General features: G+C 64.6%; 45 protein-coding genes (1 of these 45 running past the window's edge). 30 read left to right on the top strand and 15 right to left on the bottom strand.

Annotated elements, in window-relative coordinates; all coding sequences use genetic code 11:
• Positions 1 to 324: the end of a coniferyl aldehyde dehydrogenase gene (locus ABB26_RS12960; protein WP_057634952.1), read on the top strand. The gene continues 1086 nt to the left of window position 1, outside the view; 324 of the gene's 1410 nt are visible here — the last part of the coding sequence; its start codon lies off the left edge, out of view; the stop codon is at positions 322 to 324.
• A gap of 234 nt (positions 325 to 558) precedes the next feature.
• Here ABB26_RS12960 and ABB26_RS12955 read toward each other — a convergent pair whose 3' ends face one another.
• The 11 genes from ABB26_RS12955 to ABB26_RS12905 all read right to left on the bottom strand — a co-directional run bounded on the left by ABB26_RS12955 (position 559) and on the right by ABB26_RS12905 (position 18741).
• Positions 559 to 1521 carry a transaldolase gene (locus ABB26_RS12955; protein ID WP_057634802.1) on the bottom strand — a complete coding sequence of 321 codons (963 nt, stop codon included), beginning with the start codon at positions 1519 to 1521 and terminating at the stop codon, positions 559 to 561.
• Positions 1522 to 1534: 13 nt separating this feature from the next.
• The gene (locus ABB26_RS12950) at positions 1535 to 2740 is read right to left on the bottom strand and encodes a CaiB/BaiF CoA transferase family protein (RefSeq protein ID WP_057634800.1); all 1206 of its coding nucleotides are present in this window, start codon (positions 2738 to 2740) and stop codon (positions 1535 to 1537) included.
• Between the two features lie 213 nt (positions 2741 to 2953).
• Positions 2954 to 4813 (bottom strand): glycoside hydrolase family 127 protein, encoded by a 1860-nt coding sequence (locus ABB26_RS12945; RefSeq protein WP_083490825.1) that lies wholly within the window; start codon positions 4811 to 4813, stop codon positions 2954 to 2956.
• The gene (locus tag ABB26_RS12940; protein ID WP_083490833.1) at positions 4810 to 6999 is read right to left on the bottom strand and encodes a formylglycine-generating enzyme family protein; all 2190 of its coding nucleotides are present in this window, start codon (positions 6997 to 6999) and stop codon (positions 4810 to 4812) included. The genes ABB26_RS12945 and ABB26_RS12940 overlap by 4 nt, the downstream gene beginning before the upstream one ends.
• A gap of 39 nt (positions 7000 to 7038) precedes the next feature.
• Positions 7039 to 7980, bottom strand: a complete 942-nt coding sequence (locus ABB26_RS12935; protein ID WP_057634798.1) for a ribokinase — start codon at positions 7978 to 7980, stop codon at positions 7039 to 7041.
• Positions 7977 to 9233 (bottom strand): serine hydrolase domain-containing protein, encoded by a 1257-nt coding sequence (locus ABB26_RS12930; RefSeq protein ID WP_161809051.1) that lies wholly within the window; start codon positions 9231 to 9233, stop codon positions 7977 to 7979. Before ABB26_RS12930 ends, ABB26_RS12935 begins: the two co-directional genes overlap by 4 nt.
• A gap of 20 nt (positions 9234 to 9253) precedes the next feature.
• Entirely contained in the window at positions 9254 to 11512 is a 2259-nt protein-coding gene (locus ABB26_RS12925; protein WP_057634794.1) for a TonB-dependent receptor, read from the bottom strand.
• Between the two features lie 315 nt (positions 11513 to 11827).
• The gene (locus tag ABB26_RS12920; protein ID WP_057634793.1) at positions 11828 to 14008 is read right to left on the bottom strand and encodes a TonB-dependent receptor; all 2181 of its coding nucleotides are present in this window, start codon (positions 14006 to 14008) and stop codon (positions 11828 to 11830) included.
• A gap of 404 nt (positions 14009 to 14412) precedes the next feature.
• A complete protein-coding gene (locus ABB26_RS12915) occupies positions 14413 to 15294 on the bottom strand; it encodes a LysR family transcriptional regulator (protein ID WP_057634791.1) in 882 nt (293 codons plus the stop codon).
• A 117-nt stretch (positions 15295 to 15411) separates the two neighbouring features.
• A complete protein-coding gene (locus tag ABB26_RS12910; RefSeq protein WP_057634789.1) occupies positions 15412 to 17826 on the bottom strand; it encodes a sodium:solute symporter in 2415 nt (804 codons plus the stop codon).
• A 57-nt stretch (positions 17827 to 17883) separates the two neighbouring features.
• Positions 17884 to 18741 carry an HpcH/HpaI aldolase/citrate lyase family protein gene (locus ABB26_RS12905; RefSeq protein ID WP_057634787.1) on the bottom strand — a complete coding sequence of 286 codons (858 nt, stop codon included), beginning with the start codon at positions 18739 to 18741 and terminating at the stop codon, positions 17884 to 17886.
• A gap of 305 nt (positions 18742 to 19046) precedes the next feature.
• Here ABB26_RS12905 and xth point away from each other — a divergent pair, with 305 nt between their 5' ends.
• On the top strand, positions 19047 to 19820 hold the full coding sequence (gene xth / locus ABB26_RS12900; RefSeq protein ID WP_057634785.1) for an exodeoxyribonuclease III: 774 nt from the start codon (positions 19047 to 19049) through the stop codon (positions 19818 to 19820).
• 54 nt (positions 19821 to 19874) lie between these two features.
• Here xth and ABB26_RS12895 read toward each other — a convergent pair whose 3' ends face one another.
• The gene (locus ABB26_RS12895; RefSeq protein WP_057634783.1) at positions 19875 to 20129 is read right to left on the bottom strand and encodes a GlsB/YeaQ/YmgE family stress response membrane protein; all 255 of its coding nucleotides are present in this window, start codon (positions 20127 to 20129) and stop codon (positions 19875 to 19877) included.
• Between the two features lie 101 nt (positions 20130 to 20230).
• Here ABB26_RS12895 and ABB26_RS12890 point away from each other — a divergent pair, with 101 nt between their 5' ends.
• The 7 genes from ABB26_RS12890 (at position 20231) to ABB26_RS12860 (ending at position 25839) form a co-directional block, all read left to right on the top strand.
• On the top strand, positions 20231 to 20824 hold the full coding sequence (locus tag ABB26_RS12890; protein ID WP_057634779.1) for a 4'-phosphopantetheinyl transferase family protein: 594 nt from the start codon (positions 20231 to 20233) through the stop codon (positions 20822 to 20824).
• Positions 20825 to 20920: 96 nt separating this feature from the next.
• Complete coding sequence (gene rsmG / locus ABB26_RS12885) at positions 20921 to 21565, top strand: 16S rRNA (guanine(527)-N(7))-methyltransferase RsmG (RefSeq protein WP_057634777.1); 645 nt, start codon at positions 20921 to 20923, stop codon at positions 21563 to 21565.
• 489 nt (positions 21566 to 22054) lie between these two features.
• Positions 22055 to 22852 (top strand): ParA family protein, encoded by a 798-nt coding sequence (locus ABB26_RS12880; RefSeq protein WP_057634775.1) that lies wholly within the window; start codon positions 22055 to 22057, stop codon positions 22850 to 22852.
• Positions 22852 to 23766 carry a ParB/RepB/Spo0J family partition protein gene (locus ABB26_RS12875; protein WP_057634773.1) on the top strand — a complete coding sequence of 305 codons (915 nt, stop codon included), beginning with the start codon at positions 22852 to 22854 and terminating at the stop codon, positions 23764 to 23766. The genes ABB26_RS12880 and ABB26_RS12875 overlap by 1 nt, the downstream gene beginning before the upstream one ends.
• A gap of 32 nt (positions 23767 to 23798) precedes the next feature.
• Complete coding sequence (locus ABB26_RS12870; protein ID WP_057634771.1) at positions 23799 to 24107, top strand: helix-hairpin-helix domain-containing protein; 309 nt, start codon at positions 23799 to 23801, stop codon at positions 24105 to 24107.
• Positions 24108 to 24146: 39 nt separating this feature from the next.
• Complete coding sequence (locus ABB26_RS12865) at positions 24147 to 24863, top strand: suppressor of fused domain protein (protein ID WP_057634768.1); 717 nt, start codon at positions 24147 to 24149, stop codon at positions 24861 to 24863.
• A 10-nt stretch (positions 24864 to 24873) separates the two neighbouring features.
• Positions 24874 to 25839, top strand: coding sequence for an SDR family NAD(P)-dependent oxidoreductase (locus tag ABB26_RS12860; protein ID WP_057634766.1), 966 nt, complete (start codon positions 24874 to 24876; stop codon positions 25837 to 25839).
• Between the two features lie 120 nt (positions 25840 to 25959).
• Here the strand turns inward: ABB26_RS12860 and ABB26_RS12855 are convergent, their stop codons facing one another.
• Complete coding sequence (locus ABB26_RS12855) at positions 25960 to 27906, bottom strand: LTA synthase family protein (protein WP_057634764.1); 1947 nt, start codon at positions 27904 to 27906, stop codon at positions 25960 to 25962.
• Between the two features lie 916 nt (positions 27907 to 28822).
• Between ABB26_RS12855 and ABB26_RS12850 the strand changes: the two genes are divergently transcribed.
• The 16 genes from ABB26_RS12850 (at position 28823) to cml (ending at position 46817) form a co-directional block, all read left to right on the top strand.
• Positions 28823 to 29545, top strand: a complete 723-nt coding sequence (locus ABB26_RS12850; protein ID WP_057634763.1) for a glycosyltransferase family 2 protein — start codon at positions 28823 to 28825, stop codon at positions 29543 to 29545.
• 2 nt (positions 29546 to 29547) lie between these two features.
• A complete protein-coding gene (locus ABB26_RS12845; protein WP_057634761.1) occupies positions 29548 to 29883 on the top strand; it encodes a lipid-A-disaccharide synthase N-terminal domain-containing protein in 336 nt (111 codons plus the stop codon).
• Positions 29884 to 29989: 106 nt separating this feature from the next.
• Positions 29990 to 31774 (top strand): DUF885 domain-containing protein, encoded by a 1785-nt coding sequence (locus ABB26_RS12840; RefSeq protein WP_057634946.1) that lies wholly within the window; start codon positions 29990 to 29992, stop codon positions 31772 to 31774.
• A 215-nt stretch (positions 31775 to 31989) separates the two neighbouring features.
• The gene (locus ABB26_RS12835; protein ID WP_057634759.1) at positions 31990 to 32373 is read left to right on the top strand and encodes a hypothetical protein; all 384 of its coding nucleotides are present in this window, start codon (positions 31990 to 31992) and stop codon (positions 32371 to 32373) included.
• A 55-nt stretch (positions 32374 to 32428) separates the two neighbouring features.
• Positions 32429 to 33709 carry a TolC family protein gene (locus tag ABB26_RS12830; RefSeq protein WP_057634757.1) on the top strand — a complete coding sequence of 427 codons (1281 nt, stop codon included), beginning with the start codon at positions 32429 to 32431 and terminating at the stop codon, positions 33707 to 33709.
• The gene (locus ABB26_RS12825; RefSeq protein WP_083490824.1) at positions 33706 to 34680 is read left to right on the top strand and encodes an efflux RND transporter periplasmic adaptor subunit; all 975 of its coding nucleotides are present in this window, start codon (positions 33706 to 33708) and stop codon (positions 34678 to 34680) included. The genes ABB26_RS12830 and ABB26_RS12825 overlap by 4 nt, the downstream gene beginning before the upstream one ends.
• A 32-nt stretch (positions 34681 to 34712) precedes the next feature.
• Positions 34713 to 37877 carry an efflux RND transporter permease subunit gene (locus tag ABB26_RS12820; protein ID WP_057634755.1) on the top strand — a complete coding sequence of 1055 codons (3165 nt, stop codon included), beginning with the start codon at positions 34713 to 34715 and terminating at the stop codon, positions 37875 to 37877.
• Between the two features lie 208 nt (positions 37878 to 38085).
• Entirely contained in the window at positions 38086 to 38721 is a 636-nt protein-coding gene (locus tag ABB26_RS12815; RefSeq protein ID WP_057634752.1) for a cation efflux transmembrane domain-containing protein, read from the top strand.
• A gap of 69 nt (positions 38722 to 38790) precedes the next feature.
• Positions 38791 to 39483, top strand: a complete 693-nt coding sequence (locus tag ABB26_RS19445; RefSeq protein WP_057634750.1) for a hypothetical protein — start codon at positions 38791 to 38793, stop codon at positions 39481 to 39483.
• A gap of 212 nt (positions 39484 to 39695) precedes the next feature.
• Positions 39696 to 39932: a 50S ribosomal protein L28 gene (gene rpmB, locus ABB26_RS12805; RefSeq protein WP_057505668.1), complete on the top strand. Its 237-nt coding sequence runs from the start codon at positions 39696 to 39698 to the stop codon at positions 39930 to 39932.
• 10 nt (positions 39933 to 39942) lie between these two features.
• On the top strand, positions 39943 to 40110 hold the full coding sequence (gene rpmG / locus ABB26_RS12800; RefSeq protein ID WP_211261969.1) for a 50S ribosomal protein L33: 168 nt from the start codon (positions 39943 to 39945) through the stop codon (positions 40108 to 40110).
• A 155-nt stretch (positions 40111 to 40265) separates the two neighbouring features.
• The gene (locus ABB26_RS12795) at positions 40266 to 41645 is read left to right on the top strand and encodes an FAD/NAD(P)-binding protein (RefSeq protein ID WP_057634746.1); all 1380 of its coding nucleotides are present in this window, start codon (positions 40266 to 40268) and stop codon (positions 41643 to 41645) included.
• A gap of 70 nt (positions 41646 to 41715) precedes the next feature.
• Positions 41716 to 42609: a rhombotarget lipoprotein gene (rhlP, locus tag ABB26_RS12790; RefSeq protein WP_057634744.1), complete on the top strand. Its 894-nt coding sequence runs from the start codon at positions 41716 to 41718 to the stop codon at positions 42607 to 42609.
• Positions 42555 to 43151 (top strand): rhombosortase, encoded by a 597-nt coding sequence (gene rrtA, locus ABB26_RS12785; RefSeq protein ID WP_161809050.1) that lies wholly within the window; start codon positions 42555 to 42557, stop codon positions 43149 to 43151. The genes rhlP and rrtA overlap by 55 nt, the downstream gene beginning before the upstream one ends.
• A gap of 52 nt (positions 43152 to 43203) precedes the next feature.
• Positions 43204 to 45396 carry a DNA helicase II gene (gene uvrD, locus ABB26_RS12780; protein ID WP_057634741.1) on the top strand — a complete coding sequence of 731 codons (2193 nt, stop codon included), beginning with the start codon at positions 43204 to 43206 and terminating at the stop codon, positions 45394 to 45396.
• Between the two features lie 224 nt (positions 45397 to 45620).
• The gene (gene cml, locus ABB26_RS12775) at positions 45621 to 46817 is read left to right on the top strand and encodes a CmlA/FloR family chloramphenicol efflux MFS transporter (RefSeq protein ID WP_057634740.1); all 1197 of its coding nucleotides are present in this window, start codon (positions 45621 to 45623) and stop codon (positions 46815 to 46817) included.
• Positions 46818 to 46877: 60 nt separating this feature from the next.
• Here cml and rtcR read toward each other — a convergent pair whose 3' ends face one another.
• Entirely contained in the window at positions 46878 to 48476 is a 1599-nt protein-coding gene (gene rtcR / locus ABB26_RS12770; protein ID WP_057634944.1) for an RNA repair transcriptional activator RtcR, read from the bottom strand.
• Positions 48477 to 48663: 187 nt separating this feature from the next.
• On the opposite strand from rtcR, the gene ABB26_RS12765 reads away from it, so the two are divergent.
• The 4 genes from ABB26_RS12765 (at position 48664) to ABB26_RS12750 (ending at position 53749) form a co-directional block, all read left to right on the top strand.
• Positions 48664 to 50211 carry a vWA domain-containing protein gene (locus ABB26_RS12765; RefSeq protein ID WP_057634738.1) on the top strand — a complete coding sequence of 516 codons (1548 nt, stop codon included), beginning with the start codon at positions 48664 to 48666 and terminating at the stop codon, positions 50209 to 50211.
• A 694-nt stretch (positions 50212 to 50905) separates the two neighbouring features.
• Positions 50906 to 52132, top strand: a complete 1227-nt coding sequence (locus ABB26_RS12760; RefSeq protein ID WP_057634737.1) for an RtcB family protein — start codon at positions 50906 to 50908, stop codon at positions 52130 to 52132.
• Between the two features lie 59 nt (positions 52133 to 52191).
• A complete protein-coding gene (gene rtcA / locus ABB26_RS12755; protein ID WP_057634943.1) occupies positions 52192 to 53208 on the top strand; it encodes an RNA 3'-terminal phosphate cyclase in 1017 nt (338 codons plus the stop codon).
• Between the two features lie 91 nt (positions 53209 to 53299).
• Positions 53300 to 53749, top strand: coding sequence for a universal stress protein (locus ABB26_RS12750; protein ID WP_057634735.1), 450 nt, complete (start codon positions 53300 to 53302; stop codon positions 53747 to 53749).
• A gap of 449 nt (positions 53750 to 54198) precedes the next feature.
• On the opposite strand, the gene ABB26_RS12745 is transcribed toward ABB26_RS12750, so the two are convergent.
• On the bottom strand, positions 54199 to 54480 hold the full coding sequence (locus ABB26_RS12745; protein ID WP_057634733.1) for a DUF2782 domain-containing protein: 282 nt from the start codon (positions 54478 to 54480) through the stop codon (positions 54199 to 54201).
• A gap of 78 nt (positions 54481 to 54558) precedes the next feature.
• Between ABB26_RS12745 and polA the strand changes: the two genes are divergently transcribed.
• Positions 54559 to 57327 (top strand): DNA polymerase I, encoded by a 2769-nt coding sequence (gene polA, locus ABB26_RS12740; protein WP_057634731.1) that lies wholly within the window; start codon positions 54559 to 54561, stop codon positions 57325 to 57327.
• Positions 57328 to 57671 lie beyond the last annotated feature (344 nt).

The raw sequence follows: 57671 nt of genomic DNA, 5'->3' as shown, positions 1-57671 counted from the left end.
GACGCCATTGCCACGATCAACGGCCGTGATCGGCCGCTGGCGTTGTATCCCTTCAGCCATGACAAAGCGACGGTGGAGAAGATTGTCGGCCGGACTGTTTCCGGCGGTGTCACCGTCAACGACACGCTGCTGCATTTTGCGATCAACGGTCTGCCGTTTGGCGGCATTGGTGCCAGTGGCATGGGTGCTTATCACGGACGTGCCGGCTTCGATGCGATGAGCAAGCGACTGCCGGTGTTGTGGCAGACCAAGCGCGCAGGCAGTGATCTGCTGCGACCGCCTTATTCGAAGGTGGCGAAGTTCATTGACCTGATTTCGCGGTGAGGTAGAAAAGCCGCAACCAGGCACAAGACGCAGGTTGCGGTGACCCCGGCACGAGGGAGAGGGAGCCGGGTGTCAAAAAACTCTAAAAACCCCGTCCCGCGTGCGGGAGAGGGGTGAGAGTAAGTGCGAAGCCTCCAGCAAGCAGATGCCACCAGGCTTCGCACGAACCCTCATCCGGCCTTCGGTCACCTTCTCCCGGTGGGAGAAGGCAGACGTCAGGCATTGCTTTGGCTGTCAGCCGGCCAACTCGTCCGCAATCCGCTGACGCAGGGTCTGCAGATCCTTGGCAAACGCTTCAATGCCGGTCGCCAGCTTCTCGGTCGCCATCGGATCGGCCGCCATATCCGCGTCGAACCTGGCTTCATCGATCGCAGCAACCGACGTCGCTTCCGCAGCACCGGCCGCCAGCTTGCGCGGCAGTTCGCCGAAGTCGGCATCCAGCTTTTCCAGCAGGTCCGGCGAGATGGTCAGGCGATCACAGCCGGCCAGCGCTTCGATCTGCGCGGTGGAACGGAACGAGGCGCCCATCACCACCGTCGGCGAGCCGCGACGCTTGAACGCGGCGTACACGCCGCGCACGAACTGCACGCCGGGGTCTTCGTCGATGCTGGCCGGGGTCTGGCCGTTGGCGACATACCAATCCAGGATGCGGCCGACGAACGGCGAGATCAGGAACGCGCCGGCTTCCGAGCAGGCCAGCGCCTGGGTCGGGTTGAAGATCAACGTCAGGTTGCAGTCGATGCCTTCGGCCTGCAGCACGCGCGCGGCTTCCACGCCGGCCCAGGTGGCGGCGATCTTGATCAGCACCTTGCTGCGCGGCACGCCGGCCGCTTCATACATGGCGATGAACTCGCGTGCCTTGGCGATGGTGGCGGCGGTGTCGTGCGCCTGGTCGGCGTCGACCTCGGTGGACACGCGGCCGGGTACCAGCTCGGCCAGCATCGTGCCGACACCGACGGTGAGGCGGTCCACCACCACTTTGGCGATGTCCTGCGTGTCGCCACTTTGAGCACGGCCCCACTGCAACTCGCGCTCGATCAGGCCGGCGTACACCGGCAGGTCGAGGGCTTTCTTCACCAACGTCGGGTTGGTGGTGCAGTCCACCGGGCGCAGGCGCTTGATGGCGTCGTAGTCGCCGGTGTCGGCGACGACGACGGACAGTTCGCGCAGCTGGGCGAGTTTGGATGCAGCGGTCATGCGGTTGCTCCGGTCAGGCTTGGGCGTCGTCATCGTTGCCGGCAGCGCCGGTCACGGCGATGACAGCGGCGGTGTCCTGGTCGAACACCGGCGCGGCAAAGGGCTGCGGCCCGGGCGTGCGCCCGAACACGATGGGACGGGTGATGCCGCGGTAGTTGCCCAGCAACGGGTGCGGCAGCGTGGTGATCATTTCCTCGGCCAGCACCTGCGGATGGTCGAACATGTCCTCGACCTTGCGCGCGGCAGCGCACGGCACTTCTTCGCCGAACAGCGTTTCCCACTCCAGCGCGCTGCGCGTGGCAAGTGCGGCATGCAGTTTGGCCAGCAGTTCGTCGGAATGGTCGGCGCGTTTGCGCACGCTGTCATAGCGCGGGTCGGTGGCCAGTTCCGCCAGGCCGGTTTTCTCGCACAGCGCCTGCCAGAAACGCGGCGTGTTGGCCGAAATGTACAGATGGCCGTGCGCGGTGGGATGGATGCCGGTGACGCCACCCGAACGCATGTCACGGCCCACGCCTTCGGGTTCGCCATCGGCCCAGATCATCCGTGCCGACTGCATGGTCAGCGCACTGCGCAGCAGCGACACGCCGACGTACTGACCTTCGCCACTGCGCTCGCGCTCGTACAGTGCCGAGGACACGCCTGCAGCGACCAGCGCGGCGGCGTAATAGTCAACCACCGAGCCGTACAGGATTTCAGGCGCACCGCTGGGCTTGCCCTGCATCGCGCACATGCCGGTCATGGTCTGCAGCACCTGGTCGTAGCCGGCCTTGTCCTTGAGCGGACCGCTGTCGCCGTACCCGGTGACCGCGCAGTACACCAAGCGAGGATTGAGCTTGTGCAGGCTGTCGAAGTCGATGCCAAGACGCGCCGGCACGCTGGGGCGGAAGTTGTGCACCAGCACGTCGGCATCGCGCACCAGGCGCATCAACACCGCACGCTGGTCGGGCTGCTTCAGGTCCAGCACCACGCCGCGCTTGGAGCGGTTCACGCCCAAGAAGGCGCGGCTCTCCGCTTCCAGCGTTGACGGGTACTTGCGCAGGTTGTCGCCAACCGGCGGTTCCACCTTGATGACTTCCGCGCCCTGGTCAGCCAGCAGCGTGCAGCCATATGGGCCGGCGATGTAGGCGCTCAGGTCGAGCACGCGGACACCGCTCAACGGGCCAGCGGCGCCATCGCGGTGGGCGATATCGAAGGGAGAAGGGGTGTGGCTTCCTGACATGACGTGCACTCGATTCCTTGATTGCAGTTTCCTCCCGGTGCGCGGGAAGAAACATATCGTGCGGGTATTTTCAGCGAGGACAAAAACCTTCCGAAGGAGATTCCCGGCCGCGCCTCGTCAGTGGCCCCGAGGCCGGCCCCAGGTGGGGCCAGCTCCGGTCGCACTGCGCTGTGGCAACCTGCAGCGCGAAGCTGGCAGGCGGCCGTGCCGACATCAGGCCTGCGGCGCCAATGACAGCCAGCTCAAACGCCAGGCGCCGTGTTCGCGGCCACCACAGCGGTAATACGGCTCGAACACCAGTGGCGCGCGGCAATCCAGCTGCATCGTCACGGTCGCGCCCTCCCCGAGGTCTTCGCCCACCTGCAACCAGTTCGAGGGATCGCCTGCCGGCAGCTTCACCGTCTCGTCGGTCTTGAAGCCGTCGATCAGCGTGGTGGCATAGACCAGCGGACCGTAGGTGAGGCCGACGTAGTCCCAGTGCAGTACTTCCTGTGCCACCGGTGAGCCATCCGGCGCACGTGACTCCTGCACGTTGATGTTGGCCGCGCGTTGCAGCTGCGGTTGCATCGGCAGCTGCACGCTGACCAGATCACCGGACTGCCATTGCCGCTGCAATTGCACGTAGCCGTCTGCGCCCACCTGCACTGGCACATTCACGCCGTTGACCTGGATGCGCGCATCCTCGGCCCAGGCAGGGATGCGCAGGCCGATGCCGAAGGTGGCGCTGCGTTCGGGCGAAACGCGCAGGCTGACCTGGCCATTGAAGGGATATCGGGTCTGCTGCTGCAGTACCACGTTACCTGCGTCGGCATGCGGCAATGTCGCCTGGCCGGGCCCATACAGATTCACCCGCAGGCCACCGTCGGCGGTCGCGCCATAGGCGATCTGCGGCAGTTCCTCCACCGCCATCGCACCGGAGGATTTGCAACAGCGCCAGTACGTGGTGTGCACGCGCTTGCCGTTGGGGAAGGTGTAGTAGCACCAGTCCTCACCATTGGGCGCCATTGCGGCAAGCAGGTCGTTGTAGGCGGTGCGTTCCAGTTCGTCGGCGTAACGCGCATGGCCGGTGATGGCCAGCAGTTCGCGGTTGAGCTGCATCCACGCCAGTACCGAGCAGGTTTCCACATAGGCCTGCGGGAAGAACGTGCGCGGTGCGTTGAACACTTCGCGCGAACGATGCGCCACGCCACCCCATGGACCACCGCCCAAGGTGAGGTGCTGCTCGCGGATGTTGTTCCACAGGTTGTCGATGGCCAGCTTGTAGTCGGCCTTGCCGGTGGCCTTGTACAGCTTGGCCAGGCCCACCAGATTCCACGACAGCTGATACGCCTTGCCGGTGGCGATGAACGCAGCGTCCTCGCCGTCCAGACCCTTGTCGAGCAGCGCAAGGCGCGGGTTGGCGTTGGCCTGCTGCAGGATCTTTTCAGCCAGCGCGAGATAGCGCGGCTCGCCGGTGACCAAGTACAGGTCGGCGGTCGGGTCCAGCAGCACCGTGGCCGACATGCCGTGGTGGTTGCCCAGCGTGGTGATGTCGATGCCCGATTCCAGCGCCTGCCAGCACAGGTCGGCGATGTCGCGTGCGGCCTGCAGGTAGCGGTCATCACCCAGCGCACGCCAGGTTTCCAGGAAGCCCAGGATCAGGTAGCTGTGCGTCCAGATGTCCCAGGTGCGCAATGCCGGTTCGCCATTCCAGCTTTCGGGTTTTGGCGGCTGCGGCACGGTAAAGCGACGGTCGGCCGCGTAGTTGCCGAGATAGCCGTCCGCGTCCTGCTGGCTGATCAGCCAGTCGGCGACGCGGCGCAGATTGGCTTCCAGTTCCGGCTGGCCGCCCTGGGCGACCGCGCGTGCGGTCGCCGACAGCCACTTGCCGGCATGTTCGCCATACCAGTCGCCTTCCTGGTTCTGCTGCTTGTGCGCCTGGCCGAAGATGCTGATCGACGGGCTGGCTTCATCGACGATGAAGTGGCTCAGGCGTCCGCTGCGGTTGGCATCGAGCATCTGCCCGAACACGCCATCGAGCTGCACCGCTGCCGGCGCGATCAACTGCTGGCCGCAGGCGATGGGCGCACTCATGCCGCATCCACCACGCAACGGAAGCCGAGCATGCCGCTGCGGTCCTTGGCCGGTGCCATCAGCAGGTACTTGCCGTGCTGGTCCAGGCGATACGCCTGCGGGAAATACCAATGCGAGGTCTGCGGCTGGTAGCTGGAGCCACCGCGCAGGATCGCCGCACGGGTGTGCTCGTCGATGAATTCATCGGTCCACTGCCACACGTTGCCGACCAGGTCTTCCACGCCGAACGGGCTGGCGCCCTGCGGATGCGCATCCACATCGGCCGGGGCCAGCACGCGGCGGCCACGGTTCACGCGCGGCACGCGGGTGTCGTCCCAATCGTTGCCCCACGGATAGGTGCGGCCATCGTTGCCCTGTGCGGCGTACTGCCATTCCCATTCGTGCGGCAGACGCTTGCCAGCCCATGCTGCGTAGGCGCGGCAATCTTCCAGCGATACCCATACCACCGGCTTGTTTTCCCAGCCGGCACGCGGCGCGCCATCCAGCCAATGCGCGAGGAAGTTGATGTCATCGGCAGGGTGATAGCCGGTGGCATCGATGAAGGCCTTGAACTGCGCATTGGTGACCGGGAAGCGATCGATGTGGAACGCGTCGATCTGCATCAGCTTGCGGTGATGGCGGCGTGGGCAGTCTTCCCACGGGAACTGCACATCCTGGCCGGCCCAGTTGAAGCCTTCGATCTCGATACCGCCCACCGCGAACACGAACTCGCCGGCGGGGATGCTGACCATGCCTTGTGGCGCCGTTGCCTGCACCGTGGTGGCCGGAATCTCGCGCAGCTGCTGCGGAATCGCCTTCCATGCAGCGGAGTAGCTGTTGAGCGGCTGCTCGGCACGCTTGGCGGCATCGGCCATGAAGGCATCGAAGCCCTCAACCACGACGCCCGGCTGCACGCTCAGTACTGCGCCGAAGCCACGTGCTTCCATCGGCAGTTCAATGACCGCCACGCCGTCGCGGATCGACGGCGACAGTTCAATACCGTGCCACACGTCGTAGTAACGCGTTCCTTCAACATGCGGCAGACCGATCTGCTCACCGTTGACTGCGTACTCGTTGCGGTTGATGAAGGTGTGCAGGCTCAGTCCGTCCACCGGGAACTTGCTGGCGAAGATGCCGCCCTGGTAGCACACCTGGTACGGCTCCCAGTCCATCGACACGACCAGCTGCGGGAACTGGCGGTAGATCGCTGCGATGCGGCGCAGCGTTTCACCATCGCGCGCGGTGAACTGGTTCCAGATGCCCCAGATGTTTTCCCAGGCGTTGTAGCCGATGCCGTTGAAGAAGCAGTACTGCAGGTCGTGGTTGCGGTTGCGGCCCCAGCGGTTCTCGTAGTTGACCATGTGGCGCGGCTCCAGCCACTTCCACTTGGACACCGGCGGCACCGGGCCGTCGGGTGCCTTCTTGCCCCAGCTCTGCACGTTCCAGATCAGCTGCTCTTCGGAGCTGATGGTGGATTCGGGCTGCACCACCACCGGGTTGCCATTGGCATCGCAGGCGTCGAAAAACGCCCGCGGCACGCCGTTGAAGGTGTCACCGTTGATGCCATCGGCGCCGGTGGCCTTGATGATCTCGGCCAGGCCGTCCCAATGGGTGACGCCCGGATCACGGGTGCCGTGGTCCCACGGCTTGGCCGGCAGGAACACGCGCACGCCGCGCTTCTGGAACGCCTGCACCGCGGCCTTCAAACCTTCCAGGCCGCCCGGCAGCGTATGCGCCAGATCGAACTGGTTGCGGTCGTCGATGCCGATGTTCGGGTAGATGTACCAGATCAGTACCGAGTCCAGCCCGCCGAAGCGTGCGGTCAGATCATCCAGGTACTTGTCGACCGTGTACTGCGCGGTGTCCACATCGAAGAAGTAACGGTCCTCGACCATCATCTGCGCGTGCACGAAGTTGCGCTGTGCCCACTGCAGTTCCGGGCGGCGGTAGTTCACGTCGGTGTAGCCGATGCGCACCAGATGTTCGCGGCGCCATTCCTTCAGCTCGGTCAGCCAGTCACCGGCGCTGGCATTGGCATCGATCATCCAGCTGCCGATGTCGGCGAACGGCCAGGCCGGTGCCTTACCCGGGGTGGGCAGGTAACGGCCGGTGGTCACGTGCGAGAACTTGTACTCGGTGTGGATCGCCTCACGTCCGTAGTCGGCGGTTTCGTTGTCGTAATCGGGCGTGGTGTACGGCGTGGTCATGGTATTCATCCAACTAAGAGCAGGGGGAGCAAAAAAGGGTTACAGCGCGCACCAGGCCGCCAGTGCGGCATGGGCGTCGGCACCGGGCAGGCGCGTGGCATCGGCCAGCAGTGCGTTCACTTCGGCGTGGTCGGGAATGCTGGATTGTGCACCCAGCCGCGTGCAGGCCAGGGCCGATGCGGCGCTGGCAGCGAGCAGGGCGCGATCCAGTGCACCACCACGTGCAAGACAGGCGATCAGGGTGCCGCAGAACGTATCGCCAGCGGCCGTGGTGTCCAATGGAGAAATCCTGAAGGCAGGTTGCAGCAGGATGCGCTGATCAACGCGCGCCAGGCAGCCGCGCGCGCCCAGGGTGACGATTACGCAGGGCACGTCCAGTCGCTCCAGGCCGGTGGCAAGATCCGGTGGATTGCCGGCCACCACAGCCAGCTCGCCTTCGTTGACGATCAGCATGTCCAGCTGCGCCAGCAGTTCGGCCGGCAGCTCCTGTGCAGGTGCTGCGTTGAGTGCGACCTTCACACCGGCAGTGCGTGCGGCGCGCGCATAGGCGAGCACGCTGTCCAGCGGTGATTCCAATTGCAGCAGCAGCCATTGCACGCCGCCCAGGGCGGGCAGGTGCTCTGGCTGCAACGCCATGTTGGCACCGGGCGCGACGGTGATTGCGTTCTCGGCATCATCGGACAGGCAGATGAAGGCAGTGCCCGTCGGCAACTGTGCATCACGCACGGTGTGCAGCTGCACGCCAGCATCGATCAGCGAGGTTTCTATGGGTTTGGCGAAATCGTCCGCACCCAGTGCCAGCAACATGCGCGTCTCAGCGCCACCGGCGCGTGCGCAGGCCACGGCCTGGTTCGCCCCCTTGCCCCCGGGGAATGTCTGGAATTCGCGCCCGAGCACGGTTTCACCCGGCGCCGGAACGTGTGCGGCCCGCACCACGAAATCGAGATTGGCCGAGCCGGCGACAAGAACGGTGGAGGTCATGGAATGGCCTGGTAAACGAGGTTGTAGAAACGGGTAGACGGCGAAGCCAGTGCCTTGTCACCACTGGGCAGGTATTGCATCAGCAGGATCGCCACCAGCTTTTCTTTGCGATCGATGGTGAAGTACGTGGAGGCCGCGCCCGACCAACCGAACTGGCCGACACTGCCGAGCTTGCCGCGGTAGGCAGGGTTGGTGACGACATAGCCGCCCAGGCCGAAGCCTTCGCCAGCGCCGTAGCTGGTGATCGCGGGCTCGAAGCCGCCGAGCTGATCGCTCATCATCAGGTCCACGGTCTGGCGTGCCAGCAGTTGCTGTCCGTCGCTGCGGCCATTGGCGAGCAGCATGTTGGCGAACTTCAGATAATCGGCGGCAGTGGAGTACAGGCCACCCGCACCGCTGTCATAACCCTTTAGGCGCGTGCCGGGATGTCGCGCGCTCGGTGTATCGGCCACGCGCAGACTGCCATCATCATTGCTGATGGGCAGTTCGACCACACGGCCACGCTGGGCCGCAGGCACCTCAAAGCCGGTGTCCCGCATTGCCAGCGGGGTGAAGATGCGTTGCTGCAGGAACTGCGCGAACGGCTGGCCGCTGACCACCTCCACCACACGCGCCAACAGGTCGGTATTGCTGCCTTCGTAGTGGAAATGTGTGCCAGGCGCATCGGCCAGTGGCAGCGTGGCCAGGCGGTGTGCGACATCGTTAAGCGATGTGGCGCTGTCAACGTCCGCAGCGGTCAGCAGTTTGGTTGCCACCCGATGGGTATCCGATGCCGCGGCAAAGCCACTGGTGTGGGTAAGCAGGTGGCGCAGGGTAATCGCACGGGGCGTGGCTTCGGTCTGCGGCTGTTGCAGATCGCCGCCGATCACGACCTGGCGATTGGCGAACTCGGGCAGATAGCGCGCTAGCGGATCATCCAGTGACAGCTTGCCTTCTTCCAGCAGCATCAGTACGGCGACCGAGGTCACGGGCTTGGTCATCGAATAGATGCGGAAGATGCTGTCGGCCTGCATCGGTCGGGTGCGGGCGCTGTCGGTGTAACCGTAGTGGCTCTGGAATGCGACATTGCCATCGCGCTCGATGATGACGACCGCGCCCGGGAACTGGCCCGGAGCGGTGCTTGCCTGCAGAAAGCCATCCAGCCGCTGCCAGCGGTCATTGGCGTGCAGCAGCGGTGCGGACAGGCACAGCAGGAGTGCGGCGCCACTGCGCAGCCATCGATGGCTGCGCGGTATTGTGGTGTGTGGTTGCATGGCGGGCACTCCTGCGTTCATCAGCGGAACGTATACGAATAGCTCAGCGACACCACGCGGCCGCGACCGGCCCAGTAGTTCTGCCAGCCATCGCCCTGCGAGCCGCTGAGGATGTAGTACTTGTTGAACAGGTTGTCCACGCCCAACGAGAACGTACCGAAGCGGCCGCTATCGTAGTTCACGCCCAGATCCCACAGCGTGTAGCCGTTGATCTTTTCGTCGTAGTCGTACTCTTCGCCGTCATAGGGCCGTACCGCCGAACTGGTCAGGTGGCGATCACGCAGCATGCTGGTGCCCAGCGTGGCGTCGAGGTTTGGCAGGGCTTTCCACACCAGTGCGACATTGATCTTGTCAGGTGTGGCATCGAAGATGCCCAGCGGCTTCTTCAGCGGGCCAGCATCGTAGCGGCCCTGCGGGTCCGGGCCCCAGAACGAGGTCCAACCACGCAGGTGCGTGTACAGGCCGGTGATCTTGAAGGTGTCGGTGAAGCGGAATTCGCCGCTCAGCTCGATGCCTTTGATGTCGGTCGGTGCGCGGGTCATGATGAAGTCGCTGGTCAGTGGATCCACTTCCAGCGATGCACCGAAGTCCGAGGTGGAGTGGTACCAGCTGCCGCTGAGCGCACCACGGGAACCGCGCCAGTTGAAGCCGATGTCGATGTTGTCGACGATGATCGCTTCCAGGTCGAGGATGCCCGCCACCGTTTGTCCCGGGTAGTTGACGTTGCGCAGCGGGATTCCGATGTCCGGCAAGGTGAAACCCTTGCTGTAGGCGCTGAACAGCGAGAACTCATCGGTGACGCGCCAGATCGCGCCGAAGTTGGGCAGGTTGGCGGTGTAGTCCAGGGTGCCGCCTTCGACGAAGGCGTTGTTGCGGTAGGCGACGGTGGTGTAACTGTCGATATCAAGCTCGCCATTCTCACGGCGCAGGCCGCCACTGACGGTTACCGGTCCGATATCCCATGAAAGCTGTGCGTAAGGCGCCACGCTCTTGTAGTCCATCGGCGGCACCCACACCCGGTCGGTCATCACCAGGCGCTGCTGGGCCACGTCCTGCACGAAGTCCACGCCGGTGTGCAGCTCCAGTCCATCCACGCCGAAGATGCTTGGGCGCGTCCACGAGGTACGCAGGCCCTTCTTGCGTGACTGGATCTCGGACTGGTCGAAGATGCGGTCGGCATCGTCGGCCGGTGCAGGCTTCACCAATTGTCGGTCGGCGCCGTTCTCAGGCAGGAAGCGCATGCCCTGCTTGGCCTGGTAGCCGACCAGGTCAAGCGTGCCGCCGTAAAAGTCGTTGTGGGTGTACTGCAGGCTGTACTGGATGAACTTGTTGAGTGCGTCGCGCTGGCCGTCGATATGGCCCTTGATCGAGGTGTTGGGCACCGGCTTATCGCAGGGCGGCCAGTCGTTGGGGCCTTTGCAGCCGACCAGTTGGATGTAGTCGCCGTTGCCGCCGATGTTGAAGTTGCTGTACGTGGCCTGCAGACGCTGTTCGCCGTCCTGGCCGAAGTTGAAACCGCCCTTCATGTACAGGTTGCGTGACTGCGAGTCGGCCAGCGAACCGCTGGAGTTCATGCCGATGCTGCGGCCCTTGGCATCGTAGGCCATGCCGCGTTCCAGCTGCGAGACGCTGGCCAGGAAGTCGTAGTTGTCCTGCTTGATCGCATGGCTCAGGCCAAGCTTCCAGCCGACGCTGTCGTCGTTGAACTGGGTCTGGTAACGCGCGCTGATCGTGGTCTCGCTGCCTTCGTGCTCGGGCACCTTGGAGATGTAGTTGATCACGCCGCCGGTGGCGCCGATGCCTTCTGCCGCCGAGGGGCCGTTGATGACCTCGATGCGGCCGATCACGCCCATGTCGGTGAAGGTGCCATTGCGGGTGCCTTCGCGCAGCGGAGAACCCTGCGGGATGCTGTCGAACAGGCGCAGCGGAATGCGGCCGCGCAGCGATTCACCTGAATTGGTCATCGCCTGCGAGGATTCGGCATAGCCGGGAATGGTGCGTGCCAGAACCGCGGTGTTGTCTTCGGTAATCACCAAGGACTGCTTGATCTCTTCCGGTGTGATGATCGTTATGGCACCGGGAATCTTGTCCACGGCCTTGGGCGCACGCACGCCGGTGACGATCACACGGTCCAGCTCAGTGGCTTTGTTGTCCTGCGCGCGCTTGGTCGCGCTGCCGGACTCGTTGTCTTTCACTGCATCAACCTGCTGGGCACGCACGCTGCTGCTTACCGCTGCAGCCAGAACCAATACCCCCAACGCTACCGGTACCTTCTTCATGTTGTTTATCTCGCTGTTTTTCTAGAGAAGACGCGCATGAACTGCTGCCGCGGATCGCGGCATTCCGATACTTCTGTTGGCCCGCTGCATCCCTCCCGATGCAGCCCCCTGGCAAAGCCAGCCTAGGGTTGGACAGGGGAGCGTTGAAGGCGGGTGGCGTAGCTTCAGACGTGAGGTTTTGTTGCTTGAAGCAAGCTGCGGTTTTTTCTTGCGACGCAACAAGAAAGGTTTTATTGCTGCGGGCGGGACGAGCCGGCTGCTGCACAAACAAAAACGGCGCCACAGTTGCCTGTGGCGCCGCATGTCACGTCTGGATCAGAACTTGAAGGTGTGCGACAGCGACACCATCCGGCCGCGGCCGGAGAAGTAGTTCTGCCAGCCCGGCAGCTGCGACCAGGTCAACACGTACTGCTTGTCGAACAGGTTCTCGATGCCCAGCGACAGCTGGCCGTAGCGGCCGGTGTCGTAGTTCACGCTGAGGTCCCACAGCGCGTAGCCATAGGTGTTCTCTTCGTTCTCGTAGACATCGCCGTTGGCCGGATTGGTGAAGGTCTCACGCAGATCGCGGTCGAAGGTCTTGCTCACGCCCAGGGTAGCGTTGAGCGTATCCGTTGGGGTCCAGGTGACCGAGGCATTCACCTTGTCCGGCGAGATGTCCAGGATGCCCATTTCCTTCTTCAAGCCCGAACCCGGGAAGTACTGGGTCTGGCCGCGGATGCGCGAGTACAGGAAGGTTGCCTTCCAATGCTCGTTGAAGGTCCATGCGCTGTTGAGCTCGAAGCCTTCGATCTCAACCGGAGCACGGGTGAGGATGAAGTCTTCGGTGACCTTGTCGATGGTCAGCGTGGAGCCGAAGTCCGAGGTCGAGCGGTACACGGAGGCACCGACCTGGCCCTTGGCACCGCGCCAGTTGAAGCCGATTTCCTTGTTCTCGGTGATCAGCGGCTGCAGGTCGGCGATGCAGGACACGGCCTTGCATGGGCTGTTGGCCTGGATGTTGCGCAGCGGGATGCCGACGTTGGCGATGCCGAAGCCTTCGGAGTACGAAGCGAACACCGACCACTCATCGCTGATGCGCCAGATCGCGCCGAAGTTGGGCATGTTGGCCTTGTAGTCCATCTTGCCGCCCTGCACCGGGGTGTGGTCGCGGAAGGCCACGGTGGTGTAGCTGTCGATTTCCAGCTCGCCGTCTTCGCGGCGGATGCCGGCATCCAGCGTCACCGGGCCGATGTCCCAGCTCAGCTGCGCATACGGCGCGATGCTGGTGTACTTCATCGGCGGCACCCACAGGCGGTTGGTCAGTGCCAGGCGCTGTTCGGCGGTGTCTTCCACCAGGTCCAGGCCGGCGCGCAGGCGCAGGCCTTCCACCTTGAACAGGTCACCATAGGCGTAACCGAAGCGCAGGCCCTTCTTCTCGCTGTTGATTTCCGACTGGTCCCAGATGCGCTCGGCTTCCGGCGGTGCCGGCTTGACCAGCTGGCGATCCGCGCCGTTCTCGGGCACGTAGCGCATGGCCTGCTCGGCCCAGTACGCATCCACGCTCAGGTCGCCGCCGAAGAAATCGGCGTTGGTGTACTTCACCGCGAACTGTTCGAAATCGTTGAACTCGGCCAGCGAGCCGGCGATGGAGCCCTTCTCGGCGGTGTTGGTGCTCGGCTTCGGGCATTCGACCGGATCGAAGCGGCAACCTTCCACCGGAATGTAGTTGTGCTTGCCGCCGATATGGAAGTTGCTGTAGCTGGCCTGGATGCGCTGCATCTGGCCTTCACCGAAGTTGTAGCCACCCTTCACGAACAGGTTCTTGCTGTACGAATCGGACAGCGAGCCGGAGGTGTTCAGGCCGACGCGACGGCCGTCGCCGTCGTAGGCAACGCCACGGTCGATGTAGGCGCCGCTGATCAGGAAGTCGGCGGCATCATCCTTGTAGGTGTGCATCACGCCGATCTTGGACTGTGCGCTGTCGTCCTTGAACTGGGTGCCGTAGCGGGTGGAGATGGTGGTCTGGTGACCATCCACTTCCGGGTTCTTGGAGAGATAGTTGATCACGCCACCGGCGCCGCCGATGCCTTCGGCCGCCGACGGGCCGTTGATGACTTCAATGCGGCCAATCACGCCCATGTCGGTGAAGGTGCCGTTGCGGTTGCCTTCGCGCAGCGGGGAGCCCTGCGGCACGCCGTCGAACAGGCGCAGCGCGATGCGGCCACGCAGGGTCTCACCGGAGTTGCTCATCGCCTGCGAGGATTCGGAATAACCCGGCACCATGCGTGCGAGCACGGCAGTGGCATCTTCGGTCAGGTTCAAGGTGCGCTGCACCTGCTCGGCGGTCACCAGGGTGACGGCGCCGGGTACCTTCTCGATGGCCACCGGGGTACGGGTGCCGGTGACGATGACCTGGTCCAGGTTCACCGCTTGGTCGTTCTTGTCCTGCGCGAAAGCCGGGCTCATCACGCTGGCGAGCAGCGCGGCGCTGATGGCAGCCGAAAGTGGCTTGATCATGTAGTTCTCTCCCCCCAGATATGAAAGTACGGCGAAGCGGGCTGGGGAGCCGACTGCACCAGATAGCGATGGGGACTGACGCCCCTTTGATCCAACCGTTTGGTCGCGCGTGGGGCTGCCAAGGCAGACCCGCCGCGTGGCGCCGGCATTGGGCGTGAGACTAGGCGCCGCTTCCCGGTGATAGAAGCGCGGTTCTGTATGTTCATTGCCTAGGGTTTGTTGCGATTGAATGACGCCGGTATTCCGCCCTCCGGAAGAACACAGCCGGGCTCCGCGATAGTGCTGCGGGCAAGCACTTTGCCGAATCTGGTGCTACGCGGCAGGGCTTTGTCGGTGCGGATGAAATCCTCGTCGTCCGGGCAACTCCGTCGCTGGAATCTGTTCCAGCCAGCCGGAAACAGGCGTTATTGCGGCGCCTGCAACAACGCTGTGCGCGCTTCTTCCAACAGCACATTGACCTGGCGCAGGCGTACCGAAGCGCGCGACCAGACCATGCCGATGCGGCGCGGCTCACCCGGTTCGGGCAGCGGAATGCTCACCACCGACAGGCCTTCGGGCCATGGTTTTGCCCAATCGGGCACCAGCGACACGCCCAGCCCACGGTCGACCATCACCGCGATCGCGTTGAGCGCGTTCAGCTCAAACCGTTCGCGCGGCACGATGCCATTCGTGCGCAGATACTCATCGGCCTGGCGGCCGCCCCATTCGTGGCGGTCGTAGCGGATGAGCGGTTCTTCGCGCAGTAACTGGTGCGGGTCGCTGCCGGCCAGGCGTGCGGGCGCGAGCACCACCAGCGGTTCTTCGCGCAGCAGCTGCCAGTCGCAGGTCTTGGGCAGCGAGAACGGGGCCTGCAGCACCATCGCTGCATCCAGGTCGCCGCTTTCCACCGCGCCATACAGATCGGCTGAATAACCCGGCTTGATGAACACGTTGATCTCGGGGAACTTGGCCACCATCCGCGCCAGGATGTCGGGCAACAACCCGCCCAGTGCGGTGGGGCACGCGCCCAGGCGCAATTCGCCGGCCATGCCGCTTTCATTGGCCACGCTGCGCAGATCTGCGACGTTGCGCAGCAGGTCGCGGGCGCGCTGCAGGATGCGCGCGCCTTCTTCGGTGACGCTCACGGTGCGTCCGGCGCGGGCGATCAGCGGTGCGCCCAGCTCGCGTTCCAGCGTGCGGATCTGCTGTGCCACCGCTGCCGGGGTAATGTGCAGCGAGCGTGCGGCCGCTGCCATCGAGCCTCGATCCACGACGGTGACGAATGTATTGAGAAACTGGGTTTCCACGATTTGACCTCTTGAAACGCGCTCGATGCCACCGAAGTCAGGCGCCCGCTAGCCGCATGCGGGAGAGGGCGCCAAGGCGAAGCGGCCGATTTTACGGCCATCGCGCCCCTCGGGGTTTCACACCGCATCCTGCTTGTAGATCGTCAGGCCCTTCAGCGAGCGGGTCGGCGCCGGGAAGAACAGGCTGGCCACGTAGCCGATCACGATGCACAGCATGATCGAGATGGCCAGGTAGAAGTACGGGTGCACCAGGCTGAACCACCACGCCACGAAGGTGAGGACGATGGACGCGGCCACACCGATCGCCACACCCGGCGAGTTGGCGCGACGGGTGAACATGCCCAGCGTGTAGGCGCCGGCAAAGCCACCGCCGAGCAGGCCGGCCAGTTCGATGGAAACGTCGAACAGCGAGTGGATGTCATAACGCGACATGATCAGGGCCAGGCCGATCGCGGTCAGGCCGACCATCACGGTGGAGATCTCGGCGAACAACACGCTCCTGCGCGGGTTCGGGTTCTTGGCCAGGCGTTCGTAGAAATCCACCGAGATCAGCGTCGCCACGCTGTTCATGATGCTCGACAGCGTCGCCATGGCCGCGGCGAACACGCCGGCGATGATCAGGCCGGTGACACCCGGAGGCAGCTCGGCGGCGATGAACAGCGGGAAGGTCGCATCGATCGGCAGCAACGGGTCCAGGCGTTGCGGGTTGTTCTTGTAGAACACCCACAGCGCGGTGCCGATGCCGTAGAAGATGAAGCCACCCGGGATCATGATCGCCGCGAATGCCCAGATCGAACGCCCCGCTTCCTTGTCCGACTTGGTCGCCAGGGTGCGCTGCATCAGCACCTGGTCCTTCGGGAAGGTCAGCACCACGTCGAACACCACCAGGAAGATGAAGCCCCACACGGTGGCCTTGGTCAGGTCGAAGCTGAAATCGAACAGCTTGGTCTTGTCCTCCATCGCCGCGGTGGCGACGAATTCACCAAAGCCGCCCTTCAGCGTCCACACGATGAACAGGATGGCGAAGATCGCCCCGCCCATCTTCACGATGACCTGCACGAAGTCGGTCCAGATCACCGCCTTCATGCCCCCCATCGCGGTGTAGAGGATGGTGAACACGCCCATCATCATGATGCTCCACACCACGTTGATGCCGGTGATGGTGGCGATGGCCAGGGCGGGCAGGAACAGCACCACGCTCATGCGCGCGCCGATCTGCATGACGATGCACAGCGCGCTGGCGAGCATGCGGATGGCCGGGTGGAAGCGGGTTTCCAGGTAGGAGAACACGCTCATCAGGTCGAGCCGGCGCAGCAACGGCACGATCCATACCGCCACGAACATCAGGCCCACGACCGCGATCAGGTTGTTGGTCAGGTATTGCCAGTTGGTCTCGAACGCCTTGGCCGGAATGGCGATGAAGCTGATCGAGCTGGTGTTGGTGGCATACAGGCTGACACCGGCGGCCCAGAACGGAATGCTGCGGCCGCCGACGAAGAAGTCAGCGGTGCTGCCGCGCTTTTCGCGGAAGTAGAACCACGCGCCCATGCCCAGCATCGCTGCGAGGTAGACGATGATCACGGTCCAGTCCAGCCAGCCCAGCAGGTGCTTGCCGCTCTGCATCTCGAAGGTGTGGAAGCTGCCATCGGCGCCGACCCAGGCCAGGCCGTTGCCCCAGCTGGCGGTGGCGACCGGCGCATTGGCGACGGTGTCATCCAGGCTCGCCCAGGCGCTGGTAATGGTGTGGAAGGTGCGGGCGGTGACCACGCCCGATGCGTCACGCACCTGCATCAGCAGGTGGGCCTGGCCCAGCGAACGCATCGAGCCGGGCACCAGCGTGCCACCGATGCCCGGCACGGCCTGCCAGCCCTTTTCGGTGGTCCAGCGCCACAGCTGCTGGGTACCGGGCGTGGCGGCATCAACGACATACAACGCGCCCTTCTGCGCCTGCATCGCCGCCGGCGCGGTGTTGCTCGGCCACAGCGGCGCGGGCTGCCATTGCGCCGCATCGACAGGCTTGCGGTAGAGCTGGGGCTTGCCGGCGTCATCCACGCCTGCCACATACAACGTGTCACCCAGTGCGGTGAGCACGGCATCGGCCAAGGCTGTCGGCAGGGGCAGCGTGCGGCTGCTGACCAGCGCGTCACCCTTCAGGCTGACCTGTTCCAGGTGATCGCTGCGCCGTGCGTCGGCGCCCACCAGCAACCAGGTGGTGCTGTTGTTGCTGGAGCTGCCGTGGATGGCATTGCCCGTGAGCTTGCCCAGATCCAGCGGGCTCCAGGTCTTGCCGCCCTTGGCCAAGGTCCAGGCGTTGTCGCCGGTCAGTGCCAGCATGCGTCCGTCCACCGTCAACAGCTGTTGCGGCGGGGCATTGCCGGGCAGCGCCGGCAAGGTGCCGGTGGCGACCGAGTTCAGGCTCTCGGCTGAAGCCATGCCGCCCACTGCCAGCAAGGTGATGGCCACGAACAGGCGAAAGCCGAAGGTGAAGCGCTGCCTCAGGATGGCCGCTGTGTTGGCCGCAAGCTTGGACATGGGATGGACCCCGAAAAGAAAACAGATATGACGGCGGACCGTCACGGAACAGGAGGTTCAGGCGTGGGCCTGGCTGGTCCCGGCGAGAATGGCCTCGGCCCGCCGCAGGAACGGCAGGTCGATCATGCGGCCTTCAAACAGAAACGCACCGCGGCCCTGGTCACTGGCCTGATGCGCGGCGGCCACGATGCGTCGGGCCTCGTCGACCAGGGCCTCGGGCACGCTGAAGATCGCGTTGGCCAGCGCCACCTGGCGCGGATGGATGCAGCTCTTGCCGATGAAGCCCAGCTTCTGCGCCATCTCCGCTTCAATGCGGAAGCCATCGGCGTCGGCCACATCCGGCCAGGCGCCATCGCAGGCGAACACCCCGGCTTCGGCGGCGGCCATTTTCACCGCGAGCAAGGTGGCATGCACGTTCGCTGGGTCGCGGGCAATGCCGTTGGGCGCAAACAGGTCGCCCAGTCCCAGCTGCAGGCCGGCCACGCGCGGATGCGCGGCAGCCAGTTCGGCCGCCAGGCGCAGCCCGCGCGGGGTTTCGATGTTGATCAACAGGCCGATCGGGCGGCTGATGCCATTGGCGGCTTCGGCCTGTTCCAGCGCGGCGGCCACGTCATGCACCTGCGCCACGGATTCGATCTTGGGGATGTTGAGCAGCCACACGCCGGGCACGGCCATCGCGGCCAGGTCGGCGCTGAAATGCGGGCTGTCGGTGCCATTGGTACGCACGATGACCAGCTTGCCGCTGGCACTGATGTCGGTGCGGGCCAGGAAGTCGGCCACCTGTTCGCGAGCGGCCTGCTTGCCGGACTCGGGCACCGAATCTTCCAGATCGAAAGACAAGGCATCGGCCGGACTGGCCATGGCCTTGTCGAACAGCTCCGGACGCGCGCCGGGCACAAACAGCTTGCTACGCATGGCTTCCCCTCGTACTAAGGGGCAGTCTGCGCGAATCGAAACGCTGTAAAAGTGTATTCCCCGACATTCACGAGATAGTTTTTGTTGTGGTCTGCCGGGGGCTTTCGGTTGGTGCGGCGCAGCAAAAACTGAAGGTCTTCCTCCTCCCCCGCAGGCAGGGGAAGGTGCCCGGAGGGTGGAAGGGGGCATTGGGTCTTTGCATGTGCATTTGCCTTCAGGCCAAAGCCAGAGCACCCCTCCCCAACCCACGCCTTGGCCTTCAGCCAAAGGGGCGATCGCGCCACGCCCCGGCTAGAATCCACTGCATGAAAATCGCCTCGTGGAACGTCAACTCCCTCAACGTCCGCCTGCCGCACCTGGAACAGTGGCTGGCCGACTTTGCCCCCGACGTGGTCGGCATCCAGGAAACCAAGCTGGAGGACCACAAGTTCCCGGATACGCGCCTGCTCGAACTGGGCTACCGCAACGTGTTCGCCGGGCAGAAGACCTACAACGGCGTGGCGCTGCTGTCGCGCGATCCGATCGAGGACGTGCAGATCGGCATCCCGGGCTTCGAGGACGAGCAGAAGCGGGTGATCGCCGGCACCGTCAACGGCGTGCGCATCATCAATCTGTATGTGGTCAACGGCCAGGATGTGGGCACCGACAAGTACGCCTACAAGCTGCGCTGGCTGGCGGCGGTGCACGACTGGATCGCCGCCGAGCTGCAGAAGCACCCGCAACTGGTGGTGATGGGGGACTTCAACATCGCCCCGGACGCGCGCGATGTGTACGACCCGGCGGTCTGGGACGAGAACCACATCCTGACCTCCACCGCCGAACGCGGCGCGCTGCAGAAGCTGCTGGAGCTGGGCCTGCACGATGGCTTCCGCCTGCACAACGAAGACGGCGGCATTTTCAGCTGGTGGGATTACCGCGCGGCGGGCTTCCGTCGTGATCTGGGCCTGCGCATCGACCTGACCCTGGTGTCCGATGCACTCAAGCCGCGCGCGCTGGCATCGGGTATCGACCGCGAGCCGCGTACCTGGGAACGTCCCAGCGACCATGCCCCGGCGTGGGTACAACTGGCGCAGGGCTGAAACGAGCGTGCCCGGCCATTGCTGGCCGGGCACGGCGGATCACGGCGATCGATATCAGCGAACGCTTTTACGGGTGAACAGATTGACGATGGCCAGCAGGATCACCGCGCCCAGCAGCGATAGCAGGAACGAGCGCAGGGTGATGGCGCCATTGATGCTGCCGCCACTGAAAAGGAAGCCGGCGAGCATGGCACCCACGATGCCGACGACGACGTTCAGGATGATGCCCTGCTGCGCATCGCGGCGCATGATGAGGCTGGCCAGCCAGCCCACGACGCCACCGACGATCAACCAGATGATGATGCCCATGCGTGAATCTCCCTGCCTGAAAGCACCTCGGGCGGTGCGGTGGCTACAGTCAACGCGCCGGGCCGTGAACGCGGTGTTGATCCGGCGACAGGGTGTTCAGCATGACCGAGGCTGATCTGTCCACCTGGTGGTTCGACCCGGTACGGGTCTGGCTGTTGCCGCATACCCCCGGCACCCGAGGCGAGCCACAAGCCCGCGAACTGCTGGCCCAACAATTGGGCCACGCCCCGCAGTCACTGCCGCTGACCCGCGATGAGCGCAGCCGGCCGTGGCTGATTGGCGAGCTGTCTCATTTCGGCACCGGCTGGAGTCACAGTGGTGGTCATTTATTGGTGGCATTGGGCGAGGGCGCCCGCCTGGGCGTGGACCTGGAGCGGCAGCGTCCGCGCAAGCAGATGCGCGAGGTGATCCGCCGTTTCTTCCATCCCGAGGAGATCGCATGGCTGGACGGCCTGGACGAAGCCGGCTGCGAGCATTGGTTTTTCCGGGTGTGGTGCGCCAAGGAAGCCTTGCTGAAGGCGCACGGGCATGGAATTTCATTCGGCCTGGAAAAACTGCGCTTCGCCCCGGATGAGGCGGGGGCATTGCATCTGGTCTGGTGCGACCCGGGCCTGGGGGATGCGGCGCGTTGGCATCTGCATGAGTGGCAGGCCACCCCGGAGTTCCGCGCGGCGCTGGCGTGGTACCCGTTGTGATTGCCGGGTAACCGGAGCAGATGGCCTTGTTGCTTCATCTCTCTTTCGCCTGCGGGGGAGAGGGGCGGCCCGCCGACTCCTGCGATAATCCCCGCCATGAACGACACCACCCTTCCGCCTGAAGTCGCCACCGACCTGCACAACGGCCTGCAGGCCATGGGCCTGGACGTGGCCGCACTGGCCACGCCGCTGCTGGCTTACCTCACGCTGCTGGCGCGCTGGAACCGCACCTACAACCTCACCGCCATCCGCGATCCGCGCGAAATGGTCACCCGCCACCTGCTCGACTCGCTGGCCATGGTCCCGCACGTCGAATCCGGCACGCTGGCCGACCTCGGCACCGGCCCCGGGCTGCCCGGCATCCCGCTGGCCATCGCCCATCCCCAGCTGCACGTCACGCTGGTGGAGAGCAACGGCAAGAAAGCCCGCTTCCTGCGTGAAGCGGTGCGCCAGCTCGGCCTGGGCAACGCCCGCGTGGCCGAATCCCGCGCCGAAGCGCTGGACGAGCCCGGCGCGTTCGACAACCTCACCGCCCGCGCGATGGACACCCTGGCAGGCATCATCGAGGTCGGCGGCCACCTGCTGCGCCCCGGCGGCCAGCTGCTGGCGATGAAGGGCGTCTACCCGCACGAGGAAATCGCCCAGCTGCCGGCCGACTGGCAGGTGCTGGAGGTGCGTCCGCTGCAGGTTCCCGGCCTGGTCGGCGACCGCCATCTGGTCGTGGTCGAGCGCAAAGCCTGACCACGGCAGCAAACCGGCGGGAAAACCCGGCCGCTCGAACGCAGCAGCCGACCCCGCCGGCCAGTTCCAACAGTTCATCCCAGCGGTAGTGCCGAGCCATGCTCGGCAAGGGCCTCCCCAGCCAACCCCAGAAGCACGACTCTGCTCTATTCCCTTCTTTGGGCAGATCAAAGCGGAGGGTTGGAGAGGGGGCCTCTTCCCGCCAGCCGTCCAGCGAGCCGCCTCACCCAGGCCTTTGCTCACCGCCGGGCGGCGCCCGGTTCAGCCTTTCCCTTTGGCCAAAGGCCCAGCGGAGGGTTGGGGAGGGGAGTCACTCCCGCAACCCACCGGCAACGTTCCCGGCGAACAGCCAGCAAGCCACGCCCCGAAATCCAGCCAGTAAAAGGCCTTTCCCCGCCGCTGGGCGGCACCGGCGTGGACGCCGATTTCCGCCTTGGCGCTGGTACCCGCATAATGAACAGTCCAACTCCGCCTACGAGGCTCTCCTGCATGGCTCGCATCATCGCCATCGCCAACCAGAAAGGCGGCGTCGGCAAGACCACCACGGCCGTCAATCTGGCTGCTTCCCTTGCCGCCGCACCCAAGCGTGTGCTGCTGGTCGACCTGGATTCGCAGGGCAACGCGACCATGGGCAGTGGCGTGGACAAGCGTGAAGTCGCTGCCTCCACCTGCGACCTTCTGCTGGGCGAGAACACCGCTGCCGAAGTGCGTGTGCAGACCGCCGAGGGCTACGACCTGTTGCCCGGCAACATCGACCTGACCGCCGCCGAGATCCAGCTGATGGACCAGGGCGAACGCGAGCAGCGGCTCAAGCGCGCGCTGGCGCCGATCCGCGACGAATACGATTACATCCTCATCGACTGCCCACCGGCACTGTCGCTGCTGACGCTCAACGCGCTGGCCGCCGCTGATTCGGTGATCGTGCCGATGCAGTGCGAGTACTACGCGCTGGAAGGCCTGAGCGCGCTGGTGCAGACCATCGATGCGCTGAAGATCAACCTGAACCCGGCGCTGGAAATCGAAGGCGTGCTGCGCACCATGTTCGATGTGCGCAACAACCTGGCCAACGCCGTGTCGGCGCAGCTCACCGAATATTTCGGCGACCGCGTGTTCCGCACCATCGTGCCGCGCAACGTGCGCCTGGCCGAGGCGCCCAGCCATGGCCAGAGCATCGTCGGCTATGACCGCACCTCGCGCGGCGGCGTGGCCTACCTGGGCCTGGCCGGCGAGATCATCCGCCGTCACAACGAACGCAAGCAGCCCTCCCGGGCCGTGGAGGCTGTCTGATGAGTAGCGCCAAGAAGCGCGGCCTGGGCCGCGGCCTGGATGCCTTGCTGGGCCCGAAGGGTTCGATGACGCAGGTGTCGGTGGCCGCCGTGGCCGAGCCGCAGCCGGGCGAGGTGCTGCGCAAGCTGCCCGTGGACCAGCTGCAGCCGGGCAAGTACCAGCCGCGTCGCGACATGGACGAAGGCAAGCTGGCGGAACTGGCCGAGTCGATCAAGGCGCAGGGCATCATCCAGCCGATCCTGGTACGCCAGATCGAGGGCGGCAAGTACGAAATCATTGCCGGTGAACGGCGCTGGCGTGCTTCGCGCCTGGCCGGGCTGGACGTCGTGCCGGCCGTGGTGCGCGAGCTGGAAGACCGCACCGTCATCGCGATGGCGCTGATCGAGAACATCCAGCGCGAAGACCTCAACCCGCTGGAAGAAGCCGAAGCCCTGGCGCGGCTGGTCAGCGAGTTCACCCTGACCCATGCCGAAGCGGCGCAGGCCGTGGGCCGCTCGCGTGCCTCGGTGTCCAACCTGCTGCGTTTGATCGACCTGCCCATCGGCGTGCGCGTGCTGCTGGAAACCCGCCGCCTGGAGATGGGCCATGCCCGCGCGCTGCTGACGCTGGCGCCGGAACTGGCCACCAAGCTGGCCGAAGAAGCCGCCGACGAGGGCTGGTCGGTGCGTGAAGTCGAACACCGTGCCCAGCAGTTCGCTGCCGGCAAGGTGCCCGGTGCACGCAAGGCCAAGCCGTTGCCGACCGCGCCGCAGGCCGATATCGCATCGCTGGAAACCGAGCTGTCTGAATCGCTCGGCACCAAGGTGGCCATCAGCCACGGCCGTGGCGGCAAGGGCAAGCTGGTCATTCATTACACCGATCTGGATACGCTGGAAGGCGTGCTTGAGCGGCTTCGCACTCGTCAGCAAGGCTGACGTTTCATTCTCCCTGAGGTGCCTGCAAGTCAATGAACCCCACCAAGGTCGACCGCAACCATCTGTTGCGTCTGACCGACCTGCCGAATGTCGGGCCGGCCTGTGAGAAAGATCTCCGTCTGATTGGAATCCGTGTCCCGGCGCATCTGCGTGGGCGCGATCCCTACGACATGTACGCCCAGCTGTGTCTGAAGACCGGCGTGGTGCACGACCCCTGCGTGATCGATGTGTTTCTGTCCATCGTCCGCTTCATGGGCGGCGAAGCGCCGCAACCGTGGTGGGCGTTCAGCAAGGAACGCAAGGACACCCTGGCCAAGGAAAAGCCGCTCACCCTGTGGTGAGGTACCGCGGTGGTTCGTGGCCCCGAACCGGAGCAAGCAATGCGCAACCGAAACGACGAGATGAGCCCCGGCGGTAGCGCCATCGTGCTGCATGAGCCGCCGACTGATTTCACGCCGGCACGCGGCCAATCGAGTATCGGCGAGATCAGCACGCACATCGAGCACCACCTCGGGCCGATCGCGAACGTTTTCCACGAGCTCATCTCCGACGCCGTGCATCTCGACGTACACGTGGTGATGCCGACGGCGGACTGCCCGAACATCCGGCTGGTGACGTCCGGCATGAGCGATCTGCCGATGACGCTGGGCGAAGGCGTCGAAGCCTCCCCTTACCTTGAGCTGATGTTGACACTGCCGGCCGATTGGCCGCTGCAGCAGGAGCAGTTGCAGGACGAGCGCAACTATTGGCCGATCCGTCTGCTCAAGACCCTGGCGCGGTTCCCGCACAAGTACGGTACCTGGCTGGGCCTGGGTCACACGGTGCCCAATGGCGACCCCGCCGAGCCTTATGCGCCGGGCGTGGGATTTGATGGTGCGATTCTTTTGCTGGCCCTGTCGGCGCCCGACGCGTTCGACGAACTGCAGGTCAGCGACGGTAGAACGATCGAGTTTCTTTCCGTGGTGCCGTTGTATCCGGAAGAAATGGCATTGAAGCTGAGTCACGGTACCGATGCGCTGATCGATCTGCTCAGTGACAACGACATTGGTGATGTCATCGAGCCGGGGCGCAGCAACCCGGCCGTGGCGGTTTTCTAGGAATTTTCGGATGACCATTCTCGTCACCGGCGCGGCCGGTTTCATTGGTGCCTACACCTGCCAGGCGTTGGCCGCGCGCGGTGAGCGTGTGGTCGGGCTGGACAACTACAACGACTACTACGACCCGCAGCTCAAGCGCGACCGCGTGGCTGCGCTGTGCCCGCAGGTGGATATCCGCGCGCTGGATATCACCGACCGCGAGGGCCTGGCTGCGTTGTTCGACGAGCTCCAGCCGACGCGGGTGATCCACCTGGCCGCGCAGGCCGGCGTGCGTTATTCGCTGGAAAATCCGCACGCCTACGTCGAAAGCAACCTGGCCGGCTTCGTCAACATGCTGGAGCTGTGCCGCCATCGTGGCGCGCAGCATCTGGTGTATGCCTCCAGCAGTTCGGTCTATGGCGATTCGGCCACGCCGCCGTTCTCCGAAGAGCAACGCGTGGACCAGCCGCGCTCGTTGTATGCAGCGACCAAGGCCGCCAACGAGTTGATGGCTCACACCTATGCGCAGTTGTATGGCCTGCATGCCACGGGCCTGCGCTTCTTCACCGTGTATGGCCCGTGGGGCCGACCGGACATGGCTCCGCTGCTGTTCTCGCGTGCGGTGCTGGCCGGGCGCAGCATCGATGTGTTCAACGATGGCCACATGCGCCGCGACTTCACGCATGTTTCCGACATCGTGGCCGGCATTCTCGGCGCGCTGTCGCACCCCAGTGGCGAGGCCACGCCGCACCAGCTGTTCAATCTGGGCAACCACACCCCGGTGGAGCTGGAACACTTCATCGACGTGATCGCCTCGGCCGCGGGGCGCCCTGCGCAGAAGATCTACAAGCCGATGCAGCCGGGCGACATGGTGCAGACCATGGCTGATACCACGCGGGCGAAGGCTGCATTTGGCTACGAGCCACGCACGCCCATCGAAGTGGGTTTGCCGCCAGTGGTGGCGTGGTGTCGCGATTACTTTGGTGCGGGTGCCTGATCGTTCTGGCGTTGGCTTCGTTCTGGAATTTCTACGCATCATTCCTCCGCAGGCGGGAATGACGCGCGAGTACAAAGGCAACAGCAACAGTCCGAGCCGTTGCTGCAGCGCCGACACCGACTACTTCTCGGTCGCCGCCGAGCCTACGGGGGCAACCGCCGCCGTTTGCGGCTGCAGATGACGGTCTGGCAACGCGTAACGCTGCTGGGTATAGGCCCAGCTGGGCCACAGCGCATGGGCCAGCGCCAGTTTGGCCAGTGCAGGATCCACGGTGGTTGACGTCAGCGTCTCGCCGTCGCGCTGGTAACGGAACTGCTCGGCGGGCTGTTGTGGCTGCAGTACCAGCAGCTGGTCGCCCTGCAGATACCCGTGGTTGTCGCCGTACTGCATGATCGCGCGGTCAGGGTGGCCTCGGGTCAGGTCCACGCCCAGCATCGGGTGCGCACTGCTGATGCCGATCAACGACAGCAGCGTGGGCGGCAGATCGATCTGGCTCACGATGTGTTCGTCGCGCTGCACCGGCACGCCCGGCCCGAGAATCAGCGCAGGAATGTGGAAGTGCCGCACCGGAACGAGGCTGGCACCAAACACACGCGAATCATGGTCGGCAACCACCAGGAAAACGGTGTTTTCCCAATAGGGGGATTGTTTGGCGCGGGCGAAAAACTGCCCAAGCGACCAGTCCGCATAACGGGCGGTGTTTTCCACGCTGGCGGCCGGATGGCTGGGCTGGATGCGCCCGGCCGGGTATTCCCACGGCGAGTGATTGGAGACGCTGAACGCCATGGTGAAGCGGGGCTGGCCGTCGTCCTGCATCAGGCGGTGATGCAGCTCGTTGAACATGTCCTCATCGGACGCGCCCCACGAGCCGACGAAGCCGGGCTTCACTTCAAAACGGGGCCGATCGATCACTTCGTCGAAACCATTGCCGAGGAAGAACGACTTCATGTTGTCGAAGTGCGCCTCGCCGCCGTAGAGGAAGCGCGAGCGGTAGCCGAACTCGCCGAGCAGGTCGGCCAGGGTGAAAAAGCCGCTCTGGCTGCGCGGAAGTTTCAGCACGGCTTCGGCCGGCGTAGGCAGAAAGCCGGTGCTGAGCGCTTCCAGCCCGCGTACCGAGCGGGTGCCGGTGGCATAGGCGCGGGCCAGCAGCCAGCCATCCTTGGCCAGTGCATCAAACTGCGGTGACAGCGGTTGCCCGCCCAGCGTGCCGATGTACTGCGCGCCCAGGCTCTCCTCGACGATCACCACGAGGTTCAATGGCCTGGCCGGCGTCGCCGTGGCCTGCTGCAGGTGCATGCTGGGATGCGAGGGGTCCAGCATTGGCCCTTCCATCCCGGCGGCACTGCGCACGAGCTGGTGCATGTCCGCCTCCGGCATCGTGCCGTAGACCTGCGCGGCCGAGCGCTCGTTGGTCATGCCGCGGATGGCGTGAATGACGTTGTAGAGGGAATTCAGCGGCAGCGCATTGACCATGGCATCGTCGCTGAACGCTACTTTCGAGGCATTCAACGGGCGATGCTCCAGCGTGCCGCGTGCGGCCAGGAACAGCACCACGAAGGCGACCGCGGTGACAACCACGCGGAGCCAGGGCTTCAACGAAACCGCATCACGTTGCGCGCGCAGCCAACGGAACCCGGCCCAGCCCAGCACGGCCAGACCCAGCAGGGCCAGCAGCAGCACGCCCTTGTAGCCGTGCCACAGCATCGCCGAGACCTCCTGCGGGCTGTTGAGGTATTCCACGTAAAGCCGGTTGGGGCGGGTGTCGTATTCGAGCAGGAACTGCGGGGTGGACACCTCCAGCAACACGAACAGCAACCACCACAGCCGGTACCACCAGCCGGTGATGCACGTGGGCCATTGCCGGTGGCCCAGCCACGGCGACAGCAACGCCGGCACGGCGCAGACCATGGCCAGCAGGCTCAGATCGATACGCCAGCCACCCAGCAGAATTGGCCACAGCCCACCGGCCGGTTGCACCCGCGACCACAACCACAACGACAACCCCACACGGCACAGGGTCAGGAAAACCAGGGTGAGCAGCAGGAAACGCCAGGTGAGCTTGCGCAAGGTTGAGTCCGTCGTTGGGTGGCAGAACACGCCGGGTGGCCTGCCATCGTCCCCGCGAGTGAACCTGCGGGGAGACCGTCATGGGCGTTGCATGACGCGAAAATCTTATCCTGAATGCGAGCCGCGATGGCAGTGCCCGTCGTCAACGGTGACGCGACCTTCCCGCGGAAGCAGAACTGCCTGATGCGGTCCCTTCTCCCATTCCCGGCGTGAAGGCATGCGGCCTGTGCGTTGCTGGCCCATGGATGGCGGAGCGCTGCGTCTATCGCAACCCCCAAGCGGGTAGTTCACCGGGCCGGATCTGGGCGCCTCCCCGCTGCCGCACCGTGCCCCGGCCACGGGCTGGCGCAGGGGCATTCGACGGGCAGCTCAAGATCGACGCGGACCAGGTTCGTCCGAACAGCTTGCAGTCCCGTACGCGGGGGAATCAGCGGGCCCGGTATTTCAGGTGCTGCTGCAAGCGCCCGGCGGAGGCAGGGAAGGATCGGTTGGCCATCCTGGTGGCAAGCTGAAAGCCGCTTCCCACGGGCTTGGCGAACAAGCGCCGGTTGTGCGGGGACCAACGCGCCCGGTAGCCAGTGTGCGGTGCCTTTGCACATGTTTCTGACATCAGGCTCAGTAGCCTTGGCAAGCTGTTGTACCCAGCATCGAGACCAGTGCACCCGTGTGCTGCCTCGACATCCATCCCCCGGTGGAACGGGAACACTTCATCGACGTGACCGCCGCTGCTCTGGAGTGACATGGCTCATGCCATTACTGCTTGCAGCGCGGCACCGTCGATCGAAGCGAGCCTGTCATCGAGGGTAGGGTGTGGCGCTACGGCTGTTTTTGATCATGCGCCTGAAATCACGTTCCGCTACGTTGTGCCCAGGAATTGCGTGGTTCTTTTTCCCCTGCACTGCAAACGGATCCAACGATGAACCAACCCCTCCTTTCGGTGGTTGTCCCCGTCTTCAACGAGCGCGACAACGTCGCGCCCCTGGTCAATGAAATCACCGCCGCGCTGCGTGGGCGGTTGTCCTTCGAGATCGTCTATGTGGACGACAACTCCCGCGACGATACCCTGCAGGTACTGCAGGCGCTGAAGCGGGACAATCCCGAGCTGCGGGTGCTGCACCATGTGCAGCAGAGCGGCCAGAGCACGGCGGTGCGCACGGGGGTAAAAGCCGCGCGCGCAGCGTGGATCGCCACGCTCGATGGCGATGGCCAGAACGATCCTGCCGACATCCCCAAGCTTCTGACCGCGCGCGTCGCCGCGGAGTACCAGGTCAAGCTGTTCGCCGGGTGGCGCGTCAATCGGCAGGACAGCGGCTCCAAGCGTTGGGCCAGCAAGTGGGCCAATGCCATCCGCGCACGCATGCTGCGCGATGACACGCCCGACACCGGTTGCGGCATCAAGCTGTTCGAGCGCGAGGCCTTTCTCGACCTGCCGTACTTCGACCACATGCACCGTTACCTGCCGGCGCTGATGCAACGCGCCGGCTGGAAGACGGTGAGCGTGCCGGTCAACCATCGCCATCGCACTGCCGGCGTGTCCAAGTACAACAACCTGGGCCGCGCGCTGGTCGGCATCCGCGACCTGCGTGGCGTGGCCTGGTTGATCGTCCGCAGCAAGCGCACGGCGGTGGAGGAAGTCTGAGCATGGATTTCATGAACCAACCGCTGGTGTGGCTGGAGTGGACCGGCGTGCACATGTCGCCGTGGAAGCTGATTGGCCTGACCGGTGCGCTGATGTTTGGTGGCCGCTGGCTGGTGCAGTTTGTTGCCTCGCGCCGCGCCGGCAAGCCGGTCATCCCGCGGCTGTTCTGGTACATGAGTGTGCTGGGCAGCCTGATGACGCTGAGCTACTTCGTGTTCTCGGCCAAGCAGGATGCGGTGGGCGTGATCCAGAACCTGTTCCCGGCCTTCACTGCCTTGTACAGCCTGCGCCTGGATATCCGGCACCGTGGCTGGAAGCGCGACCGGGCCGAGTATTGACGCGGGGGCGATTCCGGCGGATTTGCTGCCTGATTCGGTCTAGGTCGGCCAACAGGTTCAATGCGATGATCAGGATGAATCGTTGTTCATCCGGGGAATCCTGATCGTGAAATCGTCGTTGACCGCTGCATTGCTGCTTGCCCTTGGCCTGAGTGCCACTCCTGCTTTCGCTGCCAGGACCGCTGCCCCGGCCACATTGGCGGTGCAGAACGCCGACGCGCAGTTCAAGGCGATCTATGAAAAGGAGTGGGCCTGGCGCCAGACTGGCGGTGGTGAGGCCAGTGAGGACAGCGACGCCCCGGCCAACGCGACCACGCTGCCGGATGTGAGCGCAGCGGCGCACCAGGCGCGCCTGAAAGTATGGGACGACGTCCTCGCGCAACTTGAGGCCATCGACCCGGCGAGCTTGTCGGCCGAAGCCCAGATCAACTACGCCATCTATAAATACCAGGTCGAGAATCTGGCCGACGAAGTCCGCCAACGGACCTACGAAATGCCGTTCAACTCGGACTCCTCGTTCTGGTCGAACCTCAGTTTCATGGCCCGGCGCGAGATGAAGAGCGCTGCCGATTACCGCAATTACATCGCCCGCTTGAATGATGTGCCGCGTTACTTCGATCAGCAGATGGTCAACATGCGTGCTGGCCTGGCGCGTGGTTTCAGCGTGCCGCGTGCGGTGCTGGAAGGCCGTGACGTTTCCATCTCGACGGTGGCCGAACTCAAGGACCCGACCGAATCACCGCTGTACGAGCCGCTGAAGAAGCTGCCGTCCAGCATTCCGGCGGCAGAACAGCAGAAGCTGCAGGCCGACGCCCGCCAGGCCATCAGCGGCAGCGTGGTGCCGGCCTTCGGCAAGCTGTTGACGTTCTATCGCCAGGAGTATGTGCCGCAGTCACGCACCACCCTGGCCGCCGAAAAGATGCCGGGTGGCAAGGAGTTCTACAGCCAGCAGATCCGCGAATACACCACGCTGGACCTGAGCCCGCAGGAAATCCACGCCATCGGTCTGAGTGAGGTCAACCGCATCCAGCGTGAGATGAACACCATCATCGACAAGGTGGGTTTCACCGGAAAGAGCCCGCAGACCCGCTTTGCCGATTTCCTGGAGTTCCTGCGCACCGACCCGCAGTTCTACGCCAAGACCCCGGATGAACTGTTGTGGCGCGCGGCGTGGATCTCCAAGCGCGTGGACGGCGTGATCGGCAAGTACATGACCTTGCCGCGTGCCCGCTTCACCATCGTGCCGGTACCGCCGGACATCGCCCCGTTCTGGACCGCCGGCCGTGGCGGCATGGGCACCTACTGGCTCAACACCTACAACCTGCCGGCGCGCCCGCTGTACAACCTGCCGGCACTCACCCTGCATGAGTCGGATCCGGGCCATGCCCTGCAGGGCGCGCTCGCCGCCGAGCAGGGTGACCAGCCGGATTTCCGACGCTACAACTACATTTCCGCCTACGGTGAAGGCTGGGGCCTTTACACCGAAAAGCTCGGCGTGGAGATGGGTATCTATCAGACGCCCTACGAGGACTTCGGCCGCCTGACCTATGAAATGTGGCGTGCCGCGCGCCTGGTCATCGATACCGGCGTGCACCACTACGGCTGGGATCGTGAGCGTGCCATTGCCTACCTGCGCGACCACACCGCGTTGAGCGAACACGAAGTCACCACCGAAGTGGACCGCTACATTTCCTGGCCGGCACAGGCGCTGAGCTACAAACTGGGCGAGATCACCATCGTCAAGCTGCGTGCCCAGGCCGAGAAGGAACTGGGCGACAAGTTCGACATCAAGGGCTTCCACGACACCGTGCTCAAGCTCGGCTCGGTACCGCTGCCGGTGCTGGAGCAGCAGATCAACGCCTACATCGCACAGCGCAAGGGCGCCAAGTAAGACAGAAGCAAAGGCGCCCTCATCCGGCGCTGCGCGCCACCTTCTCCCGCACGCGGGAGAAGGACGTCAGCGCTGCGATTGCAGGCATTGCTCCAGCTTGCGACCAACCCTTCCCTTCTCCCGCGTGCGGGAGAAGGTGCCCGTAGGGCGGATGAGGGCGGCTTTCTGAACCCTGCGATTGTGTAACGGCCCCCACCACCGCTAGGCTGCGCAGCATGCCGCGTTCCCTGCGCCACCGCCGTCTCTACCTGCTGCGCCTGCTGATGCTGGCGCTGGTCGGCATGGGCGTGTTCGGTACCTCGCTGGCGTCGGCATTGACCGATATCCACATGCTGTCGCACACCGACATCGGTGCCGATGTGCATGAGCACGATGACGCCGCACTGGCGGTCGCACCCGATGCCGAAGATGCGGCCAATGCCCTGCTGCATGCCTTGGTGCATTGCGTGGACTGCCATGGTCACGGCGGCGTGCTGCCGTTGTTCGCACCGGCCTGGCAGTTGTCACCGCCGCCGATCCAGCACACCCGCGTCGCCTTGACGCCGCAGTTGGCTTCGCAGCCCGCCGAGAGTCTGTTCCGCCCCCCGATAGCCGCCTGACGTCCCGGCCAGTGGCCGGTTGCCCACGTCTGTACCTGCTATCTGGAGATTCCCCATGTGGATGCGCCTGGCGGCGATTGCCGCTTTTGCGCTGGTTCCGCGCGTGCACGCGCAGGAACCTGTGCCCGCTGTACCGTTGACCCTCGATGCGGCCATCGCCCGCGTCGCCCTTGATCACCCCGACCTGCAGCTGGTCGACGCGCAGCGTCCGGTGCTTGAAGCACGTCGCGACGCGGCATCGCTGCGCCCGCCGCTGCAGGTGGGCGTCGATGTCGAGAACCTGCTCGGCAGCGGCGACAACCGCGGCCTGCAGGGCCTGGAAACCACGGTAAGCCTGTCCGGCGTGCTGGAGCGCGGGGGCAAGCTTGACGCGCGCCGCTTGCTGGCCCAGTCCAACCTCGATGCGCTGGCGCCGCAGCGTGCCACGGCGCGTCTGGATCTGCTGGCCGAAGCCGCACGCCGCTACCTCGAAGTTGCCCGTGCGCAGTCCGCGCTGGATATCGCGATGACCGATATCGAGCAGCGACGCCGTGCGGTCAATGCCGCGCGCCTGCGGCTGCAGGCGGGTGCATCGCCCGAATCGGTGCTGTTCACCGCGCAGGCAATGCTGGCGCAGGCCGAACTGGACCGCGACCGCGCCACCCAGGAGGCGGCATCGGCACGTCTCGCCCTGGCAGCGCTGTGGGGAGCACGCCAGGCTGGCTTCAGCGCGGTCAGCGGCGATGCCCTGCAGCTGCCGGCCGCCCGCGATTTCGAGGTGCTGGCCGAGGAACTGCAACGTGCACCGGAACTGGCCGAACTGCTCGGCGAGCAGCGCATCCGCGAAGCTCAGCTGCAGCTGGCCCGTACCGCCGCCAAGCCGGACTGGAACTGGCAGGCGGGCGTGCGCAACAGCCGTGCTGACAGCTCCACGTCGCTGGTCGGTGGTTTCAGCATTCCTCTGGGCAGTGCCCGTCGCGCGGCACCGGAGATCCGCGAGGCTGAAAGCAGTCTCGCGTTGCTGCCGTATGAGCGGAAAGCGCGTCAGCAGCAGCTGTATGCCACGTTGGCTGAAGCGCACGGCCGCTATGCCGGTGCGCGATTGGAAGTAGAGCGGATGAAGCGCGACGTGCTGCCGCAGCTGCAGAAGGCCGAGCGTGCCGCCGAGCAGGCATGGCGCGCCGGTGCCGCCAGCTATATGGAGTGGGCCCAGCTGCAGGCCATGCGCATCGAGGCGCGTCAGCGCCAGCTCGATTCCGCCATCGCCGCGCATACAGCCCTGATCGAAATCCAGCGTCTCACCGGCCAGTCGATGCTTGCCGAAGACGCCCCCATTGCCGTGGAGAACGCACGATGAGCCGCACCACTTTCATTTCCTCCATGGCGTTGCTGCTGTTGGTGTTGTCGTTGAGTGCCTGTGGCGGCAAGCCCGATACGGTCGCGCCTGCGCCGGCTGAAGAAGCCGGCCATGACGAAGCCGGCCATTCTCACGAAGAAGGTGAGGAAGAGGCCGAAAGCACGACCATCAAGGCCGCGATGGCGCAGCAGGCCGGCATCGTCAGTGCACCGGTGCAGGCCGGTACCATCGCCGACGAGCACGAAGTACAGGGTCTGCTGACGCCGGTCGATGGCCGTGTGGCACAGGTGATGGCACGCTTCCCGGGGCCGATCCGCACGTTGCGCGCCAACGTGGGTGATCGTGTGCGGGCCGGGCAGCCGCTGGCCAGCATCGACAGCAATCTCAGCCTCAGCACCTACAGCGTCAGCGCGCCGATCAGTGGCGTGGTGTTGTCGCGACAGGCGCAGGTGGGCGCCGTGGCGGGTGAAGGCACGCCATTGTTTGAAATCGGTGACCTGTCCGAATTGTGGGTGGACCTGCACATCTTCGGCGCCGATACCCAGCACATCACCGCTGGCGTGCCGGTCACCGTGACCCGCATGACCGATGGCGTCAGCCAGGGCACCACGCTGGAGCGCGTGTTGCCCGGTACCGCCACCGCCAGCCAGAGCACCATCGCCCGCGCCAGCGTGCGCAATGACGACGGTCTGTGGCGGCCCGGCGCGGCGGTGAAGGCACGCATCGTGGTGGCCATGCAGCCGGCCGACATGGTGGTGCCGCTGTCCGCATTGCAGACCCTGGAAGGGCGCGAGGTGGTGTTCGTGCGCGATGGTGATAAATACACTGCGCGGCCCGTGACGCTGGGCGCGCGCGATGCCACCAAGGTGGAAGTCAAGCAAGGCCTGCGCGTCGGCGAACAGGTCGTCGTCGAGCAGAGTTACGTGGTCAAGGCCGATATCGGCAAAGCGGGGGCCGCGCATGAACATTGATTGCCGCCGCCTCACTCAGGGAGGGCCGGACCATGCTTGAGCGCATCATCCGCGCGGCCATCGCGCATCGCTGGTTGATGATGGCGTTGACCTTGGCGTTGGTCGCCATCGGCAGCTGGAGCTTCACCCGCCTGTCGATCGACGCCACGCCGGACATCACCAACGTCCAGGTCCAGATCAATACCGCCGCCGAAGGCTACTCACCGCTGGAGGCCGAACAGCGCATCACCTATCCGGTGGAAACGGTGATGGCCGGCCTGCCGAAACTCGAGCAGGTGCGCTCGCTGTCGCGCTACGGTCTGTCGCAGGTGACCGTGGTGTTCAAGGACGGCACCGACCTGTATTTCGCCCGCCAACAGGTGGCCGAACGCCTGCAGCAGGTGAAGTCGCAGCTGCCCGAAGGGCTAGATCCGCAGTTGGGGCCGATCGCCACCGGCCTGGGCGAGATCTTCATGTACACCATTGACGCCGACCCCAAGGCGCGCAAGCCGGACGGCACGGCCTACACCGCCACCGACCTGCGCACGCTGCAGGACTGGGTGGTGCGACCGCAGCTGCGCAACGTCCCGGGCGTCACCGAAGTCAACACGATCGGTGGTTACCAGCGGCAGATCCACATCACCCCGGACCCGGCCAAGCTGCGCGCGCTGGGCTTCACGCTCGACGACGTGGCTGAAGCGGTGGAAGGCAACAACCAGAACGTTGGCGCCGGCTATATCGAACGCAATGGCCAGCAGTTCCTGGTGCGTGTGCCGGGGCAGGTGAGCGGCGTGGAGGAGATCGGCAACATCGTGCTGGCCCGTCGCGAAGGCGTGCCGATCCACGTGCACGACGTTGCTGAGGTCGCCGAAGGCCCGGAGCTGCGCAGCGGCGCCGCCACCCAGAACGGCCACGAAGTGGTGATGGGCACGGTGGTGATGCTGGTCGGCGCCAACAGCCGCGATGTGGCGCAGGCTGCTGCTGCCAAGCTGGAGCAGGCACAACGCAGCCTGCCTGAAGGGGTCACCGTCACCGCCAGCTACGACCGCACCGCACTGGTGGACCGCACCATCCAGACCGTCGCCAAGAACCTGCTGGAAGGCGCGTTGCTGGTGATCGTGGTGCTGTTCCTGCTGCTGGGCAACTTCCGCGCTGCCTTGATCACCGCTGCGGTGATTCCGCTGGCGATGCTGTTCACCCTGACCGGCATGGCGCGCGGTGGCGTGTCGGCCAACCTGATGAGTTTGGGTGCGTTGGACTTCGGTCTGATCGTCGATGGCGCGGTGATCATCATCGAGAACTGTCTGCGCCGCTTTGGTGAGCGCACGCATGCATTGGGCCGTGCAATGACGCGCGAGGAGCGTTTCAGCGAAACCGCCAGTGCCACCGCGGAAGTGATCCGCCCCAGCTTGTTCGGTTTGGGCATCATCACCGCCGTGTACCTGCCGATCTTCGCGCTCACCGGCGTTGAAGGAAAAATGTTCCACCCGATGGCGATCACCGTGGTGCTGGCATTGACCGGCGCGATGCTGTTGGCGTTGACCTTCGTGCCGGCGGCGATTGCGCTGTTCCTCGGCGGCCGGGTGGAGGAGAAGGAAAACCGCTTGATGGCGTGGCTGCGTGCACGCTACGAGCCGTTGCTGGATCACGTATTGCGACATGGACGTTGGGCGGTGGCAGGTGCAGCCGTGCTGGTGGTCGTCTGTGGCCTGCTCGCCACGCGCCTTGGCAGCGAGTTCGTACCGAACCTGGACGAAGGCGACGTGGCGATGCACGCCATGCGTATTCCCGGCACCAGCCTGACCCAGTCGGTGACCATGCAGAAGCAGGTGGAGCTGCGCTTGATGCAGCTGCCGGAGGTGGTCAAGGTGTTCTCGAAGATCGGCACGCCGGAGGTTGCATCGGACCCGATGCCGCCGTCGGTGGCGGACACCTTCATCATGATGAAGCCGCGCAAGGAATGGCCGGATCCACGCAAGCCCCGCGTGCAGTTGTTGGCCGAATTGGAAGCGGCCGTGGAAGAGCTGCCGGGCAACAACTACGAGTTCACCCAGCCGATCCAGATGCGCATGAACGAGTTGATCTCGGGGGTGCGTGCGGATGTGGCGGTGATGCTGTTTGGCGATGACATGGAGACGCTGGCGCAGGTCGGTCAACGCATCGCCGATGTCGCCTCCAAGGTGCCGGGAGCGGCGGACGTGCGGTTGGAGGAAACCAGCGGACTGCCGTTGTTGACCATCACGCCCAATCGCAGCGCGCTGGCCGGCTACGGGCTCAATCCGGGTCAGCTGCAATCCACCGTTTCCACCGCCGTGGGTGGACGCGTGGCAGGGCAGTTGTTCGAGGGCGACCGTCGCTTCGACATCGTCGTCCGGTTGCCGGAAACACTGCGCCAGGACCCGGCCGCATTGGCCGACCTGCCGGTGTCGCTGGAGCCTGCGCTGGCACAGAACAGCGCCGATGAATCCAGTCGCGTGGGCGATTGGCGCAGTGGTGACGCGCGCACCGTGCCGTTGCGTGAGCTGGCGCGCATCGAAAGCAGTGAAGGGCCGAACCAGATCAATCGCGACAACGGCAAACGCCGCATCGTGGTCACGGCCAACGTGCGTGACCGTGACCTCGGCAGTTTCGTGACCGAGTTGCAGGCTGCGGTGGATGCGCAGGTGAAGGTACCGCCGGGTTATTGGGTGGAATATGGCGGCAGCTTCGAGCAGCTGATCTCGGCCAGCCAGCGTTTGGCGATCGTGGTGCCGGTGACCTTGGTGCTGATCTTCGCGTTGCTGTTCTGGGCGTTTGGTTCGGGCAAGGACGCGGCCATCGTGTTCAGCGGCGTGCCGCTGGCGTTGACCGGTGGCGTGCTGGCCTTGGCGGCGCGTGGCATTCCCCTGTCGATCTCGGCCGGCGTGGGCTTCATCGCGCTGTCCGGCGTGGCGGTGCTCAATGGACTGGTGATGATCAGCTTCGTGCGGCATCTGCGTGAGCAGGGGCGCACCTTGGATGTGGCGGTGCGCGAAGGTGCATTGGGTCGTCTGCGCCCGGTGTTGATGACCGCCTTGGTGGCATCACTGGGCTTCGTGCCGATGGCCTTCAACGTCGGTGCCGGCTCGGAAGTGCAGCGTCCCCTAGCCACCGTGGTGATCGGCGGCATCGTCTCCTCGACGCTGCTGACCTTGCTGCTGTTGCCGGTGTTGTACCGCTGGTTGCACCGCAGGAGCTGAGCGCACGCAGGCCTGCTTTGATCCCCTCTCCCGCTAGCGGGAGAGGGGTTGGGGTGAGGGGCGCTCTTGGCTCGCAATGCACCGGGAGCACGAAACACGCCGGATGCGCAGCGCTTACTAAGCGCCACGGAACCCAAAGGACCTACAACCTCCTGCAAACGATCCGCTTCAGCGCGACAATAGCCGCGACGAAAAACTTGAGTCCCCCATGAGCGACTGTTGCGGTTGCGGCAAAACCCTTGAAGTCGAGCGCATGCAGGCCCGACAGCGCCGTGTGCTCTACCAGGTGCTGGCGATCAACCTGGTCACGTTCGTGATGATGGTGCTCGCGGCCTGGCACAGCGGTTCGGCGTCATTGTTGTCTGGCAGCCTGGACAACCTCGGTGACGCACTTACCTATGCCCTGAGCATCGCGGTGGTAGGCGCCAGCCTTGCCGCCAAGGCGCGCGTGGCGATGCTCAAAGCGGTGTTCATCCTATGCGCCGCCATCGCGGTGGCGGTGGGCATTGGCTGGAAGCTGGCCCATCCGCACCTGCCGCTGTTCGAGAGCATGGGCATCGCAGCACTGCTGAATCTGGCGGCCAATCTGCTGTGCCTGCGCTTGCTGTGGCCCTACCGGCAGGGCGACATCAACCTGGCCTCGGCCTGGGCGTGTTCACTGAATGATGTGTACGAAGGCGGCGCGGTGATCCTGGCCGCGGTGGCGGTCTGGGCATTCGGCGCCGGTTGGCCGGATCTGCTGATCGGCGTGGCCTTGCTGCTGCTGTTCCTGCGCTCGGCCTGGCGCGTGGCCCGCGCCGCTTGGCGCGAGCTTCAGCTGAACAAGATTGCGCACGCCCCGTAGTCGCTCACGACTTGATGCTTGCCGTGCCCAGCTTCTAGAGTCGGAGCGGCACATTCAGGGAGAACGGCCATGAAGGCACGGCATGTTGTTCTGGCAGCGGGGCTGATGGCGGTGTTCAGTGGCAACGTTGCGGCCGAAGACACCGACATCTACATCGAATTCCTTTGGTCCAAGCCTCCGGCTGATTCGCTTGCCCGGCAGCAGACCCGGCAGTTTGTCACCGAGGGCGGGCATGACCATCAAATCTGCGTCGCCGCCAATGCCAAACCCACCGAGGTAGGCGGGTTGCAGCTTGAGCTGCTCGACGCGCAGGGCAAGCGTGTATCGCTGCAGCAACATGCCGATTACCAAGGTGCCAAGCGCTGCTATCGCGCTGATCTGGGCAAGGATGGCGCGCCGGGTGACTGGACGGTGCGCGTCGTGCTCGGTGATGGCCGCGAGCATTCGGCACAGATCCGGGTCGATCCCCGTATCGAGGATTCGCCGCAATATCGGGATCTATCGGCCCCTTATGTGGCCGGGCGGCCCAACTACGACGCCTCGATCCCGGCAGAACAGTGGGTTGGCCGGTTGGTCTGGGCGATGGACGTGGACCCGCAGGGCAAGGTCACCCATGTGGACGTCGAGGTGGCCGAGGGTGTGGGTGAACGGCTGCGTGAACGGGCCATCGCAGCCGGTTACATGAGCCTGTTTCCGCCCGACCCGGCACGCGCCACGACCCCGCTGCGCTGGCGGCGCACCCTGTCATTCGCCGCTGAATGAGCCCTCCGAGGGCCAGGATTTGCACTGAGGGCCGGTCGCTTGCATAATTGCCGGCTCGCTGTGTCCGGAATTCTCCGGATCGGTGGCCGGGAACACGTCATTCGGCCCACCCTCGACAGCGTAACCCTTTGATTCCCATGACGCGTGGCGGGTAACCGCCGGGGCCGCCGTCTTCCTGGCTAAGGAAGTCATCAACATTACCGAGGTGCGCAATGTCCCGCGTATGCCAAGTTTCCGGCAAGGGAGTGCAGACGGGTAACAACGTCTCGCACGCCAACAACAAGACCCGTCGTCGTTTCCTGCCGAACCTGCACGAGCGCCGTTTCTGGGTTGCCAGCGAGAACCGCTGGGTCAAGCTTCGTGTTTCCGCGCATGCACTGCGCACCATCGACAAGAACGGCATTGATTCCGTTCTGGCTGAGCTGCGTGCGCGCGGCGAAAAGGTCTGAGGAGTAGACAATCATGGCAGGCAAGCGCGATAAGGTCCGTATGATTTCGACCGCTGGTACCGGTCACTTCTACACGACCGACAAGAACAAGAAGAACACCCCGGGGAAGATGGAATTCTCCAAGTACGATCCGGTTGTGCGCAAGCACGTCCTCTACAAGGAAGGCAAGATCAAGTAATCCGCCCGCGGATTGTTTGGCTTGCCGTATCGCTCAGAACCCGCCGAAAGGCGGGTTTTGTGTTTCAGCGGTGTGAAAAAGCAGCGGCGCATCGCCCATGAGCACATGCGCCGTGGGCATCAGGTAATTACGTGGCATCGCCTACAATCGGGCCAATGAGCGTGATTGATACTTCCGGGCCGTGTGATGTGGCCATCATCGGCGGCGGCGCCGCCGGCGTCCTTGCTGCCATCGGGGTGCTGCGCGGTGCGCAACAGCCGCTGCGTGTGCTGATCCTGGAGCCATCGTTGCCACTGGCACGTGGCGTGGCCTATGCCACCCCCTATCCCGAGCACCTGCTCAACGTGCCTGCCGGCAAGATGGGCGGCTTTCCCGACAAGGTCGAGGATTTCCTCGAGTACCTGTTGGATGTGCAGGCCTTCCCGGGCGTCGATCGCGACACGCTGGCAACGCAATTCGTGCCGCGCCGCTGTTTCGCCGATTACCTGCGCCATCGCCTGCAGCAGGCGGTGGAGGTCAGCCCCGCACAACTGGAGATCCGTGCCGAGCGCGTGCAGGCGCTGGATCGCGATGCCGTCGGTTTCCAGCTGACGCTGGCCTCGGGCCAGCAGTTGCTGGCGCGCCGTGTGGTGTTGGCTTCCGGCAATGCCCTGCGTCCACTGCCCGCGCGCGGCGCTGGCTCGCTACCAGACGGCAAGCGGGTGGAGGCCTGGGATTTTGATGCGGTGCATGGCATTGCCGGCAATGCCGATGTAGCCATCGTCGGTTCCGGCCTGAGCATGGCCGATACCGTGGTGTCGCTGGTGGCGACCGGTCATCGCGGGCGCATCCATGTGCTGTCGCGTCATGCGTTGCTGCCGTTGCCGCATGCCAAGGGGCCGGCAGCCGATTACGACCCCGAACCGCTGTTGAGGATGGATCTGCGCCAGCGCCTGCATGCGCTGCGCCAGCACGCGGTACAGGCCGCCGAGCGCGGCATTCCGTGGCAGAACGTGATGGAGCGCATCCGCCCGATGGGGCAGGCGCTGTGGCAGACGTTGTCCTTTGACGACCAGCGCCGCTTCCTGCGGCACGTGGTGCGTTACTGGGACGTGCACCGTCACCGCATTGCCGCATCGGTGCACGCGCAGTTGATGCAGCTGCAGCAGCAAGGGCAATTGCAGTTGCACCGTGGCCGTCTGGAGACTGCCTTCGCCGACGGCGCCTGTGTGCAGCTCACCGCGTTCGACAAGCGGCGTCACCCGTTCCAGCTGGACGTGCAGCATGTCATCAACGCCACCGGCGTGGAGATGCGTGCGCAGGCCATGCGCAATGCCCTGTTGCAGCAGTTGCTGGGCAGCGGCATGGCACGCCCGGGTCCACATGGCATGGGCATCGACAGTGCCGCCGACGGTAGCCTGATCGACGCCGATGGCGTCGTCGAGCCGCGTGTGCAGGTGCTCGGCAGTCTGCGCATCGGCAGCCTGTGGGAGAGCCTGGCGATTCCCGAGCTGCGCGTGCAGGCCGCGCAGGCGGCAACGGCGCTGCTGGGCTAACGCGCTCCAGCTCTCAAGGTCTGGGTATGTATAGTGCCGGCATCAAGCCACACATGGAGACAGGCGACGTATGGAATCGACGAAGCAGATGGCGAGCAGCGTGAAACGCGCGCGTCGTGCCAGGCCCATGGCCGTGGTCGCAGCGGCTGCATTGACATTGCTGTTGGGTGGCTGCGCCACCTTGTTTGGCGAGGGTAGCCAGCGCCGTGGTGTTTCCAGCAGCGTGGTGGACTATCTGTACCCGAGCGGCGAGAAGTTCGAGCCTGCTACCGAAAGTGCGGTACCGCAGGTGCGGTTGCCGGCGCGTGTGGGCCTGGTGTTCGTGCCTTCGCACAACGATCCGGTGGGCGTGAGTGCTGCTGATCGCAGCGCGTTGCTGGAAAAAGTGCGGCAGACATTCCGCGAGCAGCCGTTCATCGAGCGCATCGAAGTCATCCCGGACGGTTACCTGCGTCCGAAGGGGGGCTTTGACAATCTTGAGCAGGTTGCACGCATGTATGGCGTGGACCTGGTCGCACTGGTGTCCTACGACCAGATCGTTCGTACCGACCAGAACGCGGCCTCATTGCTGTACTGGACGCTGGTCGGCGCCTATACCATCCATGGCAACAGCAACCAGGTCAGCACGTTCGTGGATACCTCGGTGTTCGATGTGAAGACACGCGCGCTGTTGTTCCGTGCCCCGGGCACCGACCAGCGCGACGCCGGTTCCACCGCGGTGCGCGTGGACCAAACCCAGGCGCGTCTGGCCGGAGAGAGTTTCAGCGTGGCGATGAACGCCATGACCGGCAATCTGGATAAATCCATCGCCGATTTCGCCGTGCGCGCACGCGAAGAAGGCCAGGTGAAGCTGGTGGATCGCCGCTCCGGTGGTGAGTGGCGCCGGGGTGGTGGCGGGAGTACGCAGTGGTGGGAACTGGCCTTGTTGCTGGCTGGCGCCGCGCTGTTGTTGCGCCGTCGCTGATCCTGCTGCCGGCGGTTCTGGTCAGTGCGCTAGCTCTGCGCTGGCCGGCGGCTGCGGCAACACTTGTGCTCGACCGCGATGCGGTGGCGCAAGGGCAGTGGTGGCGGCTGTGGAGCGGTCACTTGATGCACCTGGACATGCCCCATGCGTTGCTGAACCTGGTGGCGTTGGCGGTCATCGTGATGCTGGGGTTGCGCCAGCGGATGCTCGGCAGCATTGCCGCCGCTGCGCTGCTCGGCATGCCACTGCTGTCGCTGGCGTTGTTCCAGGTCGATCCCGCTTTGCAGTGGTACGCCGGTCTGTCCGGGCTGTTGCACGGCCTGCTGGTCATGGTGCTGCTGCGACGCGGTGGCGCCATCGCCTGGACGTTGCTGCTGTTGATGGCGCTCAAGCTGGCGTATGAATGGCGCAATGGCAGCCACTGGGATGGCTTTGCCGTCATCACCCTGGCGCACCGCCTTGGCGCTGCGGGGGGCGTGGCGTGGGCCGTGGCGGGGTGGGCCGTGAGGCGTATCCGGCACGCACGGGCGCAGCGCGACTGAGACTGCAGCCCGGGTTCGGGGAAGGACCCGCGTGGTGTCGTAAAATGCCCCGATGGATGTCTCCCACCTTCTCGACGGGCTGAACGCAGCCCAGCGCGAGGCCGTTTCCGCGCCTCTTGGTCACCACCTGATTCTTGCCGGCGCCGGTTCCGGCAAGACCCGCGTGCTCATTCACCGCATCGCCTGGCTCAATGAAGTCTTCGAGGTGCCGACGCACGGCATCTTTGCGGTGACGTTCACCAACAAGGCGGCAGGCGAGATGCGCCACCGTATCGATGCGCAGTTGCCCAAGGGCAGCCGTGGCATGTGGATTGGCACGTTCCATGGTCTGGCACATCGCCTGCTGCGCCTGCACTGGCCCGAAGCGAAGTTGCCCGAAGCGTTCCAGGTGATGGATTCGGACGACCAGCTGCGAATGATCAAGCGCGTCGTGCAGCAGCTGGAGCTGGACGATGCAAAGTACCCGCCCAAGCAGGTGATGTGGTGGATCAACGCGCAGAAGGATGAGGGTCGCCGCCCGCAGCACATCCAGCCCGAGCCGCATGACCGGTGGGGCGAAGCCATGCGTCAGGCGTACGTCACCTACCAGGAGCGCTGCGACCGCGCCGGCTTGGTGGATTTCGCCGAACTGCTGCTGCGCGCACACGAGCTGCTGCGCGACAACCCGGGTCTGCTCGCGCACTACCGTTCGCGCTTCCGCGAAATCCTGGTCGACGAGTTCCAGGACACCAACGCCATCCAGTACGCCTTCGTGCGCGTGTTGGCCGGCGACAGCGGCCATGTGTTCGTGGTCGGCGACGATGACCAGGCCATCTACGGTTGGCGCGGTGCCAAGGTCGAAAACGTCCAGCGTTTCCTGAAGGATTTCCCCGGCGCCGAAACCGTGCGCCTGGAGCAGAACTACCGCTCCACCGCCAACATCCTGGGCGCGGCCAATGCGGTCATCGCGCACAATCCGGACCGCATCGGCAAGGAACTGTGGACCGATAGCGGCGATGGCGATCCCATCGATCTGTACGCGGCCTACAACGAAATGGACGAGGCGCGTTACCTGGTCGAGCGCGCGCGGCAATGGGTGCGCGATGGCGGCAGCTACGGCGACGTCGCGGTGCTTTATCGCAGCAATGCACAGTCACGCGCGTTCGAAGAAGTGCTGCTCAGTGAGCAGGTGCCGTACCGCGTCTATGGTGGCATGCGCTTCTTCGAGCGCGCCGAAATCAAGGATGCGCTGGCCTACCTGCGTTTGATGACCAACCGCAACGATGACGCGGCGTTCGAGCGTGCGGTGAACACGCCGACGCGCGGCATTGGTGATCGCACGCTGGATGAAGTGCGGCGCATCGCGCGTCAGCAGGCGTTGTCGCTGTGGGAGGCCGCAATGCTGGCCACCCAGGGCAACGACCTGACCTCGCGCGCCAAGAATGCACTGGCCGGTTTCATCAACCTGGTCCAGCAGATCACCACCGAGACCGGTGAGATGGACCTGGCCGAGCGCATCGAGCATGTGCTGACCCGCTCGGCACTGCGCGAGCACTGGAGCAAGGAAAGCCGCAACGCGCTGGATTCGGAATCGCGTACCGACAACCTGGACGAATTGATCTCGGTGGCCTCGCGCTTCGTGCGTCGCGATGACGATATCGAAGAAGGCGCCGAGGACATGAGCGAGCTGGTGGCGTTCCTGTCCTACGCGTCGCTGGAAGCCGGCGAAGGCCAGGCGCAGGCGGGCGAAGAAGGCGTGCAGTTGATGACGCTGCATTCGGCCAAGGGCCTGGAGTTTCCGCTGGTGTTCCTGGCGGGCATGGAGGAGGGGCTGTTCCCCAGCGCCCGTTCGCTGGAAGAAAGCGGTCGCCTGGAAGAAGAGCGCCGTCTGGCTTACGTCGGCATCACGCGTGCCCGGCAGAAGCTGGTGCTGAGCTATGCCGAATCGCGGCGTATTCATGGGCAGGACAACTACAGCCTGCCATCGCGTTTCCTGCGTGAGATCCCGCGTGAACTGCTGCACGAAGTGCGACCCAAGGTGCAGGTCTCGCGCCCGGCCTCGCTGGGCAGCAGTCGGGTGATGGGCCACGCGTCCATCGAAGCACCGCCGATCAAGCTTGGCGCGTTGGTCACGCACCCCAAGTTCGGCGAAGGCATGGTCACCGACTACGAGGGCAATGGCGCGCATGCACGCGTGCAGGTCGAGTTCGCCGATGCCGGCAGTAAATGGCTGGTGATGGCGTATGCCAATCTGACGGTGATCTGACACAACTGTGGCGTGGTCAGGGATTGCAGCTTGTGACCCTTCCGCGCTTGTTGGATACACTGCGCGGGTGCATTGCCACGCAAGGTATCTGAACGATGGGAGCCAACCCGCTCGCAGTTCGCTAAGCCGCAACAACACCTTGATGTTGTTGCGGCGGCCCGTTCTGCTTTGATTGCATGAATTGCCGGTCGCCGTCGGATTTTCTTCCGTACGGAGGCTTTGCCATGCCCGTTCATCCTGCCCGAAGCTGGGCACCTTCCTTGCCATCGGCACTGCTGTTGATGGTCCCTTTCGACGTACTCGCCTCACTGGCGATGGACGTCTATCTGCCTGTGTTGGCGCAGATGCCGGCTGCCCTGGGAACTTCGTCTGCATTGGTGCAGTTGACCCTTAGTGGCTACCTGCTGGTGCTTGGCATGGGGCAGCTGATCTTTGGGCCCCTGTCTGATCGCATTGGCCGGCGTCCGGTGCTGCTCGGTGGTGCGCTGTTGTTCACCAGTGCCTCGTTCGCGCTGGCGGCAACACAGGGCGGCGGGTTGTTCCTGGCCCTGCGGATGCTGCAGGCGCTCGGCGCCTCGGCCGCATTGGTGGCCACGTTCGCAACCGTGCGTGATGTCTACGCCGACACGCGTCAGGGCAACACGATCTACAGCCTGTTCGGATCGATCCTGGCGTTCGTGCCGGCGTTGGGGCCGATACTGGGCACGTTGATCGCCCTGTCCTTTGGCTGGCGCGCGATTTTCGTCATGCTCGGCGTGACGGGATTGATCGCCATGGTCCATGCCTGGCGTGGTTGGCATGAGACGCGTCCAGCGCCAACGCCCCGGCGACGTGCTGTGCTCGGCGCCGTCCTGGCGGATGCGCCATTCCGGGTCTACACACTGGGTTTCAGCGCGGCAATGGGCAGCTTCTTTGTCTTCTTCTCGATTGCGCCGCGGCTGCTTATCGGTGTTGTGGGGCTTTCGCAGTTGATGTTCAGTCTGGCGTTTGCGTCGGTTGCGTTGGTGATGATCGTTGTCACTCGGTTCGCTGGCCGTTTTGTGGCCTGCTGGGGCGTGGCTGGATGTTGTGCACGTGGGGCGCTGGTGATGATGTCCGGTGCGGTGCTTCTCGCAATCTGTACATGGCTGCTGCCGTCCTCGCTGGTGACGCTGCTCGTGCCGATGTGGGTGATCGCGATCGGTATCGTGATGACGGTGTCGGTGACCGCCAACGGCGCGCTTGCCGGTTTCGCCGACAACGCGGGTGCCGCAGTAGCGCTGTACTACTGCATACAAGGTGTTCTCGTGGCGGGGCTGGGCACGTTCTGGGTGCTTTTCCTCGGCGGCGACAGTGCCTGGCCGCTGGTTGCGCAGGCACTTGTGGTGCCTGCAGCCTGTCTGCTGGGACTGGTCCGGCTCCGGCGCGATGGATTGCAGTGACAAGTGCATCGTTCGGGTGTCGGAAGGCCGGCATCCGACGTTGCCACAAGGGGTAGCCGATCACTGCGCGGCGTGTTGGCGCAACTGTTCCCAATCCAGCTCGAACTTGGCCAAGTACTTGCGCAGGCGGTCGGCGTCGTTGGTGCTGGCGCGCTGAGTGCGTGATACCGCGAACAGTTCACGACCGGCGGCAGACAAATTTTTCGAGCGTAGGCAGACGCGCACCACTTCTTCCAGCTGCACGCGGTCGAAGTGGTCCAGTTGGCCTGCCGCATCGCCCATCAATGCCAGCAGGGGCGATGCGTCATCGCCGCCATGCCACTGCGTGCGCAGGCGGCTGATCTCCTCATCGACGCCATCGATCTGGATGCGCCCGGCATTTGCCAGTGTTGCCATGCGCACCACGCTTGCGCCGAGGTCGCGGAAGTTGCCGCGCCATGCCGCTTCGCTGCTGGTCGCGAAGCCAAGGTAGCGGTTGCGTGCTTCGGCGTTGAAGCGCACGCGTTCGTGCTGCTCGCGCGACCAGCGCTCCAGCTCGAATTCCAGGTTGGGTTCGATGTCTTCGCTGCGTTCGGCCAGGCCGGGTAGTTGGTAGGTCCACAGGTTCAGGCGCGCCAGCAGGTCCTCGCGGAAGCGGCCTTGGCGTACGTCATGCTGCAGATCGCGGTTGGTGCCGGCAATCAGCTGGAAATCGCTCTCCACTTCGCGGTCACTGCCGACCGGCAGGAAGCGCTTTTCTTCCAGTGCGCGCAGCAGCATGGCCTGTTCGTCGGGCCCCAGTTCGCCGATCTCGTCGAGGAACAGCAGGCCTTGGTGGGCCGAACGCAGCAGGCCGGCACGGTCACTGCTGGCGCCGGTATAGGCGCCCTTGGTGTGGCCGAACAGGGTGCTCATCGCGCCGTCGCCGCGCAGGGTGGCGCAGTTCACTTCAACGAAGCGACCGGGCAGCTGGTGTTTGAGTTTCTTCAGCTCGAACACACGCTTGGCCAGTTGGCTCTTGCCGGCGCCGGTGGGGCCGGTCAGCAGCATTGGTGCGCGCGAGCGCGTGGCCACTTTCTCGATCTGCTCGATCATCCGGTTGAAGGCCGGGTTGCGGGTGGCGATGCCGCTCTTGAGCAGGTCGCGGTCCTGCAGCTGCTGCTGGGCGAAGCGCTGGGCGATATGGTCGTAACGCGACAGGTCCAGGTCGATCACCGTGTGGCTGCCGGGGTCGCCATTGGCCTGTTTGCGCGGCGGGGAGGTCTGCAGCAGGCGGCCGGGGAAGTGGCGGCTCTCGGTCAGCAGGAACCAGCAGATCTGGGTGACGTGGGTGCCGGTGGTGATGTGGACGTAATAGTCCTCCTCGTCCGGCTGGAATGGATAGGCCGCAAGAAAGTCATGCAGGCGTGCGTACACGCCTTCGAATTCCCAGGGGTCGACCAGATAGGTGTCGTGCAGGCGCAGCTCGGTACCCGGCGATACCAGAGCCAGATCTTCCTGCACCAGTTTGGCCAGCCGGCTGAAGCGGCGCTCGTCCAGCATCAGCTCGATGCGATCGGGCTGGAAGTCTTCATGCATGCCCAGGGCTACGGTGGGCCGCCATTTTTCCCAACGACCGGGGCCGCTGCCCGAATCGAGCTGGGTGCCGAGCATGCCGAAGATGACCTGACGCTTGGACATATCCATTCCTATAAATAGCGCGCTGAAAGTATACGTAAAGGCGCAATCGGGAGGTGCAAATCTTCTCCGGAAAAATACAAATACCTTTGTAAATCAGTATCTTGATTGGAGTATCGAAAAGTTGGCACGGCCATTGCTTTTATAGGGGCAAGACAAGCGGCGGGCCGTTCCCGCCAAGGAGTACGAAATGGCCAACGCAAACCTGTTCGCATCCTTCCGCGGCGCCCTGCTGCCGAAGGCCACGGTCCGCAACGAAGCCGGTGGATCGGCCTATGCCCGTGACCCGCGTGCGGCCTTGGCCCTGTTCGCCGCCACCGGTTGCTTGAACAGCACCTTCTACGCCAGCGCTGATGCGCAACTGGAAAAGGTGCAGGCGCTGTGCGACGAGGTCGATGCCGGCTTCATTGCCCGCACCGCCGCCTATGCCCACGGCGTGGCGCATATGAAGGACGTGCCGGCGCTGTTGTTGGCGCTGCTGAGCGTGCGTGATGGCGAGGCCTTTGCCGCTGCCTTCCCGCATGTGATCGACAACGGCCGCATGTTGCGCACCTTCGTGCAGATCATGCGTAGTGGTCGGGTGGGTCGCCGTTCGCTGGGGTCGTTGCCGAAGCGCCTGCTGCGGCAGTGGCTGGAGCAGGCTTCGCCGAAGGCCATCATCCGTGCGGCGATCGGCAACCAGCCGTCGCTGGCCGATGTGATCCGCATGGTCCACCCCAAGCCGCAGGATGCCGCGCGTGAGGCGCTGTATGCCTGGGTGATCGGGCGGCCCTACGACGAAGTGTTGCTGCCAGCAGAGCTGCGTGCCTACGAAGCATTCAAGCGCGAACCGCGCGGAATGCTGCCGGACCTGCCGTTCCAGTACTACAGCGCGCTGGCATTGGACGCCGCGCAGTGGGCGGTGCTGGTGCGCAACTCGTCCTGGCAGCAGTTGCGGATGAACTTGAACACCTTTGCCCGTCACGGAGTGTTCGAGGACGCGGCGATGGTGGCCGAAGTGGCCGCCAAGCTGCGTGACCCGCAGCAGATCGCCCGTTCACGGGTAATGCCGTACCAGCTGCTGATGGCCTACCACGCAGGTGCCGCCTTGCCGCGTCCGATCCTGGACGCGCTGCAGGACGCGATGGAAGTGGCGACCGCCTCTGTGCCGGCATTGCAGGGCAACGTGGTGGTGGCGGTGGACGTCTCCGGTTCGATGCAGTGGCCGGTGACCGGCTATCGCAAGGGAGCAAGCTCGGCGGCGCGTTGCGTCGACGTGGCGGCCTTGATCGCGGCCTGTGTGTTGCGCGGTCACCCGCAGGCGCAGGTGCTGCCGTTCGACACCGAGGTGCGTCCGCAGCCGCTGAACCCACGCGACAGCGTGATGACCTTGGCGCGGCAGTTGGCGATCAATGGTGGGGGTACGTCGGTAAGTGCACCACTGGCCTACCTCAATCGCAAGCGGGCACAGGTGGATCTGCTGGTGCTGGTGTCGGACAACGAAAGCTGGCAGGACACCCGCGGCAACCGTGAGACCGCAACCATGCGTGAGTGGACCGCGCTGAAGGCGCGGTGCCCACAGGCACAGCTGGTTTGCATCGACCTGCAACCGGTGGCGAGCAGCCAGACGGTAGAGCGCGAGGACGTGCTGCATATCGGCGGCTTCAGCGATGCGGTGTTCGAGCTGCTGGCCAATGTCAGCCTGCCGTCGGCACAACGCCCACGCTGGGTGGAGCGGATCGCGGCAATGGATCTGTAAGGGCGATACGGATGTCGCCGATGTGATGCCCGGCCGGCAATGGGGCCGGCCGGGCCTGGAGAATTCTTTTATGGGAGAAGGCGGATGCCGGCCTGACTACATTGGTTGTTCACTCCGGTTCGAATCCGGAGAGTCAGTCCAACCCTTGCCGTCTGCTCCCACCCTCTATGTCGGTTTGTACGAATGCCGATGGAACTACAGCCTTTCACGCTCCAGGTCGCGGGTTCGAATCCCGCCCGACGCCGCGATGCATCGGTAGCTCAGTGGTTAGAGCAGGATCGCCGTCTTGTCCTCGTGACACGGCGGTGAAACGTTCCATCACTCTTGTCGTACAAGCCGGCACCTTGATCGTACTACTTCATGCTTTGGCATGACTCATTCAACGTCGGCACGCACGAATGCCGAAGGAACTACAGCCTCTTAAGCTCCGGGTCGCGGGTTCGAATCCCGCCCGCTGCGGAAACGCAGCGGTAGCTCAGTCAGGTAGAGCAGGATGTTCCTTCAAACCTCGTCGTGCAGGCCGGCACCTTTCGTAGATGTTTCATGCGGTGAATGCAGGTGGAATTACAGAGGCAGCCCTGCGGGGTCGGGTTCGACTCCCGGCCGCAATACCAGACAGATGTCCGGCGTTGCGGGCAGTTCCACCACCGTTTGTCACCGCACCTTTGATTTGAAGATGACAGGAACGCCATCAATGAACGACACCAATTACAACGTGATCCAGGAGCCGGGTGCGGCACCGATCAAGCTGTGGACGCGCGGCGTGCCCTTGGAAGACGAGGCCCGCGAGCAGCTGAAGAACATCGCGCGCCTGCCCTTCATCCATCAATGGGTAGCGGTGATGCCCGACGTCCATCTGGGCAAGGGCGCAACCGTGGGCTCGGTGGTCCCGACCATCGGCGCCATCATCCCGGCGGCGGTCGGCGTGGATATCGGCTGCGGCATGATCGCTACCCGCACCACGCTGACCGCCAGCGACCTGCCCGACAATCTATCGGCGCTGCGCAGCGCGATCGAACGCGCAGTGCCACATGGCCGCAGCGTGACCCGTGGCGGCCGTGACAAGGGCAGCTGGGACACCGCGCCGGAGCTGGCGGTCGAGGGCTGGTCGCAGCTTGCTGCCGACTTCGCCTTGATCTGTGAGCGCCACCCCAAGCTGAAGAACACCAACAACCTCAAACACCTGGGAACGCTGGGCACCGGCAATCACTTCGTCGAGGTGTGCCTGGATGAAGAGCAGCGCGTGTGGTTCATGCTGCACTCCGGCTCGCGTGGCGTCGGCAATGCCATCGGCACCTACTTCATCGAACTGGCCAAGCAGGAGATGCGTCGCTGGATGATCAATCTGCCGGACCAGGACCTGGCGTACCTGCCGGAAGGCAGCGTGCATTACGGCGACTACGTGTTCGCAGTGGACTGGGCACAGCGTTTCGCCCGCATCAACCGCGAGGTGATGATGCGCAATGTGGTTGCGGCCGCGCGTACGGTGATCAGCAAGCCGTTCGAGGCGCAGGCCGAGGCAGTCAACTGCCACCACAACTATGTCAACCGCGAGCACCACTTCGGAAAGGATGTATTGGTGACCCGTAAGGGTGCGGTGAGTGCGCGCAAGGGTGAGATGGGCATCATCCCGGGCAGCATGGGCGCCAAGAGCTTCATCGTGCGTGGGCTGGGCAACGCGGACAGCTTCCACAGCTGCAGCCACGGTGCTGGCCGCGTGATGAGCCGCACCAAGGCGCGCAAGCTGATCAGTGTGGACGACCACATCAAGGCCACCGCACATGTGGAATGCCGCAAGGACGCCGAGGTGGTGGATGAGTCACCAGCCGCCTACAAGTCAATCGAGGCGGTGATGGAAGCGCAGCGTGACCTGGTGGAGATCATGCACACCCTGCGTCAGGTGGTATGCGTGAAGGGATGAGATGACATGACATGAGCGCCCCAGCATCAAAGGCTGGGGTGCCGAAGGAAGGCAAGACCATGGATATGATCGAAATTGGCGGAGCACATGGCGGAGGACAGTTGCTGCGGTCCGCACTTACCTTGAGTCTGTGCACCGGTATCGGCTTCTGCATGAGTGACATCCGTGCCGCGCGTTCGCGTCCGGGACTGATGCGGCAGCATCTGACGGCCGTCAATGCCGCCGCGCAGATCGGTAGTGCGCGGGTTGAGGGGGCGACGTTGGGCGCAACGAAACTGCGTTTCATGCCGGCCGCGATACAGGCAGGTGACTATCACTTCGCCATCGGCAGTGCAGGGTCGGCGACGTTGGTGCTGCAGACCCTGCTGCCGGCATTGTGGCAGGCCAACGCCCCCTCCCGGGTGCGGTTGGAGGGCGGCACGCACAATCCGCTGGCACCGAGTGCTGATTTCATCAGGGCCTGCTATCTGCCGGCCCTGGCCCGCATGGGGGTGCGAGCGGAGTTGCAGCTGCAGCAGTACGGCTTTCACCCGGCGGGCGGCGGCATGCTGGAGCTGGAAGTGCAGCCGTGCCCAGGTGTGCGGCCTTATGATCACGTGCAGCGTGGCACGCTTGAGGCAGTGGGTGCGTCGGTGCTGGTCTCGGGATTGCCCGCCGCCGTTGGGCAACGTGAACTCGATCTGCTGGGCAACCGGCTCGGGGTCGACACGCATCCAAGGCATGTACGCGTGGTGCGCCCGGCATTGGGGCCGGGGAATGTCGCCTCGGTCATTGTGCGCCACGCTGAGCATGTGGAGATGTTCGACAGTCACGGCGAACGAGGTCTGGCCGCTGAGTTGGTGGCCACGCGGTTATCCGAGACGGTATTGCGATATCTGCAAGGCCAAGCCTGTGTGGGCGAACACCTGTCCGACCAGCTGCTGCTACCGATGGCGCTGGCCGGGGAGGGCAGTTTCACCACCCAGCAGATCAGCGACCACCTCCGTAGCAATGCGCGGTTGATCGAAAAGTTCCTGCCGGTGGAGTTCGAGTGGCAACAGACCGACGGTTGCTGGCGGGTTCGGGTGAGCCATTGAGCATGATTCCGGCGGCTTGATTTGCCTCAATGCGCGGCGGCAACATCGAGTGTGCAATGGTTACTGTCACCACATCGCCAGGAGAACTGCCATGTACAAGCGCATTCTGATTGCCACCGACGGTTCCGAACTCTCGGCCAAGGGCCTGCAGAAGGGCCTGGAGCTGGCCGCCCAGCTGGGCGCGCATGCCGATATCGTCACAGTGTCCGAGCCGTGGGCGGTAGGCATGTATGACGCCATGGGCTGGAGTGCCGGCTATGAAGCCAGCCCGGAGTACCAGAAGGATCGCGAGGCGGCTGCCCAGAAGATCCTGCAGCCGGCCGCCGAGGCCGCGCGTGCCGCGGGCGTGGACCAGGTGCTGACGCATCACGTGCTGGACCGCTATGCCGCTGACGGCATCATCGATACCGCCACGGCCTGTGGCAGCGACCTGGTGGTCATGACCTCGCACGGTCGCCGTGGCGTGACCCGGGTGCTGCTGGGCAGCCAGACCGCCGAAGTGCTGGCCCGCAGCGTGGTGCCGGTGCTGGTGATCCGCTGAGGGCGGAGCGGTGCTTGAGCCCCTCTCTCCCTGCGGGGTGAGGGGGGCAGTGCTTGCGAACCCTTGGTTCGCTGCCCCACGAACGGCCTTGCGCTGGCGCAAGGGCCGGGACGCGCAGCGGGGATTGGGGTGAGGATTGCAGCGAAGCGGCTTGGATGAGGCCGCGATACCTCTTCTCGACGTGCGGAAATGTTGCTTGAGGGCGAGAAGCTCCCCCTCATCGGCCCCTTCGGGGTACCTCGATTCGCGCCCCGGCCCAACGCAGCGCGTTGGGCGTTCAGCCATGCGCGAGCCAGTGGCTTGCAGGCCGCATGCCTTCACTCCGTAAACGGGAGAAGGGGCAAACCGGCTTCTTCAGCGCTGCTTGGCTTGGCGCAGCCCTTTCCAACCCTCCCCTCCGCCTTCGGCGCAAGAGAGGGGCGTGAAGCGTCAGCGGCGATTGCCAGGCATCACCAGCTGTAGAGCTTCCAATAGACCGGCTTGGTGCCGTCGTTGTCGCTGTCCATGCGGCCGTCACCATCGCGGTCATACATGTAGAACGGTGCGCCACGGGCCGGGGTCACCTTGACCATGCGCAGCTGGCCGCCGACACGGAATTCCTCGATGGTGTCGCCGTTGTCCATTGCCTTGCGGGTGACATCGGCACCCCTGACGTCAACTGGCGCCGCACCGTCACCGGTGGTGGCGCAGCCGGCCAGGGCCAGCAAGGGAATAAGCAGCAACTGCTTCATGGTGGGTTTCCTTGTATCGACGTGGGTTTGATTATGCCTGTGCAGGTAGGCCGGCGGCCCGCCGCGTAGAATCGGCACATGAGCAGATTAGTCCTGATTGACGGGTCCAGTTACCTGTACCGCGCATTCCATGCGCTCCCGCCGCTGACCAACGCCGCAGGCGAGCCGACCGGTGCGCTGTTTGGCGTGGTCAACATGCTGCGCGCCACGCTGAAGGAAAAGCCCGAATACGTTGCCTTCGTGGTCGATGCGCCGGGCAAGACCTTCCGTGATGACCTGTACGCCGAGTACAAGGCCAACCGCCCACCGATGCCCGATGACCTGCGCTCGCAGGTGCAGCCGATGTGCGACATCGTCCAGGCATTGGGCATCGACATCCTGCGCGTGGACGGCGTGGAAGCCGATGACGTGATCGGTACGCTGGCGCTGGCCGCCGCTGCCGATGGACTGGAAGTGACCATCTCCACCGGCGACAAGGATTTCGCGCAGCTGGTGCGCCCCGGTGTGGTCCTGGTCAATACGATGACCGGCAGCCGCACCGACTCCGATGCCGCGGTGATGGACAAGTTCGGCGTGCGCGCCGACCAGATCGTCGATTACCTGGCGCTGATGGGCGACACCGTGGACAACGTGCCCGGCGTGGACAAATGCGGCCCAAAGACCGCTGCCAAGTGGCTGGCTGAGTACAACGATCTGGACGGCGTCATCGCCGCCGCCCCGACCATGAAGGGCAAGATCGGCGAGAACCTGCGCGCTGCCCTGCCGCGCCTGCCGCTCAACCGCGAGCTGGTCACCATCCGCACCGATCTGGCGTTGGACCAGGGCCCGCGTGACCTGCAGCTGCGTGAGCAGGACGCCGATGCCCTGCGCGGCCTGTACGCCCGCTACGGCTTCACCCAGGCGCTGCGTGAGCTGGGTGGCGGTACAGCACCGGCATCAGTGGACGACAGCAAGATCAGCCTGCGCGGCACCGCCGCCGGCTATGCCAAAGCCGCCGACAGCGCGCCGGCCATCGAGGCCGACCCAGTCCTGGCGGCCAAGGGTGAGTACGAAACCGTGCTCACCGACGAACAACTGCAGGCCTGGGTAAAACGCCTGCACGACGCCGACGAATTCGCCTTCGACACCGAGACCGATGCGCTGGACGCCATGCGCGCCAACCTGGTGGGTGTGAGCCTGTCGGTCGAGCCGGGCAAGGGTGCCTACATCCCGGTGGGCCACAACTATCCGGGCGCACCGGCGCAGCTGCCAATGACGCAGGTGCTGGACGCATTGAAGCCACTGCTGGAAAACGCCGGGAAGAAGAAACTCGGCCAACACGGCAAGTACGACATCCACGTGCTGCGTCGTCATGGCATCGATGTGCGTGGTTATCACGACGACACCATGCTTGAGAGCTTCGTGCTCAACTCCACCGCCACCCGCCATGACATGGATTCGCTGGCGCAACGCTACCTGGGCTACACCACGACCAAGTTCGAGGAAGTGGCCGGCAAGGGCGCCAAGCAGATTTCGTTCTCGCAGGTGGGCATCGACGAGGCCAGTGCCTACGCCGCCGAGGATGCCGACATCACCCTGCGTCTGCACCGTGTGTTGTCCGCGCAGCTGGCGGCCGAACCCTCGCTGCAGAAGGTGTACCGCGAGATTGAAATGCCGCTGGTGCAGGTGCTGGCACGCATCGAAGCCAATGGCGTGTCCATCGACAGTGTCGAGTTGAAGCGACAGAGCGCTGATCTGTCCGCGCGCATGCTCGCCGCGCAGCAGAAGGCCACCGAAATGGCCGGGCATACCTTCAACCTGGATTCGCCCAAGCAGCTGCAGGCGGTGCTGTTCGATGAGCTCGGCCTGCCGGCACTGGTGAAGACCCCGAAGGGCCAGCCCAGCACCAACGAGGAAGCGTTGGAGGCCATTGCCGAGCAGCACGAGCTGCCGCGCGTGATCCTGGAATACCGGGGTCTTGCCAAGCTGCGCAGCACCTACACCGACAAGCTGCCGGAGATGGTCAACCCGGATACCGGCCGCGTGCACACCAGCTACCACCAGTCCGGTGCAGCCACCGGGCGTTTGTCCTCGTCCGATCCCAACCTGCAGAACATCCCGATCCGCACCGAGGATGGCCGACGCATCCGCAAGGCGTTCGTGGCACCGCCGGGGCGCAGGCTGATGGCCTGCGACTACTCGCAGATCGAGCTGCGGATCATGGCGCATCTGTCCGAAGACCCGGGCCTGATCAGCGCCTTCGAACAGGGCGCCGACGTGCACCGCGCCACTGCGGCGGAAGTGTTCGGGCGCACGCTGGAAGAGGTGACGCCGAACGAACGGCGCGCCGCCAAGGCGATCAACTTCGGCCTGATGTACGGCATGAGCGCGTTTGGCCTGGCCAAGAACCTGGGCATCGACCGTGGCCAGGCACAGGATTATGTGGCGCTGTATTTCAGCCGCTATCCGGCCGTGCGCGATTTCATGGAGCGCATGCGTGTTCAGGCTCGTGAAAACGGCTATGTGGAAACGCTGTTTGGTCGCCGCCTGTATCTGAACGACATTCACGCGCGCAACCAGGGCCTGCGTGCCGGCGCCGAGCGTGCGGCGATCAACGCGCCGATGCAGGGCACGGCGGCGGACATCATCAAGCGTGCCATGGTCAGCGTGGATGGCTGGCTGGCCGGGCATGCCGAGCAGGCGAAAATGATCCTGCAGGTGCACGATGAACTGGTGTTCGAGGCCGATGTGGACTTCATCGACACGCTGCGGGGAGAGGTGGAATCGCGCATGGCCGCTGCGGCGACCCTGCGTGTTCCACTGGTGGTGGATACAGGCGTGGGTGAAAACTGGGACCAGGCGCACTGAGGAATGTGATCCGTTTCACCCTGAATAGGGGTGGTTGCGCATTCATTGCCAGTGATGCTTTGCAGGGATGAATCCCTCCTTAATTCTCAGGGAAAGCAAGCGGATTCTTCACGAACCATCAATGTTGGGGGTGGTGTTATAGACCCCGACAGGCGCAATACCTGTCGCGGATCTCTCCCATCCCCTGGAGCAGATCTCGGAGCGGGGATTCCTCCCCAAATACCCGCTCCCCGGCCCCGTCGACCCCCCCCTGGTCGGCGGGGCTTTTTATTGGATCGAAGGAAACCCAACGGTTCCCGCTGGGCCCCCCCAAGCGCGTCCGTCGCGCGGCATTGATCACGGTT

It is taken from the genome of Stenotrophomonas humi (assembly GCF_001431415.1).
Classification (GTDB): Bacteria; Pseudomonadota; Gammaproteobacteria; order Xanthomonadales; family Xanthomonadaceae; genus Stenotrophomonas; species Stenotrophomonas humi.
This window is presented reverse-complemented; position numbering and strand designations above follow the sequence as displayed.

Excerpts from the sequence above, each read along its gene's own strand:
- ABB26_RS12955 (WP_057634802.1), bottom strand. The coding sequence starts at position 1,521 with ATGACCGCTGCATCCAAACTCGCCCAGCTGCGCGAACTGTCCGTCGTC.
- ABB26_RS12950 (WP_057634800.1), bottom strand. The coding sequence starts at position 2,740 with ATGTCAGGAAGCCACACCCCTTCTCCCTTCGATATCGCCCACCGCGAT.
- ABB26_RS12945 (WP_083490825.1), bottom strand. The coding sequence starts at position 4,813 with ATGAGTGCGCCCATCGCCTGCGGCCAGCAGTTGATCGCGCCGGCAGCG.
- ABB26_RS12940 (WP_083490833.1), bottom strand. The coding sequence starts at position 6,999 with ATGACCACGCCGTACACCACGCCCGATTACGACAACGAAACCGCCGAC.
- ABB26_RS12935 (WP_057634798.1), bottom strand. The coding sequence starts at position 7,980 with ATGACCTCCACCGTTCTTGTCGCCGGCTCGGCCAATCTCGATTTCGTG.
- ABB26_RS12930 (WP_161809051.1), bottom strand. The coding sequence starts at position 9,233 with ATGCAACCACACACCACAATACCGCGCAGCCATCGATGGCTGCGCAGT.
- ABB26_RS12925 (WP_057634794.1), bottom strand. The coding sequence starts at position 11,512 with ATGAAGAAGGTACCGGTAGCGTTGGGGGTATTGGTTCTGGCTGCAGCG.
- ABB26_RS12920 (WP_057634793.1), bottom strand. The coding sequence starts at position 14,008 with ATGATCAAGCCACTTTCGGCTGCCATCAGCGCCGCGCTGCTCGCCAGC.
- ABB26_RS12910 (WP_057634789.1), bottom strand. The coding sequence starts at position 17,826 with ATGTCCAAGCTTGCGGCCAACACAGCGGCCATCCTGAGGCAGCGCTTC.
- ABB26_RS12905 (WP_057634787.1), bottom strand. The coding sequence starts at position 18,741 with ATGCGTAGCAAGCTGTTTGTGCCCGGCGCGCGTCCGGAGCTGTTCGAC.
- xth (WP_057634785.1), top strand. The coding sequence starts at position 19,047 with ATGAAAATCGCCTCGTGGAACGTCAACTCCCTCAACGTCCGCCTGCCG.
- ABB26_RS12895 (WP_057634783.1), bottom strand. The coding sequence starts at position 20,129 with ATGGGCATCATCATCTGGTTGATCGTCGGTGGCGTCGTGGGCTGGCTG.
- ABB26_RS12890 (WP_057634779.1), top strand. The coding sequence starts at position 20,231 with ATGACCGAGGCTGATCTGTCCACCTGGTGGTTCGACCCGGTACGGGTC.
- rsmG (WP_057634777.1), top strand. The coding sequence starts at position 20,921 with ATGAACGACACCACCCTTCCGCCTGAAGTCGCCACCGACCTGCACAAC.
- ABB26_RS12880 (WP_057634775.1), top strand. The coding sequence starts at position 22,055 with ATGGCTCGCATCATCGCCATCGCCAACCAGAAAGGCGGCGTCGGCAAG.
- ABB26_RS12875 (WP_057634773.1), top strand. The coding sequence starts at position 22,852 with ATGAGTAGCGCCAAGAAGCGCGGCCTGGGCCGCGGCCTGGATGCCTTG.
- ABB26_RS12870 (WP_057634771.1), top strand. The coding sequence starts at position 23,799 with ATGAACCCCACCAAGGTCGACCGCAACCATCTGTTGCGTCTGACCGAC.
- ABB26_RS12865 (WP_057634768.1), top strand. The coding sequence starts at position 24,147 with ATGCGCAACCGAAACGACGAGATGAGCCCCGGCGGTAGCGCCATCGTG.
- ABB26_RS12860 (WP_057634766.1), top strand. The coding sequence starts at position 24,874 with ATGACCATTCTCGTCACCGGCGCGGCCGGTTTCATTGGTGCCTACACC.
- ABB26_RS12850 (WP_057634763.1), top strand. The coding sequence starts at position 28,823 with ATGAACCAACCCCTCCTTTCGGTGGTTGTCCCCGTCTTCAACGAGCGC.
- ABB26_RS12845 (WP_057634761.1), top strand. The coding sequence starts at position 29,548 with ATGGATTTCATGAACCAACCGCTGGTGTGGCTGGAGTGGACCGGCGTG.
- ABB26_RS12835 (WP_057634759.1), top strand. The coding sequence starts at position 31,990 with ATGCCGCGTTCCCTGCGCCACCGCCGTCTCTACCTGCTGCGCCTGCTG.
- ABB26_RS12830 (WP_057634757.1), top strand. The coding sequence starts at position 32,429 with ATGTGGATGCGCCTGGCGGCGATTGCCGCTTTTGCGCTGGTTCCGCGC.
- ABB26_RS12825 (WP_083490824.1), top strand. The coding sequence starts at position 33,706 with ATGAGCCGCACCACTTTCATTTCCTCCATGGCGTTGCTGCTGTTGGTG.
- ABB26_RS12820 (WP_057634755.1), top strand. The coding sequence starts at position 34,713 with ATGCTTGAGCGCATCATCCGCGCGGCCATCGCGCATCGCTGGTTGATG.
- ABB26_RS12815 (WP_057634752.1), top strand. The coding sequence starts at position 38,086 with ATGAGCGACTGTTGCGGTTGCGGCAAAACCCTTGAAGTCGAGCGCATG.
- ABB26_RS19445 (WP_057634750.1), top strand. The coding sequence starts at position 38,791 with ATGAAGGCACGGCATGTTGTTCTGGCAGCGGGGCTGATGGCGGTGTTC.
- rpmB (WP_057505668.1), top strand. The coding sequence starts at position 39,696 with ATGTCCCGCGTATGCCAAGTTTCCGGCAAGGGAGTGCAGACGGGTAAC.
- ABB26_RS12795 (WP_057634746.1), top strand. The coding sequence starts at position 40,266 with ATGAGCGTGATTGATACTTCCGGGCCGTGTGATGTGGCCATCATCGGC.
- rhlP (WP_057634744.1), top strand. The coding sequence starts at position 41,716 with ATGGAATCGACGAAGCAGATGGCGAGCAGCGTGAAACGCGCGCGTCGT.
- uvrD (WP_057634741.1), top strand. The coding sequence starts at position 43,204 with ATGGATGTCTCCCACCTTCTCGACGGGCTGAACGCAGCCCAGCGCGAG.
- cml (WP_057634740.1), top strand. The coding sequence starts at position 45,621 with ATGCCCGTTCATCCTGCCCGAAGCTGGGCACCTTCCTTGCCATCGGCA.
- rtcR (WP_057634944.1), bottom strand. The coding sequence starts at position 48,476 with ATGTCCAAGCGTCAGGTCATCTTCGGCATGCTCGGCACCCAGCTCGAT.
- ABB26_RS12765 (WP_057634738.1), top strand. The coding sequence starts at position 48,664 with ATGGCCAACGCAAACCTGTTCGCATCCTTCCGCGGCGCCCTGCTGCCG.
- ABB26_RS12760 (WP_057634737.1), top strand. The coding sequence starts at position 50,906 with ATGAACGACACCAATTACAACGTGATCCAGGAGCCGGGTGCGGCACCG.
- rtcA (WP_057634943.1), top strand. The coding sequence starts at position 52,192 with ATGGATATGATCGAAATTGGCGGAGCACATGGCGGAGGACAGTTGCTG.
- ABB26_RS12750 (WP_057634735.1), top strand. The coding sequence starts at position 53,300 with ATGTACAAGCGCATTCTGATTGCCACCGACGGTTCCGAACTCTCGGCC.
- ABB26_RS12745 (WP_057634733.1), bottom strand. The coding sequence starts at position 54,480 with ATGAAGCAGTTGCTGCTTATTCCCTTGCTGGCCCTGGCCGGCTGCGCC.
- polA (WP_057634731.1), top strand. The coding sequence starts at position 54,559 with ATGAGCAGATTAGTCCTGATTGACGGGTCCAGTTACCTGTACCGCGCA.